Origin of the sequence: Exiguobacterium sp. SL-10, assembly GCF_004337025.1 — a bacterium.
Taxonomy (GTDB): Bacteria; Bacillota; Bacilli; order Exiguobacteriales; family Exiguobacteriaceae; genus Exiguobacterium.
The window spans coordinates 1-56,104 of record NZ_SJUP01000007.1; the positions used below are offsets into that span (position 1 = coordinate 1).

At 53.2% G+C, this 56,104-nt stretch carries 62 protein-coding genes (1 of these 62 cut by a window edge); 13 read left to right on the forward strand and 49 right to left on the reverse strand.

Going from position 1 to position 56,104, the window contains the following annotated elements; translation table 11 throughout:
• On the forward strand, positions 1-81 hold an 81-nt coding region (locus EVJ33_RS15745; RefSeq protein ID WP_131436690.1), incomplete at its 5' end, for an IS3 family transposase.
• Positions 82-147: 66 nt separating this feature from the next.
• Here EVJ33_RS15745 and EVJ33_RS09135 read toward each other — a convergent pair.
• From EVJ33_RS09135 to EVJ33_RS09240, 22 genes are all read right to left on the reverse strand, one after another.
• Positions 148-1,329 (reverse strand): glycine C-acetyltransferase, encoded by a 1,182-nt coding sequence (locus tag EVJ33_RS09135; RefSeq protein WP_131436443.1) that lies wholly within the window; start codon positions 1,327-1,329, stop codon positions 148-150.
• Positions 1,330-1,343: 14 nt separating this feature from the next.
• Positions 1,344-2,420, reverse strand: a complete 1,077-nt coding sequence (gene tdh / locus EVJ33_RS09140) for an L-threonine 3-dehydrogenase (protein WP_131436445.1) — start codon at positions 2,418-2,420, stop codon at positions 1,344-1,346.
• A 169-nt stretch (positions 2,421-2,589) separates the two neighbouring features.
• The gene (locus EVJ33_RS09145) at positions 2,590-2,850 is read right to left on the reverse strand and encodes a stage V sporulation protein S (protein WP_012726477.1); all 261 of its coding nucleotides are present in this window, start codon (positions 2,848-2,850) and stop codon (positions 2,590-2,592) included.
• Positions 2,851-2,876: 26 nt separating this feature from the next.
• Complete coding sequence (locus EVJ33_RS09150; protein WP_131436447.1) at positions 2,877-3,671, reverse strand: TIGR00282 family metallophosphoesterase; 795 nt, start codon at positions 3,669-3,671, stop codon at positions 2,877-2,879.
• Between the two features lie 48 nt (positions 3,672-3,719).
• Positions 3,720-5,282, reverse strand: a complete 1,563-nt coding sequence (gene rny, locus EVJ33_RS09155) for a ribonuclease Y (protein WP_029595337.1) — start codon at positions 5,280-5,282, stop codon at positions 3,720-3,722.
• A 187-nt stretch (positions 5,283-5,469) separates the two neighbouring features.
• Positions 5,470-6,519, reverse strand: a complete 1,050-nt coding sequence (recA, locus tag EVJ33_RS09160; protein WP_131436449.1) for a recombinase RecA — start codon at positions 6,517-6,519, stop codon at positions 5,470-5,472.
• A 76-nt stretch (positions 6,520-6,595) separates the two neighbouring features.
• Complete coding sequence (locus EVJ33_RS09165; RefSeq protein ID WP_131436451.1) at positions 6,596-7,822, reverse strand: competence/damage-inducible protein A; 1,227 nt, start codon at positions 7,820-7,822, stop codon at positions 6,596-6,598.
• Between the two features lie 65 nt (positions 7,823-7,887).
• On the reverse strand, positions 7,888-8,466 hold the full coding sequence (pgsA, locus tag EVJ33_RS09170) for a CDP-diacylglycerol--glycerol-3-phosphate 3-phosphatidyltransferase (RefSeq protein WP_131436453.1): 579 nt from the start codon (positions 8,464-8,466) through the stop codon (positions 7,888-7,890).
• Between the two features lie 31 nt (positions 8,467-8,497).
• On the reverse strand, positions 8,498-9,370 hold the full coding sequence (locus tag EVJ33_RS09175; protein ID WP_131436455.1) for a helix-turn-helix domain-containing protein: 873 nt from the start codon (positions 9,368-9,370) through the stop codon (positions 8,498-8,500).
• Positions 9,371-9,397: 27 nt separating this feature from the next.
• Positions 9,398-10,174, reverse strand: coding sequence for a YmfK family protein (locus tag EVJ33_RS09180; RefSeq protein WP_034777827.1), 777 nt, complete (start codon positions 10,172-10,174; stop codon positions 9,398-9,400).
• 97 nt (positions 10,175-10,271) lie between these two features.
• Positions 10,272-10,967 carry an elongation factor P 5-aminopentanone reductase gene (gene ymfI, locus EVJ33_RS09185; RefSeq protein ID WP_131436457.1) on the reverse strand — a complete coding sequence of 232 codons (696 nt, stop codon included), beginning with the start codon at positions 10,965-10,967 and terminating at the stop codon, positions 10,272-10,274.
• The gene (gene yfmH / locus EVJ33_RS09190) at positions 10,964-12,223 is read right to left on the reverse strand and encodes an EF-P 5-aminopentanol modification-associated protein YfmH (protein ID WP_131436459.1); all 1,260 of its coding nucleotides are present in this window, start codon (positions 12,221-12,223) and stop codon (positions 10,964-10,966) included. Before yfmH ends, ymfI begins: the two co-directional genes overlap by 4 nt.
• Positions 12,220-13,458: an EF-P 5-aminopentanol modification-associated protein YfmF gene (gene yfmF / locus EVJ33_RS09195; protein WP_131436461.1), complete on the reverse strand. Its 1,239-nt coding sequence runs from the start codon at positions 13,456-13,458 to the stop codon at positions 12,220-12,222. The genes yfmH and yfmF overlap by 4 nt, the downstream gene beginning before the upstream one ends.
• Before the next feature lie 8 nt (positions 13,459-13,466).
• Positions 13,467-14,024 carry a cob(I)yrinic acid a,c-diamide adenosyltransferase gene (locus EVJ33_RS09200; RefSeq protein ID WP_131436463.1) on the reverse strand — a complete coding sequence of 186 codons (558 nt, stop codon included), beginning with the start codon at positions 14,022-14,024 and terminating at the stop codon, positions 13,467-13,469.
• Between the two features lie 53 nt (positions 14,025-14,077).
• Complete coding sequence (locus tag EVJ33_RS09205) at positions 14,078-15,781, reverse strand: sensor histidine kinase (RefSeq protein WP_131436465.1); 1,704 nt, start codon at positions 15,779-15,781, stop codon at positions 14,078-14,080.
• Positions 15,781-16,497 (reverse strand): response regulator transcription factor, encoded by a 717-nt coding sequence (locus EVJ33_RS09210; RefSeq protein ID WP_131436467.1) that lies wholly within the window; start codon positions 16,495-16,497, stop codon positions 15,781-15,783. Before EVJ33_RS09210 ends, EVJ33_RS09205 begins: the two co-directional genes overlap by 1 nt.
• Before the next feature lie 159 nt (positions 16,498-16,656).
• Positions 16,657-17,841, reverse strand: a complete 1,185-nt coding sequence (gene ccsB / locus EVJ33_RS09215) for a c-type cytochrome biogenesis protein CcsB (RefSeq protein ID WP_131436469.1) — start codon at positions 17,839-17,841, stop codon at positions 16,657-16,659.
• Complete coding sequence (gene resB, locus EVJ33_RS09220; protein WP_236634585.1) at positions 17,841-19,388, reverse strand: cytochrome c biogenesis protein ResB; 1,548 nt, start codon at positions 19,386-19,388, stop codon at positions 17,841-17,843. Before resB ends, ccsB begins: the two co-directional genes overlap by 1 nt.
• Before the next feature lie 19 nt (positions 19,389-19,407).
• Entirely contained in the window at positions 19,408-19,989 is a 582-nt protein-coding gene (locus EVJ33_RS09225) for a redoxin domain-containing protein (protein ID WP_131436471.1), read from the reverse strand.
• A gap of 136 nt (positions 19,990-20,125) precedes the next feature.
• A complete protein-coding gene (locus tag EVJ33_RS09230; RefSeq protein WP_029595326.1) occupies positions 20,126-20,884 on the reverse strand; it encodes a pseudouridine synthase in 759 nt (252 codons plus the stop codon).
• Positions 20,885-21,478, reverse strand: coding sequence for an SMC-Scp complex subunit ScpB (gene scpB, locus EVJ33_RS09235; protein ID WP_201739690.1), 594 nt, complete (start codon positions 21,476-21,478; stop codon positions 20,885-20,887).
• Positions 21,456-22,223 carry a segregation and condensation protein A gene (locus EVJ33_RS09240; protein ID WP_131436473.1) on the reverse strand — a complete coding sequence of 256 codons (768 nt, stop codon included), beginning with the start codon at positions 22,221-22,223 and terminating at the stop codon, positions 21,456-21,458. The genes scpB and EVJ33_RS09240 overlap by 23 nt, the downstream gene beginning before the upstream one ends.
• A gap of 78 nt (positions 22,224-22,301) precedes the next feature.
• Here EVJ33_RS09240 and EVJ33_RS09245 point away from each other — a divergent pair, with 78 nt between their 5' ends.
• The gene (locus EVJ33_RS09245; RefSeq protein WP_131436475.1) at positions 22,302-22,772 is read left to right on the forward strand and encodes a DUF309 domain-containing protein; all 471 of its coding nucleotides are present in this window, start codon (positions 22,302-22,304) and stop codon (positions 22,770-22,772) included.
• Positions 22,773-22,784: 12 nt separating this feature from the next.
• Here the strand turns inward: EVJ33_RS09245 and EVJ33_RS09250 are convergent, their stop codons facing one another.
• The 6 genes from EVJ33_RS09250 to xerD form a co-directional block, all read right to left on the reverse strand.
• On the reverse strand, positions 22,785-23,141 hold the full coding sequence (locus tag EVJ33_RS09250; protein ID WP_034777852.1) for a GNAT family N-acetyltransferase: 357 nt from the start codon (positions 23,139-23,141) through the stop codon (positions 22,785-22,787).
• Between the two features lie 89 nt (positions 23,142-23,230).
• Positions 23,231-23,671: a peptidylprolyl isomerase gene (locus EVJ33_RS09255; protein WP_131436477.1), complete on the reverse strand. Its 441-nt coding sequence runs from the start codon at positions 23,669-23,671 to the stop codon at positions 23,231-23,233.
• Between the two features lie 114 nt (positions 23,672-23,785).
• Positions 23,786-25,087, reverse strand: a complete 1,302-nt coding sequence (locus tag EVJ33_RS09260; RefSeq protein WP_131436479.1) for a pyrimidine-nucleoside phosphorylase — start codon at positions 25,085-25,087, stop codon at positions 23,786-23,788.
• Between the two features lie 28 nt (positions 25,088-25,115).
• Positions 25,116-25,925 (reverse strand): purine-nucleoside phosphorylase, encoded by an 810-nt coding sequence (locus EVJ33_RS09265; RefSeq protein ID WP_021067633.1) that lies wholly within the window; start codon positions 25,923-25,925, stop codon positions 25,116-25,118.
• Between the two features lie 13 nt (positions 25,926-25,938).
• Positions 25,939-27,105: a phosphopentomutase gene (deoB, locus tag EVJ33_RS09270; protein WP_131436481.1), complete on the reverse strand. Its 1,167-nt coding sequence runs from the start codon at positions 27,103-27,105 to the stop codon at positions 25,939-25,941.
• A 23-nt stretch (positions 27,106-27,128) separates the two neighbouring features.
• Positions 27,129-28,013 (reverse strand): site-specific tyrosine recombinase XerD, encoded by an 885-nt coding sequence (xerD, locus tag EVJ33_RS09275; protein WP_021067635.1) that lies wholly within the window; start codon positions 28,011-28,013, stop codon positions 27,129-27,131.
• Positions 28,014-28,237: 224 nt separating this feature from the next.
• Here xerD and EVJ33_RS09280 point away from each other — a divergent pair, with 224 nt between their 5' ends.
• From EVJ33_RS09280 to EVJ33_RS09295, 4 genes are read left to right on the forward strand one after another with little or no spacing between them, the layout of a single operon-like run.
• Complete coding sequence (locus tag EVJ33_RS09280; RefSeq protein ID WP_131436483.1) at positions 28,238-29,236, forward strand: ROK family transcriptional regulator; 999 nt, start codon at positions 28,238-28,240, stop codon at positions 29,234-29,236.
• A gap of 11 nt (positions 29,237-29,247) precedes the next feature.
• Positions 29,248-30,429, forward strand: coding sequence for an MFS transporter (locus EVJ33_RS09285; protein ID WP_131436485.1), 1,182 nt, complete (start codon positions 29,248-29,250; stop codon positions 30,427-30,429).
• Positions 30,426-30,806, forward strand: coding sequence for a VOC family protein (locus EVJ33_RS09290; RefSeq protein WP_131436487.1), 381 nt, complete (start codon positions 30,426-30,428; stop codon positions 30,804-30,806). The genes EVJ33_RS09285 and EVJ33_RS09290 overlap by 4 nt, the downstream gene beginning before the upstream one ends.
• A 12-nt stretch (positions 30,807-30,818) precedes the next feature.
• Positions 30,819-31,655, forward strand: a complete 837-nt coding sequence (locus EVJ33_RS09295; protein ID WP_131436489.1) for a Cof-type HAD-IIB family hydrolase — start codon at positions 30,819-30,821, stop codon at positions 31,653-31,655.
• Positions 31,656-31,701: 46 nt separating this feature from the next.
• Here the strand turns inward: EVJ33_RS09295 and fur are convergent, their stop codons facing one another.
• Together fur and EVJ33_RS09305 are read right to left on the reverse strand one after the other, a co-directional pair.
• On the reverse strand, positions 31,702-32,181 hold the full coding sequence (fur, locus tag EVJ33_RS09300) for a ferric iron uptake transcriptional regulator (RefSeq protein ID WP_024371580.1): 480 nt from the start codon (positions 32,179-32,181) through the stop codon (positions 31,702-31,704).
• 112 nt (positions 32,182-32,293) lie between these two features.
• Positions 32,294-32,824 carry an NUDIX domain-containing protein gene (locus tag EVJ33_RS09305; RefSeq protein WP_131436491.1) on the reverse strand — a complete coding sequence of 177 codons (531 nt, stop codon included), beginning with the start codon at positions 32,822-32,824 and terminating at the stop codon, positions 32,294-32,296.
• A gap of 76 nt (positions 32,825-32,900) precedes the next feature.
• Between EVJ33_RS09305 and EVJ33_RS09310 the strand changes: the two genes are divergently transcribed.
• On the forward strand, positions 32,901-33,731 hold the full coding sequence (locus EVJ33_RS09310; RefSeq protein ID WP_131436493.1) for an aldo/keto reductase: 831 nt from the start codon (positions 32,901-32,903) through the stop codon (positions 33,729-33,731).
• A 3-nt stretch (positions 33,732-33,734) separates the two neighbouring features.
• Here EVJ33_RS09310 and EVJ33_RS09315 read toward each other — a convergent pair whose 3' ends face one another.
• The gene (locus EVJ33_RS09315) at positions 33,735-34,274 is read right to left on the reverse strand and encodes a PadR family transcriptional regulator (RefSeq protein ID WP_131436495.1); all 540 of its coding nucleotides are present in this window, start codon (positions 34,272-34,274) and stop codon (positions 33,735-33,737) included.
• Between the two features lie 36 nt (positions 34,275-34,310).
• On the opposite strand from EVJ33_RS09315, the gene EVJ33_RS09320 reads away from it, so the two are divergent.
• Positions 34,311-34,715 (forward strand): thioredoxin family protein, encoded by a 405-nt coding sequence (locus EVJ33_RS09320; RefSeq protein ID WP_269088565.1) that lies wholly within the window; start codon positions 34,311-34,313, stop codon positions 34,713-34,715.
• 31 nt (positions 34,716-34,746) lie between these two features.
• On the opposite strand, the gene EVJ33_RS09325 is transcribed toward EVJ33_RS09320, so the two are convergent.
• The 9 genes from EVJ33_RS09325 to EVJ33_RS09365 form a co-directional block, all read right to left on the reverse strand.
• Positions 34,747-35,679 (reverse strand): NAD(P)/FAD-dependent oxidoreductase, encoded by a 933-nt coding sequence (locus EVJ33_RS09325; RefSeq protein WP_131436499.1) that lies wholly within the window; start codon positions 35,677-35,679, stop codon positions 34,747-34,749.
• Positions 35,676-36,257, reverse strand: coding sequence for a CDP-alcohol phosphatidyltransferase family protein (locus EVJ33_RS09330; RefSeq protein ID WP_131436501.1), 582 nt, complete (start codon positions 36,255-36,257; stop codon positions 35,676-35,678). The genes EVJ33_RS09325 and EVJ33_RS09330 overlap by 4 nt, the downstream gene beginning before the upstream one ends.
• Positions 36,257-37,144 carry an ABC transporter ATP-binding protein gene (locus EVJ33_RS09335; protein ID WP_131436503.1) on the reverse strand — a complete coding sequence of 296 codons (888 nt, stop codon included), beginning with the start codon at positions 37,142-37,144 and terminating at the stop codon, positions 36,257-36,259. The genes EVJ33_RS09330 and EVJ33_RS09335 overlap by 1 nt, the downstream gene beginning before the upstream one ends.
• The gene (locus tag EVJ33_RS09340) at positions 37,141-37,842 is read right to left on the reverse strand and encodes an ABC transporter permease subunit (protein WP_131436505.1); all 702 of its coding nucleotides are present in this window, start codon (positions 37,840-37,842) and stop codon (positions 37,141-37,143) included. Before EVJ33_RS09340 ends, EVJ33_RS09335 begins: the two co-directional genes overlap by 4 nt.
• On the reverse strand, positions 37,839-38,612 hold the full coding sequence (locus EVJ33_RS09345; RefSeq protein WP_131436507.1) for an ABC transporter permease family protein: 774 nt from the start codon (positions 38,610-38,612) through the stop codon (positions 37,839-37,841). The genes EVJ33_RS09340 and EVJ33_RS09345 overlap by 4 nt, the downstream gene beginning before the upstream one ends.
• Positions 38,599-39,768: an ABC transporter substrate-binding protein gene (locus EVJ33_RS09350; RefSeq protein WP_131436509.1), complete on the reverse strand. Its 1,170-nt coding sequence runs from the start codon at positions 39,766-39,768 to the stop codon at positions 38,599-38,601. The genes EVJ33_RS09345 and EVJ33_RS09350 overlap by 14 nt, the downstream gene beginning before the upstream one ends.
• A gap of 23 nt (positions 39,769-39,791) precedes the next feature.
• Positions 39,792-40,538: an SDR family NAD(P)-dependent oxidoreductase gene (locus EVJ33_RS09355; protein WP_131436511.1), complete on the reverse strand. Its 747-nt coding sequence runs from the start codon at positions 40,536-40,538 to the stop codon at positions 39,792-39,794.
• The gene (locus EVJ33_RS09360; RefSeq protein WP_131436513.1) at positions 40,535-41,512 is read right to left on the reverse strand and encodes an MBL fold metallo-hydrolase; all 978 of its coding nucleotides are present in this window, start codon (positions 41,510-41,512) and stop codon (positions 40,535-40,537) included. Before EVJ33_RS09360 ends, EVJ33_RS09355 begins: the two co-directional genes overlap by 4 nt.
• 101 nt (positions 41,513-41,613) lie before the next feature.
• Entirely contained in the window at positions 41,614-43,050 is a 1,437-nt protein-coding gene (locus tag EVJ33_RS09365) for an NADP-dependent glyceraldehyde-3-phosphate dehydrogenase (RefSeq protein WP_131436694.1), read from the reverse strand.
• A 227-nt stretch (positions 43,051-43,277) separates the two neighbouring features.
• Between EVJ33_RS09365 and EVJ33_RS09370 the strand changes: the two genes are divergently transcribed.
• The gene (locus EVJ33_RS09370; protein ID WP_131436696.1) at positions 43,278-44,153 is read left to right on the forward strand and encodes a chemotaxis protein CheV; all 876 of its coding nucleotides are present in this window, start codon (positions 43,278-43,280) and stop codon (positions 44,151-44,153) included.
• Between the two features lie 42 nt (positions 44,154-44,195).
• On the opposite strand, the gene EVJ33_RS09375 is transcribed toward EVJ33_RS09370, so the two are convergent.
• Positions 44,196-44,573: an Hpt domain-containing protein gene (locus tag EVJ33_RS09375; protein ID WP_131436515.1), complete on the reverse strand. Its 378-nt coding sequence runs from the start codon at positions 44,571-44,573 to the stop codon at positions 44,196-44,198.
• Between the two features lie 141 nt (positions 44,574-44,714).
• Here EVJ33_RS09375 and EVJ33_RS09380 point away from each other — a divergent pair, with 141 nt between their 5' ends.
• Complete coding sequence (locus tag EVJ33_RS09380; RefSeq protein WP_131436517.1) at positions 44,715-45,650, forward strand: magnesium transporter CorA family protein; 936 nt, start codon at positions 44,715-44,717, stop codon at positions 45,648-45,650.
• A 39-nt stretch (positions 45,651-45,689) separates the two neighbouring features.
• Here EVJ33_RS09380 and EVJ33_RS09385 read toward each other — a convergent pair whose 3' ends face one another.
• A complete protein-coding gene (locus tag EVJ33_RS09385) occupies positions 45,690-46,802 on the reverse strand; it encodes a PP2C family protein-serine/threonine phosphatase (protein WP_131436519.1) in 1,113 nt (370 codons plus the stop codon).
• A gap of 161 nt (positions 46,803-46,963) precedes the next feature.
• On the opposite strand from EVJ33_RS09385, the gene ytzI reads away from it, so the two are divergent.
• Positions 46,964-47,131 carry a YtzI protein gene (ytzI, locus tag EVJ33_RS09390; RefSeq protein WP_131436521.1) on the forward strand — a complete coding sequence of 56 codons (168 nt, stop codon included), beginning with the start codon at positions 46,964-46,966 and terminating at the stop codon, positions 47,129-47,131.
• 29 nt (positions 47,132-47,160) lie between these two features.
• Here ytzI and EVJ33_RS09395 read toward each other — a convergent pair whose 3' ends face one another.
• Positions 47,161-49,290, reverse strand: coding sequence for a DNA topoisomerase III (locus EVJ33_RS09395; protein ID WP_131436523.1), 2,130 nt, complete (start codon positions 49,288-49,290; stop codon positions 47,161-47,163).
• A gap of 126 nt (positions 49,291-49,416) precedes the next feature.
• On the opposite strand from EVJ33_RS09395, the gene EVJ33_RS09400 reads away from it, so the two are divergent.
• Positions 49,417-50,286 carry a DMT family transporter gene (locus EVJ33_RS09400; protein ID WP_131436525.1) on the forward strand — a complete coding sequence of 290 codons (870 nt, stop codon included), beginning with the start codon at positions 49,417-49,419 and terminating at the stop codon, positions 50,284-50,286.
• Here the strand turns inward: EVJ33_RS09400 and EVJ33_RS09405 are convergent.
• The 3 genes from EVJ33_RS09405 to EVJ33_RS09415 all read right to left on the reverse strand — a co-directional run bounded on the left by EVJ33_RS09405 (position 50,281) and on the right by EVJ33_RS09415 (position 53,914).
• The gene (locus EVJ33_RS09405; RefSeq protein ID WP_131436527.1) at positions 50,281-51,666 is read right to left on the reverse strand and encodes an MATE family efflux transporter; all 1,386 of its coding nucleotides are present in this window, start codon (positions 51,664-51,666) and stop codon (positions 50,281-50,283) included. The two genes, EVJ33_RS09400 and EVJ33_RS09405, sit on opposite strands and share 6 nt — an antisense overlap.
• A gap of 81 nt (positions 51,667-51,747) precedes the next feature.
• Positions 51,748-53,001 carry a peptidase U32 family protein gene (locus EVJ33_RS09410; RefSeq protein WP_131436529.1) on the reverse strand — a complete coding sequence of 418 codons (1,254 nt, stop codon included), beginning with the start codon at positions 52,999-53,001 and terminating at the stop codon, positions 51,748-51,750.
• Positions 53,002-53,011: 10 nt separating this feature from the next.
• The gene (locus tag EVJ33_RS09415; protein ID WP_131436531.1) at positions 53,012-53,914 is read right to left on the reverse strand and encodes a peptidase U32 family protein; all 903 of its coding nucleotides are present in this window, start codon (positions 53,912-53,914) and stop codon (positions 53,012-53,014) included.
• Between the two features lie 150 nt (positions 53,915-54,064).
• Here EVJ33_RS09415 and EVJ33_RS09420 point away from each other — a divergent pair, with 150 nt between their 5' ends.
• Positions 54,065-54,859 (forward strand): SDR family NAD(P)-dependent oxidoreductase, encoded by a 795-nt coding sequence (locus EVJ33_RS09420; RefSeq protein ID WP_236634586.1) that lies wholly within the window; start codon positions 54,065-54,067, stop codon positions 54,857-54,859.
• Between the two features lie 69 nt (positions 54,860-54,928).
• On the opposite strand, the gene EVJ33_RS09425 is transcribed toward EVJ33_RS09420, so the two are convergent.
• The 3 genes in view from EVJ33_RS09425 to EVJ33_RS09435 are tightly spaced (at most 35 nt apart) and all read right to left on the reverse strand, a layout consistent with a single transcriptional unit that may run on beyond the window.
• Positions 54,929-55,249 carry a hypothetical protein gene (locus EVJ33_RS09425; RefSeq protein ID WP_131436534.1) on the reverse strand — a complete coding sequence of 107 codons (321 nt, stop codon included), beginning with the start codon at positions 55,247-55,249 and terminating at the stop codon, positions 54,929-54,931.
• 35 nt (positions 55,250-55,284) lie between these two features.
• A complete protein-coding gene (locus tag EVJ33_RS09430) occupies positions 55,285-55,830 on the reverse strand; it encodes a hypothetical protein (RefSeq protein WP_131436536.1) in 546 nt (181 codons plus the stop codon).
• Positions 55,803-56,104, reverse strand: the final stretch of a protein-coding gene (locus EVJ33_RS09435) for an ATP-binding cassette domain-containing protein (RefSeq protein ID WP_131436538.1). The gene runs 661 nt beyond the window's last position; only the last 302 of its 963 coding nucleotides appear in the window; the start codon falls outside the window, past its right edge — the gene reads right to left on this strand; its stop codon occupies positions 55,803-55,805. Before EVJ33_RS09435 ends, EVJ33_RS09430 begins: the two co-directional genes overlap by 28 nt.

The following is a 56,104-nucleotide window of genomic DNA, read 5'->3' on the forward strand; positions in this document are numbered from 1 at the left end:
ATATCGTTCTACAACCACGATCGTTTCCAGAAACGACTAAACGGCTTGAGCCCTGTCGAATACAGGTCTCAAGCCGCCTAGGCTGGTTTTCATTATTTGTCCTGTCTACTTGACAGGGAGCACTTCAATTCGTCTGCAGTTTCAAGCTTACGCGTGAAGCGTGACATTCAGTTCTTCCGCGACCGCCTTGAAGGCAGAGAGCGCGCGTTCGAGGTCGTCACGGGTATGTTCCGCCGTCACGATCGTCCGGATCCGCGCTTTGCCTTTCTCGACCGTCGGGAAAGCGATGCTCTGTGCAAACACGCCATGGTCTTTCAATTTATCCGAGAATGTGTGCGCGAGCGTCTCTTCGCCGAGCATGATCGGCGTGATCGGCGTCGTCGCATGGCCGATGTCAAAGCCGAGGTCACGCAGACCCGTCTTGAAGAACTCGGTGTTCGCCCACAATTTATCGAACAATTCTTCCTCTTCCTTCATGACACGAATCGCCTCACGGTTCGCCGCGACAACCGCTGGCGGATGTGACGTCGAGAACAAGAACGGACGTCCTTTTTGAATCAAGAAGTCGCGAATGTCGTTCGAGCAGGCGACGTAGCCGCCGAGGACACCGATTGCTTTCGATAGCGTCCCGACTTGAAGCGCGACCCGTCCGTCGAGCCCGAAGTGGTTGACCGTGCCGCGACCGTTCTGCCCGAGCACGCCCGAGGCGTGCGCATCATCGACCATGACCGCCGCGTCATACTTCTCGGCGAGCTCGACGATTTCTGGGAGCGGCGCGATATTGCCGTCCATCGAGAAGACGCCGTCCGTGACGATCAGGCGCGTCCGGTAGTCTTGCGTCTCTTTCAACGCCGCCTCTAAATCGGCGAGGTCGACGTGCTTATAGATGCGGCGGGCCGCTTTCGTCAACCGGATGCCATCGATGATCGAGGCGTGGTTGAGTGCATCACTGATGACGACGTCTTTTGGGCCAAGGAGGGCCGACAAGACGCCGAGGTTTGTCGCGAAGCCCGATTGGAACACGAGGGCCGCTTCCGTATGTTTGAATTCGGCGAGCTCACGCTCGAACGCCTCATGCATCTCGAACGTCCCGGCGATCGTCCGGACCGAGCCCGTGCCGGCACCGAACTGTTCGACCGCTTCGATGGCCGCTTGTTTCAAGCGCGGATGGTTGGCGAGCCCGAGATAGTTGTTCGACGACAGCTGGACGAGTGACTTGCCGTCGATCGTGACCTCGTTCGCTTGCGCCGACTCGAGCGGTACGAGTGAGCGGAACGTGCCCGCTTGTTTCATTTCATTGATTGCTTCTGTAATATGTTCAAATGCCATATCGATTCCCCCTGTTATGGTATTAAGACGACCTTTCCACATTTCCCGGCCCGCATGAGCTCAAAACCTTGCTCGAACTCCTCGAGCTTGAACACGTGCGTGATAATCGGTTCAACGTTCAGCTGACCTGTCGCGAGTAACGTCGACACTTGGCCCCATGTCTCATACATCTTACGACCGGTGATGCCTTGGACGCGTACCCCTTTGAAGACGACGTCGCGCGTCAAGTCGATGGCGACTGGTTTGGCCGGGAGTGACAACACATTGACGTCCCCGCCAGCCGTGACCATCTTGAACGCCTGGTCGATGGCGACCGGATGCCCGCTCATCTCACAGACGACGTCGATGCCGTCCCCGTCCGTCTGATCCATAATCAACGCGAGCGGATTTTCGTCCATGCTATTGATGACGACGTCCGCCCCCATCTCCGCAGCGAGCTTCAACCGATACGGGTTGACGTCGATCGCATAGACACGACTCGCACCGGCCGCCTTGGCGACACCGACGGCCATGAGACCGATCGGTCCACAACCGACGATGGCGACTGACTTGGCCGACACGTCACTCGCGAGCACCGTATGGACGGCGTTACCGAGCGGTTCTTGAATCGAGGCGAGCTTCGATGGCATCGACTCAGGGTTGACCCACAAGTTCTCCTCCGGCATGACGACGTACTCGGCGAAACAGCCTTGCGTGTCGACGCCGATGATTTTTGTGTTCTTGCAGATATGATACTGTCCGCGTAGACACTGCTTGCACTGATGACAGACGATATGCGTCTCGGCCGATACCGTTTGTCCGACTTGGATGCGTTTCGTCCCTTCCCCGAGCGCCACGACTTCCCCCGCGAACTCGTGACCGAACACGTATGGCGGTTTGACCCGGCTCTTCGCCCAGTCGTCCCACTCATAAATGTGGACATCGGTCCCGCAAATCGATGTCGCCTTCACTTTGATTAACACTTGTCCAGCGCCTGGTGTTGGAATTGGCACTTCAACCAACTCCGCCCCGAATCCGGCCGTATGTTTTTGAATCGCTTTCATCACAGGTGTCGTTGCTTCCTTCTCTGTCATAGACACGAGCTGTTCCATTGAAAACGTCCCCCTCTTCATCTCTTGATCGAACTTCACGTTCTCTTTCATCTTGTCATAAAATGACGAACCTGAGAAGATAGAACGTCATATTTTCAGACAAAAAAGAGAAGCCATCCGCGCCGATGGCTTCTCTTACAAGAATAGGACCTATGTCCCGAGCGCAAGCTCATCGTGGTTCGATGATGAGCTTGATTGCCGTTCGTTCTTCTCCGTCAATCATAATATCAGTGAACGCCGGGATGCAAATCAAATCCAGCCCGCTCGGCGCGACGAAACCACGCGCAATTGCGACCGCCTTGATCGATTGATTGAGCGCACCGGCGCCGATTGCTTGAATCTCACACGTTCCTTTTTCACGAAGTACGCCAGCGAGTGCACCCGCCACGGAGTTAGGATTCGATTTTGCCGAAACTTTGAGTACGTCCATTCTTGTTTCCCCCTCGGGTAGGTTGTTCAATCAAACCATACGGTTTGATCATCTAGGTGTATGCGTTCGATTTTTGTGGCTCGTTTCGATTGGTCATCGATTGTGATTAAAACTCCATTTAATTGTTCCCGTCCCTCGGCAACTTCAAACCGGACCGGGAGTTGTGTCATGAATTTTCTCAAAACGACCTCGGCATCCATGCCGAGCACACCGTCAAGCGGACCCGTCATCCCGACGTCGGTGATGTAAGCCGTGCCGTTATTCAGAATTCGGTTGTCCGCCGTCTGGACGTGCGTATGGGTTCCGACGACAGCCTGGACGCGTCCGTCGAGATGATACCCCATCGCAATCTTCTCGCTCGTCGCCTCGGCGTGCATGTCGACAAAAATCGCGTCGACCTCGCCGCGAATGTCTTCGACGAGTGCATCGACCGTGCGGAACGGACAGTCGAGCGACGGCAGGAACACAGTCCCCATCGCATTGATGACCGCGAGCTTCTTGCCGCCTTGTTTCAACACCATCATCCCGACACCCGGCGTGCCGGCAGGGTAGTTGGCCGGGCGGACGATGCGGTCGGCATCATCGATCCAATCAAAGATGTCACGGTTATCCCAAGTATGATTCCCCATTGTCACGCCATGGAATCCAAGCTCAAGAAATTGTTGATAGATTTTTTTTGTGATACCGCGCCCGTTGGCTGCGTTTTCACCGTTGACGAGCATGAACGTCGGGCTGTATTTGCTCTTCAGCCGTCCGATTTGGGCGCTCAAGATGTCGCGACCTGGCTTCCCGACCACATCGCCGATAAATAAGATTTTCATAGTTTTGTCCTCCCACAATAGAAAAAGCGGAGAATGTCTCCGCTCTTGTTACTTCGCATAATCGACAGCACGCGTTTCGCGAATGACCGTCACTTTAATTTGGCCTGGATAATCAAGCTCATCTTCGATCCGTTTACAGATGTCACGGGCCATCTTGTTCGCCACGACGTCATCGACGACGTCTGGGCGGACGATAATCCGGACTTCACGTCCCGCTTGGATGGCATATGATTTCTCGACTCCTTCGAACGACTCACAAATCGCTTCGAGGCGCTCAAGGCGTCGAATATAGCTTTCGAGCGTCTCTTGACGGGCTCCCGGACGCGCTGCTGACAAGGCGTCAGCCGCTGCGACGAGAACCGCGATCGTCGACGTCGCTTCGACGTCCCCGTGGTGAGAGGCAATCGAGTTGATGACGACCGGATGCTCTTTGTACTTCGTGGCAAGCTCGACACCGATCTCGACGTGGCTACCTTCGACTTCATGGTCGATGGCTTTCCCGATATCGTGGAGGAGACCCGCTCGCTTGGCGAGCGTGACGTCTTCCCCGAGCTCGGCGGCCATCATGCCGGCGAGATGGGCCACTTCGACCGAATGGGCGAGCACGTTTTGACCGTAACTCGTCCGGTAGCGCATGCGACCGAGCGTCTTGACGAGGTCCGGATGGACACCGTGGATGCCGGCTGAGAATGTCGCTTCTTCCCCGTATTCACGGATGCGCTCATCGACTTCACGACGCGATTTTTCGACCATCTCTTCGATTCGGGCCGGATGAATCCGACCGTCTTGAACGAGTTTCTCGAGCGTCATCTTGGCGATTTCACGACGGACCGGGTCGAATCCAGATAGGATGACCGCTTCCGGCGTGTCATCGATGATCAAATCGATTCCAGTAAGTGTCTCGAGCGTGCGGATGTTACGTCCTTCACGTCCGATAATACGACCTTTCATCTCATCACTCGGTAAATTGACGACAGATACAGTCGTCTCGGCGACGTGTTCGGCCGCGTACCGTTGCATCGTGAGAGACAAGAGGTGTTTCGCTTTTTTATCAGCTTCTAATTTTGCTTTTTGCTCGATTTCTTTTTGAAGGAGAGCAGCATCGTGAAGCGCTTCCTGCTTCGCTTCGTCCATGATGATGGTCCGTGCTTCTTCTTTCGACAAGGCTGCCACACGTACAAGTTCTTGGCGCGCCTCCTCATATAATTCCTCCACTTTGCTTTCGAGCGTTTCCGCTTCACGCTTCCGTTTCGCGAGGGCAGCCTCACGTTCATCCAAAGCATCTTCTTTCCGTTCGAGCATGTCTGCTTTCCGGTCGAGAAGCTCTTCTTTTTGGACGAAACGATTTTCTTTCACTTTCTGCTCTTCACGTCGTTCGCGCAATTCTTGTTCGGTCTCATTGCGAAGTTGAATCATCTCTTCTTTTACTTCAAGCCGTGCTTCTTTTTGCATCGCTTCCGATTGTTGTCGCGCTTGCTCTACAATCTTGGTCGCTTCCGTCTCGGCACCTTGAATCTTCGCTTCGGCGATCGATTTACGCACAAAAAAACCTGCAACAAAAGCTATCGGCAAAAGGAGGATCAGAATAAGCTCTAATAGCCATTCCATCATGTTCACCTCCCTTTCGCAAGGTTATTTTATTTTTTCATGAATGTAAACGCGAGCGAGCCCGCGTATAGCTTCATTGTACTTATTTACCTGTTAGAATGCAATGCACGGACAGGATAGAACTACCAATTCACGAAAAAAATTATACTAAAAAAATCTCGCCTGAACCGTGTCAGGCGAGAAATGTTACTTACTCTTCGTCTAAAAGCGAGAGGACGTCATCATTGTCAGCTTCGACCGTGATTGTCTTTTCACCGTTGAGGCCGTAATGGTCGCGGATCCGTTCTTCGACCGAAGCGGCTACCGACGGGTTCTCTTTCATGTACTGCTTCGCGTTCTCGCGGCCTTGACCGAGACGTTCTTCGTTGTACGAGTACCACGCACCACTCTTTTGAACGATGTCGAGGTCGGCCCCGATGTCGATGAGCTCCCCTTCACGTGAGATCCCTTCGCCGTACATGATATCGACTTCCGCTGTCTTGAACGGTGGCGCAATCTTGTTTTTGACGACTTTGATTTTCGTCCGGTTTCCGACCATGTCTTGTCCTTGTTTGAGCGTTTCCGCACGACGGACTTCGAGACGAACCGAAGAATAGAACTTGAGGGCACGACCACCAGGAGTCGTTTCCGGGTTCCCGAACATGATTCCGATTTTCTCACGGATTTGGTTGATGAAGATAACGATTGTCTTCGACTTGTTCGTCGCACCAGACAATTTACGGAGCGCTTGGCTCATCAGGCGGGCTTGAAGACCGACGTGCGAGTCGCCCATCTCCCCTTCAATCTCGGCTTTCGGAACGAGTGCCGCAACCGAGTCGACGACGAGAATATCGACCGCACCAGAGCGGACGAGTGCTTCTGCGATCTCAAGGGCTTGTTCCCCTGTATCTGGTTGTGATAAGAGCAACTCATCGATATTGACGCCCAAGTTTTGTGCGTATTTCGGGTCGAGCGCGTGCTCGGCGTCGACGAAGGCAGCTTGACCGCCACGTTTTTGGACTTCAGCGATGGCGTGAAGCGCCACCGTCGTCTTACCTGACGATTCAGGTCCGTACACTTCGATGACACGACCACGTGGATATCCACCGGCACCGAGCGCGATGTCGAGGGCGATTGAGCCGGACGGGGTCACCGAAACTTGCTGATCTGTATTTTCACCGAGGCGCATGATTGAGCCTTTACCGAATTGTTTCTCAATTTGGCGTAATGCCATTTCTAACGCTTGTTTACGATCACTCATAGATTAATGAGCCTCCTTTGATTGATACTTTCATTATAAGCGAAGCGAAGACGATACACAAGTTTTTTGCGAACGTTTATTCGCCTTTTTTCATTTGTTGCAGGAGCGCCCATATGCCGTCTTTCGTAGCACGTGCTTGAATGACATGCCGCTCTTGATGTGGGTAATCGCGTTCGATCACGTCAATCCCCGCCGGCGATCGGATGCCGATGAACACTTTCCCGACCGGCTGACCCGAACTTGACGTCGGCCCGGCCTCGCCGGTAAACGCCAGCCCATAATCCGTTCCGGTCTGACGGGTCAGACCGAGGATCATTTCAAAGGCGACTTCTTTTGAGACGACCGAGTGTGACTCAATTGTATCAAGGGATACCCCTAAAAACCTATTTTTTAGCTCGTCAGAATAGGTGACGACACCGCCCTTGAACACCGAGGACGCCCCCGGCACGGCCGTCACCATCGCTTGGGCTTGACCACCGGTGAGCGACTCGGCAATCGACAACGTCGCCTTCTGCGCTTGCAGTTCGTGAATCAGACGTGCGGCGAGCGTATCGTCGTCCGATCCGAAGTAATAACGGCCAACTCGTGCCAAAATATCCTGTTTGACCCGATGGATCATCTGTCGTGCCACGGCCTCCGTATCAGCCCGGGCGCTGATGCGCAGTCGTGCCTCGCCCGACTCGGCGTACGGAGCGACCGTCGGGTTCGATCCGCTCATCAAATCGGAGACCGCCGCGTCGAGCGCCGACTCGCCGATTTCATAAAAGCGCAGTGATTCAGAGACGATGGTCATTCCACCGAATTTTTCAGGGAACGTAGCGTCGACGATCGCCTTCATTTCCCACGGGACACCCGGTAACAACAGCCATGTCGGTTCATCCTCGATCCACATCCCGGGCGCGAGACCGACCGGGTTATCGAGCACCTCCGCCCCGGTCAAGACATCGGCTTGCCGCGCGTCGCCTTCGTTTGGCTCACGTCCGCGCGAGGCGACGAACCGATGGATTGTCTCGAGCGAAGCCTCGTCACGGACGAGTGGACGCCCGAGCACGTCGGCTAGTGTCGTCTTCGTGATGTCATCCGCCGTCGGTCCGAGGCCCCCGGTGACGATAATGAATTCGCTACGTGACCGCGCTTGTTCGAGCGTCGCTCGCAACCGGTCCTCGTTATCTCCGACGACTACATGATACAGTACGGACAACCCATATTTCGACAGCTGTTCTGATAAATAACGGGCGTTCGTGTTCGTGATTTCCCCTAAGAGCAGTTCAGAGCCTACCGCAATGATTTCGGTGCGTTTCATCCAAATTCCTCCCCAATAAAAAACGAGCTGTTCGGCAAAGCTGAACAACTCGTCTATGCCGACGGTTACATCGACTTTACAATGATCTTATAGTTTTGTGCGAAATATTCGGCCCCTGAGTAAATCGTCAAGACGAGCGCGAGCCACATCGCCCATTCGCCGAACGGGATACCGATATAGCTGAAAATCGGGTTGCCGAATAACAAGAAGATGATGGCAAAGAGTTGGACCCATGTCTTCGCTTTGCCCGACTTCCCAGCCGCGACGACGATTCCTTCATCGGCCGCCACGAGACGAAGTCCCGTCACAGCGAATTCACGCGATAGGATGACAACGACGACCCACGCCGCGACGAGATCCATCTCGACGAGCAGGACGAGCGCTGCCGTGACAAGTAGTTTGTCAGCGAGCGGATCCATGAACTTCCCGAAGTTGGTGACCAAGTTGTGCTTACGGGCGAGATGTCCATCCAGCCAGTCAGTGATAGCGGCGATCGTGAATACGACGCCGGCGATGAATTGATGGAGCGGAACGTCCGCCCCGAGGAAAGCGATGTCTCCCCAATCAAAATCTACGGCAAGCAAGACGACGAACACGGGAATCAGTAACACCCGTAACATCGTCAAGCGGTTAGGTAGGTTCATCGAGAACTCCTCCTCTAGAAGGAGAGTCAACTTATTCTGCGTCGACTCTCTTTACAAATATATTTTGTGTGACCGGCGAGTCAGCAAGTTCCAGCTCGCGGCCATTGACAACAATTTTCTCGACCCCACCAATCAAACCGATGCGGATGCGGAGCGTATCCGTCTCTGCGTCCTCGATGACAATCGGATTCTGCTTCGATTGGTTCGGATATTCCGGCGCGAGGAACGGGCCCTCAAGGGAAGTATCTCGGACGCCGACATACGTTGCCGGTGACTCTTTTACATGAATCTCCGTCGTCAATTTATCAGCTGTTGCAATCTCATATGTGAGATCTGCTCCGCTCGTCGTCGCGACCGCGATCGGCCCCGTCTCTTCAGCTGTCTCTTCTTCAGCTGGTTCTTCCTCGACAGGCTCTTCTTCGACAGGCTCCTCTTTCGGGACGTCCTTGTTTTGATCAATCGTCACACCCGAGTTCGATGGCTCGGCCGGCGACGCGTTTTGATCCCCAAAATCAAGGTTCCGGACGACGTAATAGACGGCCGTCATCAAGAGGAAAGCGACGAGCACGAGCATGACTTTCGGTACCCAACGCGAGACACGGCTCGACGTTTCCGAGGCTTTCGAGTAGGTTTGTTTTCGCGACAATTGAACGGTCGGCTGCGGCTCGATTTTCGGCAAGTCTTTCGCATACGTCTCGTACAGTTCATCGACATCAAGCCCTAACGATTCTGCGTACGTTTTGATGAACGCCCGTGCATAGAACGAGCCAGGGAGATTTTTGTAATCACCTTCCTCGATCGCGATGATATAGCGTTTTTGAATCTTCGTCGTCTGCTGGATTTGGTCGAGCGTCAAACCGCTCGCCTCACGCCTTTGTTTCAAAAAAGTCCCTAGTTCTGTCACAGGGGTCCACACCTTCCATTCAAGTAGTTATTCAAACCATTCTGCCTCACGATGTGTCTCTTGAGGAATGATAATCTCCTCATCTTGTGAATTCCGCAGTTCGATGATGTAATCAAAGTCCTCGAACACACAGTCGGTGTTGCGAACGTAAAGATCAGGGTGCTCGATGACTTTGACAGACGGAAGTCGCATCACTTCACGAATCAATTGCCGATGGCGCTCATCCATCGTCCGCGTCGAGACGGCACCGTCGATGATATAGACATGGTCCCCTTCGCGTTCTTCTTCGAATAGTGACGTCCGCACCGTCTGTTTCATGAGCGTCGAGGATAAGAACAGCCAGCGCTTGTTCGCACAGACACTCGCCGCTACAATCGACTCGGTTTTTCCGACACGAGGGTTGCCGCGCACGCCAATCAGCAAGTGTCGTTCTTCTTTCATCAGTTCTGCGACAAAATCGACGAGGACACCCAAGTCCTCGCGCACGAAACGAAACGTCTTCTTGTCGTCGTTGTCATGCTCGATGTAGCGCCCGTGTCGAATCGCGATCCGGTCCCGAAGTTTCGGGCGTCGAAGCTTGATGACGACGATGGCTTCCATCTTACGTAAAATATGTTCCAGACGATGGACGTGATCGGCCGCCGGTGCCTTTAACAGCATGCCGCGGCGCTGAAGATCGACGCCGTTGATCGTCACGATTGAGATTTGAAGCATCCCCATCAGTGAGGCGATATCCCCCAGGATACCAGGCCGATTTTGGCAAAGTTCATATTCGAGATACCATTCTTCGAACTTATGATCCATCTCGTCCACCCTTTCTGATGTGTGCTCGCTACCTTGTTCATTCTAAATTATTTTAGAAGAATTGAAAAGAACTCGTTTCAGTCGAGGCAACAAAGTTTCAAACCCAACCGCCATCGATGCGAAGCGCGGTGCCAGTTATGTAAGAAGCAGCCGGGGAGCAGAGGAAACGAATCGTCTCTGCCACTTCCCCAGGGCCTCCCAACCGCCCGAGCGGAATCTCATCACGGACCGATTGTTTCGTCTCTTCTACCGTATCATTCATCGGAGTGTCAATCCACCCTGGCGTGACCGCGTTGATACGGACGTGAAACGGCCCGGCCTCACGAGCGAACGCCTTGACGAATCCGAGCTGAGCGGCCTTGACCGTCGAATAAAGGACTTCGCCGGCCGCACCGACCTCCCCCCAGACGCTCGAGACGACGACAATGTCGAGCGGGCGGTCATACGGTTTCTGCCCGACGACGTGCTGCACGAGCCGGACCATCGAGCGGATGTGAATCCGATAGAGACGGTCGAGTTCGAGGAGCGGCTGGTCGACGAGCAGACCATGGGCATGATTGCCGGCGACGTGGACGATGCGATCGACCGGTCCGAGTGTCTCGAGCCACGCTTCGAGTCGAACATCATCGTCGAGGTCACATGTGACGACGTCGGCCGTCAAGTTCTCACTCGCGATGAACGCACGAAGCGCCTCCGTCTGCGTATGCGCCTGCAAAATGAGCGTGTCGTCACGGAACGCCAACGCGACGGAACGGCCGATCGCCCCGCTCGCCCCGGTGATGAGCGTCGTCACGGTTTCTTGACGATGCAGACCGTCCGTTTATCGGATTGGAACAGACGGTCATATGCCGCATACAAATCGTCGAGTGAAATCGCATCGAGCAAATCAGGAATGTCGAACATGTTGCCACCGCTAAGCGCATAACGTGAGAACTGGTTGGCAATAAACTCTGGTGAGTTGAGTGCCTTTAAAAACTGCCCTTTCATCATACGCTTCTTGCGATCGAGCGTGTTGGCCTCGAGCTCGAGCGGACGATCGAGGGCGGACGTGATGCGTTTGACGAACGCATCGACATGCGGCGTCTCCATCGAGAGGACGGCGAAGGCAAACGTCTCTTCCGACGTGTAGTCAAACGAGAACGCGTCATCGATCAATCCTTCGGCGTACAGTTCCGCATAGAGTGGTGCTGTCGTGTCGAACAAGGCGTGCATGAGGAGCTCGACGACGAGTTCTTGCTTCATGCCGGCCTTACCGGCACTCGGTGTATCTTTATAGCCGATCATCACTTTCGGGACCGAGACGTCCATCTCGATGACCCGTTCCGACATATGGACCGCATCGGGTTCCTCGATTGCTTCACGCGCCGTCAACAGCGGCGCTTCAAACGACTTCGCTGCCTGATTCGCAGTAATCTCGGCTAGCACGACGTCCGGTTCAATATTGCCGACGACGAACAGCACCATGTTACTCGGATGATAGAACGCATGATGGCAACGATACAAATCATCGGCCGTGATGGCACTGATTGATTCGATTGTACCGGCGATATCGATTTTGACCGGATGCTCGGCGTACATCGCCTCAATCAAACCGAAGTAGAGACGCCAGCCCGGATTATCTTGATACATTTGAATCTCTTGTCCGATAATGCCTTTTTCTTTCTCGACCGATGCTTCCGTGAAGTACGGTGCTTGAACGAAATCGATTAACGTCTTCAAGTTCTCGCTGACGTTCGACGTCGCTCCAAACAAGTAAGCCGTCCGAGTGAACGACGTGAACGCGTTCGCCGACGCGCCGAGGCGTCCAAACTGTTGAAACACGTCGCCGTCTTCTTTCTCAAACATCTTATGCTCGAGGAAATGGGCAATCCCGTCTGGTACGTCGACCCAATCTTCTGTTTTAAAACGCCGGTCGATCGATCCGTATTTCGTCGTGAACGTGGCGTACGTCTTCTCGTATCCGGTTTTCTTCAATAAATAGACCGTCAATCCGTTTTCAAGGACGGTGTGATGGAGTGTTTCTCCTACGTTTGGAAAATCGAGTTTCATACGGTTCCCCCCTTTAAGCAGTAGACAGCCTGTAAGTCCAGGCGGTTGGCGAGCGCGGCCACGTCTTCCCGTGACGTCTGTTCGATAATCGCCATCTCTTCCTCAAGCGAGAACGGACGAATGTCCGAGCCGCTCATCCAGGCAATCAATTGACGCGGGTTATCTCCGAGTTGACGGCGTTGATGGTATAGCATCGCTTTCGTCTGTTCAAGTGTTTCATCCTCGAACGTACCAGCCTGGAGGTCAGCGAGCTGATCGGCGATAATCGCCTCGGTCTTCGCCTGGTTCGAGGCATCGATTCCGGCGTAGACGAATAGCATCCGGCTGAGCGAGCTGTACTGCGAGGCGGCATAATAGGCCAGGCTCTCTTTTTCGCGGACGTTCATAAACAATTTCGAGTGCGGGAAGCCACCAAACAGACCGTTGACGACTTGCATCCGGACAGCGTCCTCACTTCGCGGGTCGACGTCGACTTGATAGGCGAGGTGCAATTTGCTCTGATTGATGTCTTGATGTTCCTCGAGGCGTTGGAACTCACGGACGTGAGACTGAGGGTACTCACGCACGAGCCGTTCCCCGAGCCCTTCGAGCGGAGCGAACGCTTCCGTCACTTGCTCACGTGTCACATCGCCGACGACATAGACATCGACACGGTCGTGACGAATCATCGACTCGTATGCGTCAAAGAGCGTCTTTGGCGTCACATGCTTCAATTGATCAAGCGTGCCGAGCGATGGGATGGCGAGTTCGCCGCCGAGCAATTCTTGAAGCCGTTGCTGGGCGAAACGCATTTTGTCATCATATACCGATTCAATCCGTTGGCGTTGCAGACGTGCCTCCTGTTCGACGATGAGCGGTTGAAATGCCCCGTCATAGGCGTTCGGACGAAGCAGCACCTCTTCGAGCAGCTTGATCGCCTCAGCGAGTACCGATTCGCCGACGAGCGCATCGCTCACAACTTCAAGTTGAAACTGGATGACGTGCTCTTTGCCGACTTTCGATGCCCCTGCGTATAGGCTCGCGTCATACAGTTGTTCTAACGGTGTGTGAAACAGCTCAATTGACGGATAAGCTTCGGTCGCTTTCTCCATCACATACGGCAATAAGGCGCGGTCAGCAATCGTATCAGCCGATAGCGGGGCCGCGAATGAGACGAGACATGTCGTCGTCTTGAATTTTTGGGTCGGGTAGACCGAATAATGCAATCGTTGTTGGAATTGTTCGATTCCTTTCATAAGCTGATCTACTCCTTTTTCTTTTTCTTTTTCGTTTTGAATACATCCGCACCGCGGGCGTACTCTTGATCGGGCACCCCGGCCACGACGTTCGCGTAACGGGCCGCGGTGAATAAGTAGTCGCTCAATCGATTATAGTACGGGAGCTGACGGACGGCGGCGTCCACATTGACGAGTTCCCGTTCGACACGACGACAGACGGTCCTTGCCACGTGAAGGCTCGCCGCACTGACACTGCCGCCCGGCAAGATGAAGCGGACGAGCTCTGGACATTTCGGTTCAAGTTCGTCGATCCACGTCTCGAGCTCGGTGACGATGTTCAAATCGACTTGTTGCGGTGGCGTCTCGGTATACATGAGTTCAGACCCAAGGTCGAACAGATCATGTTGAATCTTCGTCAGCTGGGTCCGGAGCGTCTCATCCGTCTGATAGGCGAGCGCAAGACCGATTTGACTGTTCAACTCATCTAACAGCCCCATCGCTTGGATATGTGGGTGGATTTTCAGGACACGCCCGCCGATGAGCGACGTCTCGCCTTTGTCTCCGCCTCGAGTGTACAGTTTCATGTCATTTCCTCCTCTATGCCACAAATGGTGACCCACAGGAGTCACCATTGTCGTTATGCGTGCGGTTGTGTATACGGAAGGCGAATCGTGAACGTCGTTCCTTCCCCGAGCGCGCTCGAGACGTCGACCGTGCCGTGATGGGCGTCGATGACGTTCTTGACGATAGCGAGACCGATACCGGTACCCGTCTTGCCGCCGCTCGTCCGCGCTTTATCCGCTTTGTAGAACCGTTCGAACACGAACGGCAAATCTTCTTTCGGGATGCCGCTGCCCGTATCCGACAAACGGATCACGAAGCCGGCCTCCTCTTCACTCGCCTCAATCCGAATCGTTCCCGACTCGGTGTGGGCGATGGCGTTGCCAATCAAGTTCGTAAATACTTGCTCCAAACGATCACCGTCGGCCTCGATGGCGTGACGCGGAGCCTCTGTCGCGAGCGTGATGCCTTTCTCGTTCGCCATCTGGTTAAATTTGCGCATGACGCGCGGAAGAAATTCACCGAGGTCGAACGTCGTGAATTGCATCGTCTCTTTTCCTGATTCAATCCGTGCTAGGTCGAGCAAGTCGTTGACAAGACGGGCCAACCGGAGCGACTCATCGTAAATGATCGAAGCGAACTCTTTCGTCGCGTCGTCACTTTCGGTCATGCCGTCGATAATCGCCTCGGAATAACCTTGCAGCGTCACGAGCGGCGTCCGCAACTCATGGCTGACGTTGGCGACGAAATCGGTTCGCATCTTGTCAAGACGATGGCTCTCGGTCGTGTCACGGATGACGACGACCGCACCTTCGAAATCGTCTTCACCGAGAAGCGGTGTCACCGTCAACGTATAATAGTGATCGTCTTGCTTCACTTCGATCGTCTTCTCCGGAGCACCGGCGACGACGTCCTCATAAAGAGACAGGACGACTTCATGCGGCTGTTCGTTAATGAGAAGGGGCTGGGCTTGTGGGTTCGTCACGATGACGTTCGCATGGCGATCGAGCGTGATGACCCCATCGGCCATCGACCGCAAAATCGAGGCGAGTTGGAGCCGTTCCCGATCGAGCGCGTTCACGTACGTCGACAGTTGGCTGCTCATCGCGTTGAACGATCCGGCCAACTCCCCGATCTCATCGTTCGACTTCTGCACGAGTCGCAGGTCAAACTGACCTTCGCCCGTCTTGTTGACCGCGTCACGCATCTCACGGAGCGGTGCCGTGATCCGGGTCGATAGGAAGAAGGCAAACACGGTCGTGACGATGATGGCCGAGGCCACTGTCCAAAAGATGATCGTCCGAGCCCCTTCATTCGCGCTCGAGATCGCGTCGAGCGGTTCGATCAAGTAAAGCGTGTATTCGCCCGTCTCGAGTGAGAACGTCGTCCGGTATGCAAGTGCCGCCTGATCGTCGAATGACGAAAAGTTTCCAATCGCCGTCTCTCCGACCGCCTGATACGTTTCCCAATCTTGACGGCCGAGTTCGGTCATGAGCCCATCGACTTCCGTCCCGAAGTTCGAGCGGACCGTCCCGTTCTCTAATATATAGTTCGCACCGTACACTTCAATGATTTGGTCGACTGTCCGTGACGCGTCCCCTTCTTGAAGCAACACCGACTGGACCTGTCCGCCGAGCTTGGCCAAGTGACCACGCTCTTGGTCGATATGGAACGAGTTGAAAAACTCGAGCATCAATACAGAGACGATGAACAAGATGAGACTGACCAATACGAGGATCGTCAACCATAGTTTTGTGACGATGCTATTTCGGCGAATCATCACTCACTGACGACTTCGAACTTATAACCGACACCCCATACCGTCGTAATCATATGCGCGGCTTCTGGAGAGACCCGGTTCAACTTCTCCCGGAGTCGTTTCACGTGTGTGTCGACCGTTCGAAGGTCTCCAAAAAATTCGTAGTTCCATACTTCTTTCAACAACTGTTCCCGTGAGAACACTTTGTCGACTTGTTTGGCCAAGAAGAACAATAGTTCATACTCTTTCGGCGTGAGCGCGATCTCTTCTCCGTCGACCGTGACGCGGTGCGCGTCATTGTCGATTGTCAAATGTGGGAAGACAATCAAATCTTTTGATTTTTCGGCCGTCCGCAAATATTTCGTCGAGCCCGAACGGCGGAGGAGCGCTTTGACGCGCAAGACGACCTCACGCGGACTGAACGGTTTGACGATATAATCGTCCGCTCCGACCTCGAATCCTTGGACACGATCGACTTCTTCACCTTTTGCCGTCAACATGATGACAGGCGTTGCCTTTGATTTTCGAAGTTCGGTACATACGGCAACCCCGTCCATTTTCGGCATCATCAAATCAAGAAGGATGACATCAAAGTCGTGCTCGAGGGCAAGTTGAAGCGCCTCTTCCCCGTTCGTCGCTTCGACAATCACATACTGTTCCCGCTCCAAATACATTTTTAATAGGCGGCGAATTCTTTCCTCGTCGTCGACCACTAAAATTTTTGTTTTATTAGCCATCCACTAAACCTCCTAATCGAACCATTACAAAATGTAGCGAATGTTGCACAATTGTGAACATTCCGCTCTCTTTCATAACTATACCACTCTATTATTTGGCTTCACAACGGTCAGTTGACAGCGGCATGAAAAAAGAAGCCACCGAAGTGACTTCTTTGTTTACGCATACGAATGCAAACCGGCGATGACGAGGTTGACGAACACCAAGTTGAACATGATGACGGCAAAGCCGCCGACACATAACCAAGCGGCTTTCGTCCCCGTCCAACCGCGCTGGATGCGCATATGCAAGTAGTAGATATAGATGAGCATTGTGATGAGCGCCCACACTTCTTTCGGGTCCCAGCCCCAGAAACGGTTCCAAGCGATTTGTGCCCAAATCATCGCGAAGATGAGACCTCCGAGAATAAACACTGGCAAGCCGATCGCGATTGAACGGTAGCTGATTTCGTCGGCTAGATCAAGATCGACTTTTTTCGCGAGCGGTTGAAGCGCCTCGGCGACCCGTTTCCGTAAGATGACGAAACGGAGCAAGACATAAATCACGACGCCGGCGATGACCGACCAAACGAGCGTGTTCAATTTCAACGTATTGATGAACGTCGGCAACTCGAGCGATAACCCGCTCGCACCAGAGAGAAGCTGTGCCCCTTCCGGCACGAACAACATCGGCATGAAGTATTCATACGACTCTTGTGTTCCGCGGTCGTTCGTGAACTCGACGACACCACCGGCACCGATCGCCTTGAAGAGCATCGAGACGAGAATGAAACCGAGCGTACACATAAGGACGAACATCGTGACTTCAAGCCACGTCCGCGACTTCGATTGTTCCCGCATCGACGTCTCATTCAACAAGAAGATGAGACCCGATGCGAAGCTGATCGCCAGAATGCCTTGCCCGAGCGCTGCGGTCGTGACGTGAATCTTCAACCAGACGCTGTTCAAGGCCGGGATGAGCGGCGCCACTTCGCTCGAGAACATCGAGGCGAAGGCGATGACGAGAAGCGCCACCGGCATGGCGAACAACCCGAGCACATCATTTTTATAAATCCCGTACACGACGAGGAAGCCAAGCACCATCATCATGCCAAAGAACGTCGTGTATTCGTACAGGTTCGATACCGGCGCATAGCCGACCCCGACCCAACGTAAAATAAAATATCCCGTTTGGGCGACAAAACCGATGACCGCCAAAATGAACGCATACTTGCCGTAGGCGACGCGGTTGACGTTGCGGTCTTTGCGCATCCCGCTGACCGCAATCGTGAACAACACGGTTGCGACAGCGTACAGGATGAACGCGATGAAGAGCAAACGACTGCTCCATTGAATCCACTCCATTATGATTCCCCTCTTTCATTGGTTGAGTTGTCGTCTGTCTTTTTTTCAAACCGTGCCTGATCTTCCCAGATCGGCAGGCCATGTTTCTCTAAGAGCGGTGTGATTTCGCGGTTAAGCGAAGATGGGTTCTTGTTCGTGAAACCGGCAACGAGCACGTCCGTCTCGCCGTGACGACGAATCCAGATGCGACGATGCGGCCAATACATGCCCATCACAATCCCGACCATAAAGATGATTCCACCGACGATCAGCACCGGATACGTCGAGTCACTCTTGACGCGCAGACCGCTCGTACTCGCCATTTCCGTCCCGGCGAATTGAATCACGTAGCGGTTATCCTCGTCGGCGACGTTCAATCGAATGCCAATCAAGTTCGATTCAGTCGTACCGTCCGGTGTGTCGATTGCCATAAAGAAGGCAGGGTTGAGCGCCCGTGGCGATTTCGTGTTCGGCTGACCGTCCTTGACCTCAAAGTCCGGATACAAGTCGTTCAGTTTGACTGTGACGCCACCAAGATCATACGTCGTCTCCGGATTCGTCAAATCGACCGTAAACGGTCCATACACATCACCTGTCTCTTTATCGGCGACGTTGAATGACATCGACAAGAACTCCGGTCGACTCGAATACTGTTCTTGATATACCTCATATTTTTCAAATTTGAACGGGTGATTTACTTTCGTCGAACCGGTATCGACTTCCTCGAGTTGCGGCGATCCGTCCTCGTTCGTCCCGGTCTTCTTGAACAGTGTCAATTCTGTCTCATAGTTTTTCGGGACTGCGCCCGCTTTCTCGATCGCCTCGGCAAACTTCGCATCTTCGGCGTTGTTTTCCGGATCATACATCTCTAAGATGAATTGGTCATTACGTAAATAATATTCGTCATCCGTCGCCTCAAGCGGAACCGTATCGCCTTCACGCACCCATTCGAGCGTATCCGTATGGAATGCCGGGAAGACGCGAAGCATCGCCCCGATGAAGAAGATGACGAGCCCGATATGGTTGACGTATGGGCCCCAACGACCGAAGCGGTATTTCTCGGCGAGCAAGGCATCCCCGTCACGCTTCACTTGATAGCGCTTCGCTTTTAAAGCGTCGCCGAACGCATCAATTTGTTCTTCCGAGCCTTTACCTTCTCCAATCAGGCGTTGGCCGCGCATGAAGCGATCGGTACGTCGGACCGGCTGGTATTTTAATGCTTTATACAACGGGAAAAACCGATCGATCGATACGACGATGAGCGATAACGTCAGCATGACGATCAACGTGATATACCACCACGATGTATAGAGGTTATGAAAGCCTAACGTGTAATAAATCGTCCCCGGTGTCCCATACTCGTCCGTGTAATACTGGCTTGCCGGCAATTGTTGCGGAATATACATCTCTTGCGGGAAAATCGTTCCGACTGCCGACCCGACGATGATGAGTCCGATGAGCCAAAGACCGACCTTGACTGATGCAAAAAAGCTCCACACCCGGTCAATCCATGACCGTGGACGACGCTTCGATCGTAAATCGGCGCCGTCGTATTTCATATCTAGCATATGTGCGCCCCCCGTTCGCTTACAATGACTTCTCGGCCAACTCCATCAGTTTCTCTTTCGTGAGTTCACCTTCATACTTTTCAATCACTTTTCCGTCGGCATCGATGACGAACGTGACCGGCAAGTTATAAATCCCGTACGCCTTCTCGACTTCGCTGCGCGTGTCCATCAAAATCGGATAATCGAGCTTGACGCCAAGGTCATTCACGAAGTTATCGACTCGAAGCGGCGTTTCACCGACGTTGACCGCCCAAAAATCGACACCCATTTCTTGAAGGGCCGCATAGTTGTCCTGGACGACCGGCATCTCTTTCTCACACGGTTCACAGAACGTGCCCCAGAAGTTGAGAAGAAGCCCTTCTCCTTCATACGTGTCACGCTCGACCATCGTCGTCCCGTCTAAACTGACGAGCTTGAAGTTCGGCGCATCGTCGCCGGCCTCAACCCGTCCGTCGTTGCCGGCCTGTTCAAACAATTGCATGATGACGACCGCTCCTGCGAACAGGACCATCGTCATGATCATGAGTCGCCAAAATGACCGTTTTTTCTTATGGGCCATCGCCTGATTCATGCGATCACCCGACTTTGTTTCTTTCGTCATGAGTTCACACCATCCTTCAGTTGTTATTGTACTGAAAAAACACCAAAAACGCACATTAACAGACTTTTTTCATCTTTTTGTCACACAATCTCCACAAACTAAAAAATCATCCTATCTCAGGACGATTTTTTAGTTGTTATTTTTTCTTTTTCTTGCCTCGTTGTACAGGTGGTACGGTCGGGTTGGCAAGTTCACGCAACTTGGATACTTCTTTGCGTGACAGTTCACGCCATTCGCCCGTCGTGAGACCGTCGAGCGTCAAGAAACCGAACTGTTCGCGCTTCAATTTGATGACTTCCGAACCGACCGCTTCGAGCATGCGGCGGATTTGACGGTTATGACCTTCAGAGATGACGATTTCTAGAATGGCCGAGTTTTTCTTATGGTCGACCGTCTTCATCTTCACTTGGGCACTACCCGTCTTATATCCGTCATCGAGCTCGACGCCCGACTCGAGTTGTTTAATCGCGATGTACGAAGGAATGTTCTTCACTTTCGCGACATAGCGTTTCGGGATTTTGAACTTCGGATGGGTCATCATGTTCGAGAACTCTCCATCGTTCGTCAAGATGATGAGTCCCGTCGTGTTATAGTCGAGACGTCCGACCGGGAAGACACGTGATCCAGGAGGGACGAGGTCAGTGATGACTTTCCGTCCTTTATCGTCTTCGACCGTCGAGACATAACCGCTCGGTTTATAAAGCACATAATAGACGTGCTCTTCTTGTTCAATTTTTACACCGTCGACTTCGACTTCAGACTTTGGTCCGACTTTCGTCCCGAGTTCGCGAACGACTTTCCCGTTGACGCGTACTCGACCGTCTAAAATCATTTCTTCAGCTTTACGCCGTGAGGCGACACCTGCTTGGGCAATCACTTTTTGTAAACGTTCCATTTATTCATTCTCCAATCTATCTTGCGTAATCGCAGACGGCTGGCCGAAGAACAGATCGCCTTCGTCCGATAGCTCGTCTTCAAACGTTAATGGGGGCAATTCATCGAGTGAATTGAATCCAAAATGGTCTAGGAAATGCTCGGTCGTCCGGTACAACTTGGCCCGGCCAATCGTCTTGGCTCGGCCGGCTGACTCAATCAACCCTTTTGATAACAGCGTATGGATGACGCGTTCGACTTTGACGCCCCGAACCTCCTCGATATCGGCTCGGGTGACCGGTTGCTTATAGGCGATGATGACAAGCGTCTCCATCGCGGCTCGTGACAACGCTTGTTCGGCCATCGTCCCGACGTAGCGTTGGATGTACTCCGATACCTCAGGAATCGTCACGAGCTTATACACGCCCGCCGATTCAATCAATTGGAACGGACGACCGGAGTCTTTGAACGATACTTCTAGCTTGCTCAACTGTTCGCGAGCGGCGGCTTCAGAAATGTCGAGCGTGTTCGCGAGGGCCCGCACTTCCATCCCTTCTTCGCCGACGACGAACAATAGACTCTCAATAATCGTTTCATAAGACAACAACGGCTTCATTCCTTTCCTTTGACGATTCGACGAACGAGATTTGAATGTCCCGTTCTTCTTGTTTAGTCGTGACGACGCGCAACTTAATCAGCTCGAGCAGTGCCATGAACGTCACGACGAGGTCCGACACGTCCGGGCGCTCCTCAAAAAATGAGAAGAACGAGGTCGTCCCTTCCGCTGAAACGTGTTCGTGCAACCGCGTCATCTGCTCTTCTAGCGTCCGCTCTTCGCGTTTGATCGTCTTTTTGCGGCGTTCTTTCCACCGCTTGCGTTCGACCATCTTCGAATAGGCGTGCAACAAGTCCGCGAAATTGAGCGGTCCGTCATACGGTTGGACGAGATCGGACATATACCGGGTCAAATCCTCACCAGGACGGCTATATAGCTCGAGTCGAGACTCTTCTTGCTCGCGCATGAACACGACAGCCTCTTTATATGCCTTATATTCAATCAACTGCCGAATCAACCCTTCCCGGGTCGGTTCTTCCCCAAAGTCGGGAATGTCATCCTCTTCGACCGGAACCGGTGGCAACAGCTGCTTGCTCTTCAATTGGAGCAACGTCGCCGCCATGACCAAATATTCACTGGCCACATCGAGCTCAAATTTTTGCATCGTCCGGATAAAGGCGACATACTGGTCCGTGACCTCGGAGACAGAGATGTCCGCAATGTCGAGCTCCATCTTACCGATTAAGTGGAGCAACAAGTCGAGCGGGCCTTCGAACGTATCGATTTTGACGTTGTACGCTTCCATAGAGACACCTGCCATTTACATTTTTGCGCTTTAGTATAACATGTTTTGTAGTACCGTGACCACGAAAGGAGATATTTGATGTCGACGCCTTTTATCCAGTATACGTTATTGTTTGAATGCCATGCCGATTATTTTGAATGCCATGAAGTGCTAGAGGAAGCATGGCAAGACGGGGGCCGAAGCAATTTGGGCTACGCCGTCTTGATTCAATATGCCGTCGCCCACTATCATGCCCGCCGTGGCAATACGTCCGGGGCGAAAAAAAGCATCATGGCGTTGCGACAAAAGCTCAGTCTGGCTGTGACCGACCTTGAAACAGTCGGAATCGATGTCGGAGCGTTCGCTCGTGACTTGGAACGTTGGCCGCTCCCGGAGGTGCTTCCGCTCGATGACACGACACGACAACGCATCGAGCGCTTGAAACCGACCTTCGAACCGACTACGCTCACGTTTGACGAGCTCGTCCATAAACATATGTATCGAGACCGAACACCGGTCGTCACCGAGCGGCTCCAGGCGCTCGAGGCACGCAAAAAAGCTAGGCGCTGAGCCTAGCTTTTTTTAAATGACGACTTGGTTCCATTTATCGAGCAGGTCCCCGGTTTTGCCTTGACCGACGAGCGTCAAGTCGAGCGGCAATAAGTTCCGGGTCTCATCGAGTAATTCGTAAGAACGCTTCTCGCCGCGGAATGACGGAGACAGCGCGATATGATGGATGAACATCGTCGTCTCTTGTTGCTCCATTCCGATGATCCCGACGAAGTCTTCCCCGACTCTCCAAAGATAAAGGAATTTGGCAGGGTCTTCTTCGTAGGACCGAACGAGTTCGAGCAAGGCGAGCGGAGATTTATCGCTACATGAGAACGCGAGCAAGCCCATCGCCGTCTTTTCGTACGATTGTTTGTATTTCACCAGCATTGCTGGTTTCACCACCTTTAGTCATTCATGTTTCACTAAGTGAACACGTGAGAGACATGGCTCATTGTGCCATAACGTTTAGGCAGAAATCAATTCTCGTCCCAAACTTTAACTTCGGCCATCTTCGTACCTTGACGAAGTTTGACCGCGTGCTCAAGGCCAGATGTCACTTTTCCGAAGACCGTGTGGACACCATCGAGGTGCGGTTGTGGCTCATGGACGATGAAGAACTGTGACGAGCCTGTGTTGCGTCCAGCGTGCGCCATCGAAAGTGAACCTGCTTCATGCTTGTACGGGAACGATGTCGACGTCTCGCATGGGATCGTCTTACCTGAACCGCCCATGCCTGTTCCATCTGGGCAGCCGCCTTGGCTGACGAAGTCTGGGATGACCCGGTGGAATGTCAACCCGTTATAGAAGCCGCTGTTGGCGAGTTCCTCAAAGTTGTCGACCGTGATTGGTGCCGCATCGTGGAACAAATCGAATTCAATCATTTCACCGTTCTCTAATTTCATAGATCCTTTTTTCATGAAAAGTTACCCCTTTATGTTCATATAGTCATTCTCACTCACACATTGCCCATTCTATCAAAAAAAACCGTCTGTCTCCACTATTTTGTGGAAACAGACGTTCTGACTTGCTACTTACTGGATGACCGCATGCACGAGTGGACGCGCCGTCGGCTCTGTCGCACCGATCGTATACGCATGGTCCATCCGCTCGAGCGCGGACGCCATGTCTTCTTTGTTCGAACGGAGCACGGCAATCACGTCACCGGCCTCGACCTTGTCGCCGACCTTCTTCTCGAGCGTGATACCGGCTGCGAAGTCAAGCTGATCATCTTTTGTCGCACGACCTGCTCCGAGGAGCATCGCCGCTACGCCAACTTCGTCGGCAATAATTGACTCGACATAACCCGCTTGTTTCGCGACGAACGTCGTCTCATACTTCGCTTGTGGAAGTTTTGACAAGTCATCGACGAGTGACGCATCGCCACCTTGCGCCGCGACGAACTGACGGAACACCTCGAGGGCATGACCGTCCGCCATCCGTTTCTCAAGGTCAGCGTACGCCTCCTCGAACGTCGAATAGAACTCGCCGAGCACCGCCATGTGGCCGGCGATCGTGAGGGCAATCGTCTTCAAGTCGTTCACGTCTTTGCCCGACAACACTTCGATCGCTTCTTTTACTTCGTTGGCGTTCCCGATCTCAAAACCGAGCGGTTGGTCCATGTCTGTGATGACGGCGACCGTTTTACGACCGACGTTCTTCCCGATGGCGACCATCTCTTCGGCGAGCGCTTTCGCGTCGTCGAACGACTTCATGAACGCGCCTGAACCTGTCTTGACATCAAGGACGATGCTATCGGCACCGGCCGCGATTTTCTTCGACATGATCGAGCTCGCGATAAGCGGGATCGAATCGACCGTCGCCGTTACGTCACGGAGTGCGTAAAGACGTTTGTCGGCAGGCGTCAAGTTACCTGTCTGACCGATGATTGACATCTTGATATCGTTTACTTGCTTCGTGAACTGTTCTTCCGTCAACTCGACGTTGAAGCCAGGGAACGATTCAAGCTTATCGATCGTCCCGCCTGTATGGCCGAGACCGCGACCGCTCATCTTCGCGACTGGGATGCCGATTGACGCGACAAGTGGAGCGACGATTAAGCTAATTTTGTCACCGACACCTCCGGTCGAGTGTTTATCAACTTTTTTACCTTGGATGTTCGACAAATCGATGACGTCACCAGACTTGACCATCTCCATCGTCAAGGCCGCCGTCTCTTTCTCAGTCATGCCGTTAAAGAAAATCGCCATCGAGAGTGCCGACATTTGATAATCAGGAATCGTCTCGTTCGTGAAGCCTTCGACGACGAAGCGAATCTCCTCTTCGTTCAATTCGCCACCGTTACGTTTTTTCAAAATCAAATCGACCATGCGCATAAGTTTCGTCCTCCTAGTTGGGTAATGGTTACATGCTTTGAATCGTTCCGCGTACGAGTGAAAGGAAGTCTTGACGGACGCGTTCTGTCGTCTCGATCACTTCTTCGTGGTTGAGTGGTTGATCTAAAATCCCGGCTGCCATGTTCGACACGCACGAGATGCCGAGTACACGCATATCCGAATGACGGGCCACGATGACTTCAGGCACTGTCGACATGCCGACGACATCGCCGCCGAGAAGACGTGCCATCTTGACTTCAGCCGGTGTCTCATATGTCGGACCTGTGTTCCCGAAATAGACGCCTTTTTGAATCGAGAGGCCGAGTTTTGCAGCGACACCTTCTGTCAATGTGACGAGCTCTTTATCATACGCTTCTGACATATCTGGGAAACGCGTCCCGAAGTCGCTCGCGTTCTTGCCGATGAGCGGGCTCGTGCCGAAGAAGTTAATGTGATCCGTGATGATCATCAAGTCACCCGGGTTGAACGACTCGTTGCAAGCACCAGCCGCGTTCGTGACGATGAGCGTCTCGACACCGATCAATTTGAGGACGCGTACCGGGAACGTGACTTGTTCCATCGAGTAGCCTTCATAGAAGTGGAATCGTCCTTGCATTGCGACGACGCGTTTTCCTTCGAGGTCACCGAAGACGAGTTGTCCAGCGTGTCCTTCGACGGTCGATACCGGGAAGTGCGGGATGTCCTCGTAAGGGATTTTGACCGCGTTCTCGATCTCGTCAGCGAGGACGCCGAGTCCTGAGCCGAGGATGAGTCCGATTTCTGGTGTTCCGTTCATGCGTTCCTGTAAAAATGCCTTTGTTTCGTTCCAATTTACCATGAGTAGTACCTCCTCAAATTTCGTTTAAGAAACTGTTTCCATGTGCTGGTGCGTCGACGCCGAAGTTATCCGCCACTGTGGCGCCGATATCGGCGAACGTTCCTCGAATCCCGAGGTCGACCGCTGTCGAGCCGTGATGATGGACGATGAGCGGCACGTATTCACGCGTATGGTCCGTCCCTGGTGCCGTCGGGTCGTTCCCGTGGTCGGCCGTGATGATAAGCAAGTCATCTTCACGCAATTTCTCCATCACTTCCGGTAGACGGGCGTCGTACTCTTCAAGCGCGATCGCATAGCCTTCTGGGTCACGGCGGTGACCGAAGAGTGCGTCAAAGTCAACGAGGTTCAAGAAGCAAAGTCCTTCGAAGTCTTCATCGAGCGATTCGACAAGCTTGTCCATCCCGTCCATGTTCGACTTCGTCCGAATCGCTTTTGTGACGCCTTCGCCGTCATAAATGTCGCTGATTTTCCCGAGGGCGATGACATCTTTCCCAGCTGTTTCAAGCGTGTTCATGACCGTCTGACCAAACGGCTTGAGCGCGTAGTCGTGGCGGTTCGATGTGCGGACCCAAGCGCCAGGTGTTCCGAGGAACGGGCGGGCGATGATGCGACCGAGCATGTACGGATCTTCGCGCGTGATTTCGCGGGCATATTCGCAGATGCGATACAACTCGTCGAGCGGGACGATTTCTTCGTGCGCCGCGATTTGAAGCACCGAGTCAGCCGATGTGTAGACGATCAAGGCACCTGTCTTGACGTGCTCTTCACCGAGCTCGTCCAAAATTTCTGTGCCCGAAGCCGGCTTGTTACCGATGATGTCGCGTCCGCTGAACTCTTTGAGACGATTAATCAAGTCATCCGGGAACTCCTCAAACACGCGGAACGGCGTATCGATATGAAGACCCATGATCTCCCAATGACCGGTCATCGTGTCTTTCCCAGCTGAGATTTCTTCCATGCGTCCGTAGGCGCTCGGTGTCGTCGACGCTTCGATGCCTTCAATCGGCTTGATGTTCGCCAGACCGAGGCGGCCCATGTGCGGCATGTTCAAGCCACCGTGTTCACGGGCGATGTGCCCGAGCGTGTCCGAACCAACGTCACCGAACTGGTCGGCATCTGGGGATTCCCCAATTCCGACCGAGTCCATGACGACCAAGAAAATACGTTTAAATTTCTTCACAAAAAGTTCCTCCTTTAGTGTCGTTACGCACGCGGGTGATGTTTTCGATAGACATCGTGGAGTCGTGCCTTATTGACATGTGTGTAGATTTGAGTCGTAGAGAGGTCTGCATGTCCGAGCATCTGTTGAATGGCCCGAAGGTCGGCACCGTTCTCGAGCAAGTGTGTCGCAAACGAATGACGGAGCACGTGTGGCGTGATCTCTTTTTGGATGCCGGCCTCTTTGGCCCGTCGTTTGATCATCTTCCAGAATCCTTGACGACTGAGCCGACCACCACGCCCGTTCAAGAACAACGCCTCGGTCTCCCGACCACCGAGCCCGTTACGCGCCTGCTGGATATAGCGTTCGACAAAACTTTGGGCGACCGATGACACCGGGATGATCCGGGCACTCTCGCCTTTGCCTTCACACTGTAGATACCCCAATTCGAACTGTAAATCATCCAAATCGAGCCCAAGAAGTTCACTGACGCGCATGCCCGTACCGTAAAGCAGTTCGAGCATGGCCCGATCGCGGAGCGCAAGCGGGTCTGACGTCGGCACGCTGTCGAGCAACCGCTCGACTTCGTCTTGTGACCACGTGTCCGGCAAATGCCGTTCCGCTTTCGGCGTCTCCAAATAGAGCGCCGGGTCAGTCGTTGCCCCGCCTGTCATCTTCAAATGATGATGAAACGTTCGAATTGAACTGACGGCCCGTCGGAGTGATGAAGCAGCCCGACCGGCTTGCGATAACTCTTCCATATGTTTGACGATGTGTGCCCGCGTGACTTCATTCCATTCTGTCACCCCGAGTTGGGTCAGTGTCGATAAGTACTGGGTCAAATCGCTCGCATAGGCTTGTCTCGTGTTCGTGGACATTCGTTTTTCAACCGTCATGTACTGCAAAAATGACTCGACTTGCGAACGCATGACATCCCCCTCCTTCCTCGTTACACCTGAATACGCTTTCATCATATCACTTATGTAAACCGTTGTGAAGACGTCTGACCTCATTTTTTTTAAGCTTTTTTGTGACAGATTTTGGTGAGGTTTTTACGTTTTCCTTCCGATTGGGGGCTTACGAATCTCGTCACGATTTGGTACACTCAAGTCGACTTATTAAACCAATTTAAAAAGTTAGGAAGGAGTCGGTTATGGGGCATACTACTACAGATTTAATGATCGCCGTGCGGCGTCAGCTCGTTCTATCCAATCATTCGACCGTCGCCGCCATCTCGGAGGCGACCCGGCTCAGCTTTCCGACCGTCAAGAAGCAGTTAGAGCAGTTGATGCAGGCCGGCGAAGTGTTCGAACACGGATTCGAGGATTCACGCGGCGGACGCCCTGCTAAACGTTACATCTATAATGAGCGGTTCACGCACGGATTGACGCTATACGTCGAGAAGACGGTCGTCCGCTATCGTCTCATCGATTGCAAGGGCGCAACGATTGACGACGGGACGCAAATCATTCTAGACGGGGACCACCTTGGTGCGCTCGGTGCGGTGCTCGATCGACAGTTGGACCAGACCTCCGACGTGAGTGCAATCTCCATCGGTGTCGCGGCGGCCGTCGCGGACGGGACGATCATCTTCGCCCCGGACTATCCGACGTTCGCACACCTCGACTTGAAACGTTGGGTCGAGTCACGAACCGCTCGCCCTGCCGTCATCGAGAACGACATGAACGCGGCCGTCTATGGGTACGGACACTCGCACGAACTCACCAGAGACCAGTCAATCGTCTACATCTATCTAGGAAAGAACGGACCCGGTGCCGGAATTCTCATCAACGGACAGCTCATCAGCGGGAAGACCGGGTTCAGCGGAGAGATTTCATTTCTACCGCTTTATGACGACTCGACGTTTCATGACCGGATAGCGAGTGAGCGCTCGGCCCCGGCCCCATTGTCAGACGCCGCGCTCGATGCGCTCGGTCGGCTCGTCGCAACCTTCACCGCGACGCTCAATCCGCACGCCATCATTTTTTCGGACGTCGATCTCGTCGATACCGAGTTGGAGGGGATTAGGGACTCCTGCCAGCGTCACATTCCGGCGGCTCACACCCCGGATTTATTGATCGGCATATGGGAAGAAGATTATTTCGCAGGCTTGGCTCGACGTTGCGTCGGGTTAATCCTTGAATCGATTTGAAGAGGTGAACCATGACAGGCTTTTTATTATTGACCGTGATTTACATTGCCTTTATCAGTCTTGGCCTGCCCGACGCCTTGCTCGGTGTCAGTTGGCCGTTGATGCACGTCGAGTTCAACGCCCCGATCTCGATGGCCGGGTGGATTTTTATGACCATTGCCGCGGGCACGATTTTATCGAGTCTGCTTAGCGGTAGATTGCTCGAACGGTTCGATACGAAGCAAGTCACGTTCGGCTCCGGACTCGTGACGGCACTGTGCCTGCTCGGTTTTTACGCGGCCCCGTCCTTGATTTGGCTGTTCGTCCTATCGATTCCACTCGGGCTTGGTGCCGGGGCGGTCGATGCCGCGCTCAACCATTACGTCGCAGAAAACTATAAGGCGCACCATATGAACTGGCTCCATTGTTTCTGGGGCGTCGGAGCGACGGGCGGACCGCTCGTCATGGCCGGCGTCTTGACGGAGAGCGGTTGGCGTGACGGCTATTTGATTGTCGCGTTGATTCAGTTCGCGCTCGCCTTCCTCCTGCTCCTGTCGTTCCCGCTCTGGAAGCGCGAAAACAAAACGGAGCCCTTCACGCTCGAACGACAAGAGACGGCCGTGACCGCGCTCGAACGAAAGATGCCGAAAGGCCTCTCGTATGCGCTGGCTACGTTCCTGCTCTATTGCGGGATTGAGGCGCTCATCGGCCTCTGGGCCAGCAGTTACCTCGTCCAGATGAAACAGTTCTCTGTCGCGACGGCCGCGACGTGGGTGTCCATCTATTACGGCAGCATCACGCTTGGTCGCTTCCTGAGCGGGTTCCTCTCGTTCCGCTTCACGAATCGACAAATGATTCGGCTCGGGCAAACCCTCGCTTTAATCGGTAGTCTCGTGTTTCTCATTCCGGCGACCGGAACGATGTTGGTCGGATTGATTTGTATCGGGCTAGGCTTGGCCCCGATTTACCCGAGCATGCTCCATGAGACGCCGCAGCGGTTCGGCAAGGAACGGGCAAAACGGTTGATGGGCTTCCAGATGGCGTTCGCCTACACGGGCAGCACGTTCCTGCCACCGCTGTTCGGACTCATCGTGTCTCAGACGTCGCTCGGCTTATTTCCGCTCGTGACCGTCTTGATCATGCTCGGGATGCTCTTGAACACGGAACGCTTGAACGTGATCATGCACCAACTATCAAAGGAGGAACTCACATGAAAATCGAACACATCGCCATATGGGTGAACGACCTCGAACCGATGCGCCGCTTCTACGAGACGTACCTCGGAGCAACTGCGAACGACAAGTATAGGAACGAACAGAAACAGTTCGAATCCTATTTTCTGACGTTTCCTGATTCGACATGCCGGCTCGAGTTGATGCGGCGCCCGGACGTCCAAGGCACACCACGCGAGACGATTGGCTACGCACATATCGCGTTCGCGCTTGGTAGCAAAGAGGCGGTCGATGCGTTGACACAACGACTTGAAGCCGACGGGTATCCGCTCATCGACGGACCGCGGACGACAGGAGACGGTTATTATGAAAGTGTCCTGCTCGACCCCGAACAAAACAAACTTGAATTAACGATTTAAGGAGATGAGACGATGATTCAGGCGATTTTACTCGACCTCGACGGAACGTTATTGACCGACCAAAAGATGATTTCACCGCGCACGAAACAGGTATTGCTCGACCTCCAGGCGGAAGGCAAAAAAGTTGTACTCGCCTCCGGCCGGCCGAAACGGGGTATCGAACCGTTCGCCGAAGAACTCAGGCTATATGAGTACGGTGGACTCATCGTCTCCTCGAACGGGGCGTGCGTCACGGATGCGGCGACTAATGTAACATTGTTCGAACAGCCGATTCATTCGAACGACGCACGTGCCATTTTGAATCATTTGACCGGCTTCGACGTCATTCCGATGATCAATGACGAGACGTACATGTACGTCAATGACGTCTTCAACGGCATGCTCGAGTTGAACGGTGAGCCGTTCAATATTATCGAGTATGAGTCGCGCGGCGGTCGGTTCCGATTACGGGAAGCACCCCGTCTCGCCGACGCCATCCATTTCCCCGTCTATAAGATTCTCGTCGCGGGACAACCTGACTACCTGCAGGCGCATGCCGCTTCGCTCGCCGGACCGTTCACTGACCGCGTCACCGGCATGTTCACGGCCGCCATGTACTATGAGTTCACAGACCTCGGCATCGACAAGGCCCGGGCGCTCGACCATGTGTTCCAAAACATCGGGATCAGCCGCGACCGTGTCATCGCGTTCGGTGACGGGCATAACGACCGGTCGATCATCGAGTATGCCGGCATCGGCGTCGCCATGGGCAACGCCGTCGAGGACATCTTGACCATCGCCACGGAAGTGACAACATCGAACAATGAAGACGGGATCGCCACCGTCTTGTCCCGTTACTTGACGACGTGACGACATACAAAAGACAGGCAGCCTTTGAGGGGCTGCCTGTCTTGCTTTATCCGTTGATGACTGCTTTATGACCCTCGAGCGTGACGCCTTTAGCTTGGCATACTTTACAGATGCCGTGAAACGTCAAGCGATGGTCTTTGATTAAAAATTCGTATTTGCTTTCGACTTTTTTCTCGACGTCGACGAGCAAGTCTTCCATGATTTCTTCGACCGAACCGCACTCGACACAGACGAGATGGTGGTGCGAATGGTTCGCGCCTTCTGGTCTGAGGTCGAAGCGGGCGACGCCGTCACCGAAGTTGACTTTGTCGACGACACCGAGCTCGGTCAATAGTTCGAGTGTCCGATAAACCGTCGCGAGCCCGATTTCCGGAGCGATGCCTTTGACGAGCATGAACACGTTCTCCGCACTCAAATGATCCGTCTCATTCTCAAGTAGAATCCGGACGGTTGATTCTCGTTGCGGTGTCAATTTATATCCTTTGGCGCTCAATTGCTGTTTGATCCGTTCAATTCGCGTTTCCATAAGGCGCCCCCTCTTTGCATAATTCACTATTCAAAGCATACCGAAGTTTGTTCGGTTTTTCAAATTAAAATGATTCCTATGTAAGTGTAACATATGTCACTCCAGTTTAGAATCATTTCAATTTAGATAATTGCCACCATTGAATCGCCATAATCGTCTTCGCGTCGGTGATCCGCCCGTTCGCAAGTAACGCCACCGCTTCCTCAAACGTGAAACGTTGGACTTGTAGAAACTCGTCTTCGTCCAGGTTCATCGCCCCGGCCGTCAAGCCATGCGCGACGAAGACGTCGACCCGTTCGCTACAAAAACCAGGTGCCCCATAAAATGAGAAGATTTTTTCGAGTGTCTCGGCCGTATAGCCGGTCTCTTCTTCAAGTTCTCGCTTTGCGCTCGCGAGCGGCTCCTCCCCAACTTCGAGTTTTCCGGCCGGGATTTCAAGCGACATCGATTCGAACGCTTTCCGATACTGTTCGACGAGAACGATCCGGTCGTTTTCATCCACTACGAGTACGGCCACGGCCCCGTTGTGATAGACGAGTTCGCGGACCGACGTCCCTCCATTCGGTAGTGACACGACGTGTTTCTCCACGTTAAAAATCTTTCCTTCGTAAATGACTTCCCGTTCAATCGTTTTCTCTTCCATTGTATGTACCCCTCACCTTTTCCTATATACTGTAATTATGATTCATATCGTCAGACGGAACAAGGAGGAATTATCAATGACAGAGTTAGGACTAGGAACAATGTCAATTTTGAAACATGGCGAGGCAGTAGGTCGTCGGATTCTAGAGGCCGCCTACGACGCTGGAATTCGGCATTTCGATACGGCCGACGTATACGATCACTTTGAAGTGGAACGTCTTGTCGGTTCGACGTTCGCCGGACGCCGGGACGACTTATTTTTGACGAGTAAAGGCGGGAATGAATGGACAGGAGACGGAATGCGTTGGAATCCAGCCCCATCCTATTTAGAACAAGCACTACACGATTCTCTCGAACGCTTACAGACGGGTCACTTGGACTTATATTACGTTCATGGTGGCACGATGGACGACGACCTGGACGCGACAATCGATTTCATGCGTCGGCAAAAAGAAGCTGGCATCATCCGCCAAATCGGGTTATCCTCGATTCGACCGAATGTGATCCGCTATTGGCTCGAGCACGGTGAACTTGACGTTTTGATGACGCCATACTCGTTGCTCGACCGTCGCATCGAAACGCTCGAGCTCGACATCCCGATCGTCGGGCGCGGTCCGCTCGCCAAAGGCTTACTTACAGACGAATGGTCTGACCGTTTGGCGGAGAAAGGCTTTGAATCTTGGACTGAAGCGGAGTTGCGCGCCTTGTTACCGACCATTCCAGACCCGCTTCAAGCGTACGCTCTCGCTGCCTCGAAGCGGACGTGTGCCGTCGTCCTACCGGGCGCGTCTTCAGTCGATCAATTGAACGACTTGATCGCCGCAAACGATTACGGGGTCGATTCGCACAAACTCGACGACCTGCTAGCGCGGCTACCGATCCATCCGTACACAAAACATGCGACCTGAACGTCAGGTCGCATGTTTGTCTCGCTGTTTCATCTGCTCGATGGCCCAATCGGCCCATCCGGCGTAATTTTCCATCATTCGGATGGCGTACTCGCTCGTCAATAAATAACCGAGCGTGTCCGCCTCAGACTGGTGCACTGCTTGAAACGCCCGAATCTGATGAGCGACTTGTTCATGATGCGCTTTCGTCTCCTCGACGTAACGGATCGCCTCGTCGAGTGGGAGTAGTTGCAGGAGGCTGACCCGTAGCAAGTTCTCATCTTTCATCTTCGGTTGGTACGAGGTCGGTTGCCGGAGCCAGTCAATCAGCTCTTGACGCCCCGCCTCGGTAATCGAATAAATCTTTTTATCGGGTAAGTCATGTTGAGCGACGTGTTCAGAGGAGACGAGTGACTCGTCTTCCATCTTTAACAGTTCGCGATAAATCTGTGTATGATGGGCGTGCCAAAAATGAATCATTTGTGCTTTGAACGTCGCGTTCAAGGCATAGCCGGTAGCGGGTTGATGGGTCAATAACCCGAGTAGTGCATGACGTAACGCCATAACCATCACCTATCCCTTGCGGTTCTATTTTTATAAGTGTATCACATATTGACGTGCGACCGAGAATGCCAATCGGTTGACGCTCATCGCGAATACACAGACAATACATATGAAGGGAGAGATTTTATGAAACCGATTCAATCTGATCAACAATTCCAAGACGCCATCCAAGATAACGGCATGGTCGTCTTCACGACATCATGGTGTCCGGACTGCCGTCGTCTCGATATGTACGTCGACGAACTTGTCAAAGATTACCCACAGTTCAACTGGTACGTTGTCGACCGCGACGAGTTGCCTGAACTGTCGGACACGCAAGAAGTACGAGGCATCCCCTCACTTCTGTTCTATCAAGAAGGCGTGAAACAAGAACACCTCCACTCGGCAAATGCCAAGACGGAGATGCAAATCCGCTCGTTCCTCGATACATTGAACGCTTGAACAAAAAGACGACCGTCGTGGTCGTCTTTTTTTAGTTGAATCGTTCGACGTGACGGCGGTCGATTTTACGCTTTAGCCAATACGGCAGACGCCCGTGCCATGTCAGCTTCCCGAACGTCAAGAGCGCTCGTCCTGGGGTCGTCAACAAGATATTGAGCGACGTCCGTGACTTGAACGGGCGTGATGTACCGAGCAGTTGACGGGCGACGTGCCGCCCCGAACGGACGGCATCGACACCGCCGTTCAATCGGGCCGCCATGTCCCCGGTGATGTAAATCTCGCGATAGACGGGGTGTCGTAAGTCAGCTGTCGTCTCGATGAACGCATCATGGTCCGCAAGTCCAGCCGCCGCCCACCAGTCATCGGGGCCGACACCGGTAGCATCCAAGACGAGTCCTTCTGCCTTCGTCCCTGGTTGGAACGACGACAGCATGAGCGTCACACCACTTTGTACGAGACGCCGCGCCATCTGTCGACCGACGTGATGAGACAGATCAGGTAAGATATCACGGGCATAAAGCGTCACGTGTCGCTTCCGTCTGATGCATGCAAAGGCAAGCTCGACACCGGCTTTGCCCCCGCCGACAATCGTGATTGCATCACTCTGGACAATCTCGTCCAACATATTTCTCGTCATCGGTTTGAGCCCTGTCCCAATCCCACGACTTTTCGCCCCGGTCGAGAGCACGAGGAAGTCATATGCGATGTTGCCGTGTTCGGTCTCGACGAGTCGTGCGTCTGGGTCCAGTGCGATGAGCCGTTCGGCGACGGGAGCGATGTCACGACGCAAACGCGTCGTCGCCGACGCCATCTCGCCGGCGATCACTTGGGGGAACGCACCCGTATAAATCGCCTCACGACCGCCGATATAAGACACTTCATAGTATTCACGAAGTCGATCGAGATGCTCGAGAATTTCGAACTGACCATGACCCAGCCCGACTAGGACGAGACGCGGTTTCATCGTAATATCCGCCTTGCTTCCATCAATCGTTGGAGGATCGTGAACACTTCAAGGATGAGGAAACTCGTCGCGATGACGCCGATCCACGTCGGGAAAAGAATCATGAGTGTGAACAAGATGAAGCATTCGGTCCGTTCCAAGATGCCAGGCTGATAATAAAATGATTTCTCTGAACGACGTGAGCTACTCGCCCCGACCGCGAGGAACAACGTCATCGCCACGACGAACGAGCCAAGCAAAAGAAGAAAAATCGGCATATGTTCCGGATGTCGTAAAGCGAGCGCGATGACGACAGCAATCTCGACGATGCGGTCGAAGACGAGGTCGAGCACCGTGCCGAACCCGGTCTTTTGAGAACGGCGGGCCATCGTCCCATCTAGGACGTCGAAGAGACCCGAAATCCATAACAGCAACACGGCCGTCCATAACATATCGTTATAAATGAACAGACCGACCGAGACACCGATGATGCCCCCAAGCACCGTCACCTCATTCGGGGTGAATTTCCATTTCAAAAGCCGATCGGCCAAACGCTCGATGACGGGGCGGACGATGCGGCTACCGTAAGTGTCTAACATCAAATTCCTCCTTGTTTCTGTCGCAAATAATACGTCTTACCCACTTCGAACGATTCGTTCCGCGGCAAGATGACGTATTCTCCGGTAGAGCGACGATACTCGCCAAAATGGTGTCCGAAGCGAATAAACGGGCGGACGAGCACAAGCGAATCAGACGTCGGCTCTGTCGACACGTCAATCTCGGTCGACGGGTAGAATGCACCACCCAATTCGACGAAGTCACCGAACGTCGATTCCGTCTCGGACAATAATACCGGGGTACCGGTCACGCGAACGTGACCCGTCTCGAGCAACGTCACGCGGTCGGCGACGAGCATCGCTTCTTCTCGATCGTGGGTGACGAGAAGCGCCGTCAACTCGAGTTCACGGACGAGGTCACGAATCAGTCGCTGCAACTCGGACTTGAGGCCCGGGTCGAGGTTGGTGAACGGCTCATCGAGCAGAATGAGCCGCGGCGCAGCCGCGAGCGCTCGGGCAAAGCTCACGCGTTGTTGTTCTCCTCCGGACAGTTCGTGAACCTCAGCGTCGTATCGGCCGGGAAGCTTGACTCTTGTGAGCCACGCTTCCGCTTCTTCTCGTGACCGGTTCGGAGTTGCAAGCGTCACGTTCTCCCCAACTGTTAGATGAGGGAACAAGAGCGGAGATTGAGACAACATCGTAATCCGGCGCAAGTGAGGCGGAACCCCATGAAGGGGCAGCTCCTCCCACGTCACTGTCCCGGCATCTAGCGTCTCGAGCCCGGCGATGATGCGGAGCAGAGTCGACTTCCCGGAGCCACTCACTCCGACAAGAGCATGGATTTCCCCATTCGGAATGGTAAGATCGATCCCGCTTAATACATCGCGGTCTTTAAAACGTTTTCGTATTCCTGACAATACTAAGCTCATTGCAAACGCCCCTTCACCAATCTAATCCAGATGCTAAATATCCCGCCGAGTCCGATATAAAATAAGACCGGCAACGAGACGAGCACCCACGTATTCTGTAACGCCTGTGAGACGTCATTGCCTGCGTAGGCCTGATAGAGCCGTGTCGTGACCGTCGGAATGAGTCCGGCTCCAATCAATTGGACGAGCACGAACTGGCTCAAGACGATGACCGTGGAGAATAAGACAATCGTCCGGACCGACTCTTTCAAGAGCGGCAACAGCACGAACCCGATTCGAGCGAGCGGCGCAAACGTCAATGCCTGTTCGAGGAGCGGCCTCCCAATCACGTACATCGCGTTATATGCCAGTCGAATCGAATACGGTAACGTCGTGACGAGCAGGACGAGCCCGACCCCTGTATACGTTCCGATGAGCCCGACTTGGGCAAGGGCGATATACATACCGAACATGCTCGCCAAAACGGGGATGAACAATGGGAGGAATGTCAACCACTCGACCCATGACTTCCACCTCGACTCAGTAAACAGGAGCCACCAGGCCGTTCCCACCCCGAGCCAGACGTTGACAAGCGCAATACTGATTACATACGCGATCGTATTCAAAATCGCTTCGTCCCAAGAAAGCGACGTGGGGAACGTCAAAAACAAGCCAATAAATGGAAATACAATCAAAAAAGCGACGAGAATACGACTCATCGTCGCACCCCCCGCTCAATTCGCCGTCGCTGTTTAGCCGTCAAGACGTAAGATGCGACGACGCCGGTGAAGATGAACAACGTCCAAATGAGTGCGACCGCATACGACTCGAACGCATTGAGAAACAGACCGGTCGTCAATCGCTCGTAAGCGAGTACCCCGAGCAGCTCTGGGAAGGTGACCCCTAACAGGGCCGGCACTTCATAGGCGAACGAGATGAACGCCACGAGCACCCAGAACGAGTCGAGGAGCGGTTTGACGAGGAATGGCCATTCGGCCACTCTGAATTGTTCGAGCGGCTTGAGCTGGAGTGTCTTGGCCATATCTAAGTACCCGTGATTCAGTTGACCGTATGTGCCGACCACCATCAAAAAGACGAATGGAACTTCTTTCCAAACGTATGTCAAGATGACGACGAGATGATTCCGTTCGTTCGCCTCAAATAGGCCATATACCGGAAAGCCACCCGAGAACAACAAATAAAACAAATAGGCCGCAGCGACGTGCGGGACAAACATCGGCCATTTGAGGAGCGAAGCGAGCCACGACGAACGCTTCATATAGATGGTCCGGGCGAGCCATGTCCCGATCATGAGTGAGAGGAGCGTCGACGTGAGTGTCACGTACAACGTCACCGCCAGGCTCGCACGCCACGCCTCGTCATTCAACTCAGACCAGTTGAAGCCGACGGTCTCGTAAATCAGAAAGGTGACACCTGTGAACGGTAGTGCCAAAACGACCAGACTCAGCCATAGACTACTTCGCGACACGGTCCCACTCCTCACGAATCAGATCGATCACGGCCGGCCCATAGTCGGGGATCGAACGTTCAGCGAGACGCTGCGGATCAGGATAGGTCACCCCTTCATCGAGCTTCAAGAATGCGTCACGGTCGGTCGCATCGAGTTTCGTCAAATCGAGCGACGTCCCGTCCCCCCAATACGTCGCGTCTTGTTTGGCGAGCTGGGCTTCCGGTGACAGTAGCTCATTGATGACGACAATCGCCCCGTTCGGATTTTTCGCATTGAACGGCACGGCGAGAAAATGCGTCGATGCGATCGAGTGTTCGAGCGTAAGCGCACGCGTCCCGTCCGGAAATACTCCGGCGTTGCGCTCGGCCTCGGCTCGGCGTTCATTGAAGCCCATCGTCATCCAGACCTCACCCGAAGCGTACAGCTGGTCGAGTTGGGCGAGTGACTTCGGATACGTCGTCCCTTGTTTCCAAAGGTTGGGTGACCAGGTCGAAAGTTCTTCCCAAAACGCGTCTGGGATCTCACCGTCACGGACCGTGTCCCCATATTCGGCATAGAGCAGATGGCGCACGAACGCGTTGCCCGTGAAGTCTGTTACTTCAGGATACGTGAAACGACCCGGATTTTCTTCGGTCCATCGATGTAATTCGTCAAACGTCGTCGGCGGATTATTCACTTTGTCCGCATCATAGTGCAAGACGAACTGCACATTCCCCCAGGCGACCTCGAGCCCGTTCGTCGGGGTGCCCGCATCAGTGGCCTGGGCTTCCTCGTTCAACAGCGCGGCGTTTGGGATTTTGTCGAGCAGGTCGCCTTGGAGCAACTCTGTCTCGGCGGCGTTACGGAAATTGTCCCCATTGATCCACATCAGATCGATTGTCCCTTCCTCACGGTTCGCACGTTTATCGAGTGACAATTGACGCACAAACTCGGCCGTGTCCATCGGGACGCGGTTCAAGTCAAGGTCATACGTTTCTTTCAGACGAGGCGCGACATACTCATCGATGTAGCGATTGATGCCGTCATCGCCTCCCCACATATAAAAATTGACCGTCGATTGCTTCGCTTCTTCGGCTGCCTCTTCGAATGTCGGTGCGATCTCAGCTCGCGTCGTTCCGCAGGCAGCGAGAAACACGAGCGAAACGAGCAGGCCCAATTGTTTTAAACGGTGCATCGTCTTTCCCCCTCTCCTCTCTTTTACTTTTTGTCAAATCCCCGTTTTGCGACCCGTTCGAACATAACCGGGCACATTGCGTACAGTTTCGCTCCGATTTCCATCCACCACGGGGCGTTCACTTCGCGTTTCGACGACTCACACGCCGCAACGACACGTTTCGCGAGGCGATCGGGGTCAAGCATAATCGCCTTTACGCTCGCCTCGTAACGTCCACTCTTATCAGCCCGAAGAAAGAACGGGGTCGCGATTGGTCCCGGATTGACGGTCAACACGTGTACCCCATCCGGTTTCAGTTCTAATCGTAAAGCGTTCGAGAACTGGAGTAATGCCGCCTTCGATCCGGCATAAACGGCCGACTTCGGGGTCGGTACTTTTGCTGCTTGTGAACAGACGTTGATGATCGTACTGCCACGTCGCATCGTTCGTGCACAATCACGGGCCATCAGCATCGGGGCGGTCGCGTTCAAACGCATCGTCTCCTCGATGACGTCGGTCGTTTGGTCGACGACCCGGTCGAACTCGCCGATTCCGGCATTGTTCACCCAGATGTCGATTGCTCCATATGTACGTTCGACTTGCGCCACGAGCGTGTCATATTCGGTACAGACGTCGGCGACGAGCCAATCGGCCGATAACTTTAACCCTAGTTCACGTAACCGCTCCTCGTTCCGTGCAATCAACGTCAAGCGGGCACCCGATTCATAAAAAGAATGCGCCAGCGCAGCCCCTAAGCCGCTCGACGCACCCGTAATCACAACATGTCTCATTCCACAAATTCCTCCGCTCTCATATAAATCCATTTCCCGTCCGTCAATCGTTTGACGACACGGCCACGCTCCTCGAGCAACGTCAAGCGTGCGAACACTTCACTGAAGACGAGCGGCATCGCTCGACGCATCTTCCGTCCATACAGACGCATCGACCAATCGAACACACTCAACCCGTCGACCCAATCGACGAGAAGCAACTCACTCCGTTCATAACGTTGGGCAATGCGTGTCTCAATCAACGGTCGCGGTTTTTGAATAGGTTCTCCGTGCCCACTTACGACGAGTTTCAAGTCGACATCTCTCAGTTTACGGAGCGAGTCGAGATACAGGACGACTGGCGAGGCGAAGCCTTCCTCCTCGTACGGTTGTTCAATGAGCGGGTTCGGTTCGACCGTATCGATCAAATGGTCGCCTGCAATCAACACACCGCCAGGGCCGAGCAGTCCGAGCTGGTCACTCGCATGGCCAGGCAAATGAATCGTCTTCCACGCCCCGTCACTCGTCACGTCCTGCCCGTCAGCGAACGTCATCGTGACAGTCGTTGGGCCGATCCAACGCAGTGCCTCCCGATAATCGGGTAATTTGTTCACAATCGTTTCCGGCGTGCCGAACCAGTGCGCCAAGTCATGTAAGAACTGATTGCCCCGTTTGATGAAGTTCGGCGTCTGTTCCAAATAGCGAACGAGCTTTTCATGTCCGTATACGGGAATCGCAGCGTCACGCAAACGCCACGCCTGCCCCGCGTGGTCGGCATGGTGATGTGTCAGAAATAAAAAGTCAATGTCCGCGAGCGTCAGTTCGAGCTCGGCCAATTGCGCCGTCAAAGAAACCCACGCTTCTTCCGTATCCGGTCCGCAATCGACCATGAAAAAACGGTTCATATGCTCAACGACATAGACATTCACGTTGCCGACCTCGAACGGCGTCGGTATATCGAGTCTTGCCAGTTGGCTTGAAATCCAGTTCGCCACGTCCCCACAACCCCTTCCACCTATCTTCACTCATTATACCTGTCGATTCGAAAGGATTTCAATCACACAAAAAAAGGAGAGGATTTCTCCTCTCCAATCACTTATAAGTTGATGACGGTGACTTTGTCACGTGTCATCGTCTCGAGGCTGCGTCCAATCCCTTGAACACCGAGGCCTGACTGCTTCACACCGATGAACGGGAAGTGATCAGGGCCACGTTCCGTACGACCGTTCACTTGAACCGTACCGACTTCGAGCTTGTCGGCGACCGTGAAGGCGCTGTTTACGTTTTGCGTGAATACGCTCGCTTGCAGACCGAACTCCGATTCGTTCGTAAGTTCAATCATTTCGTCGAGTGACTTGACGCGGATGACTGGCAAGACCGGTCCGAACGGCTCTTCCCAAGCGACGCGCATCTCACGCGTAACATGGTCGAGGAGCGTCGGATGAAGGAGGTTGCCGTCGCGTTTGTTTCCATGGACGACCGTCGCTTGTTTGTTGACGGCGTCATCGATCAAGCCTTGGACATAGTCCGCTGATTTTTTGTCGATGAGTGGGACGATGAAGCTATTATCGACCGGTGAACCGACCGTAAGCTTCTCGACACGTTCTTTCAACATACCAACGAGTTCGTCTGCTTGATGCTCGAGCACGAACACACGCTTGATGGCCGTACAGCGTTGTCCCGAATACGAGAACGCCCCGCTGATGATTTGATCGGCCGCGAGTGTAAGGTCCGCGTCTTCGAGTACGAGCGCCGGGTCTTTCCCGCCAAGTTCGAGCACGACTGGAACCATCGATGCCTGTTGTGACAAGTGTTGTCCCGTACCAGTACCGCCGGTGAATGTAATCATGTCGATGCCAGGGTGTGATGTCAAATAGTCGCCGATGACCGATCCGCGACCAGTGACGAGGTTCAAGAGACCGCTCGGAAGACCAGCGTCTTGAAGCGCCTCCACCATTTTCACACCACTGATGGCGCCTTGGGTAGCCGGTTTAAACACGACCGCGTTCCCGGTAATGAGCGCCGGAGCGATTTTGGCTGCCGCCAAGTTGACCGGGTAGTTGAACGGTGAAATCGCGAGGACGACACCGAGCGCTTCTTTCTTGATGATCGCCATCTTGTTTTTCGAGCCGCCAGGGAATGAGTCGCCTTGCATGAAACCACCCGTGAAGCGAAGTCCTTCTTCTGCCGTATAGCGAATGATTTCCGCTGTCCGGACGACTTCTTTTTTCGCGTCGCTCAAGTTTTTCCCGACTTCACGCATGATGATTTGACCGATCTCATCAACGCGCTCTTCGAGTTTGTCTGCCCAAGCGTACAACAGTTCGGCACGCTTGTTGACCGGAAGCGCAGCCCATTCCTGTTGTGCGCTTTTCGCGCCGTGAATTGCCTCATCGACTTCGTCGCGAGACATCGCCTGGACGTGCCCGACGATTTCATCTGTATAAGGTGACACGAGTTCGATTGTTTCGTTCGATGTCGATTCCTGCCATTGTCCATTGATTAAATATGGATACGTGTTCATACTCATAATCTCTATCTGCCTCCTGAGTAAGCTTTGATATCTCGTTGCCACCCCCATTGTATGCAAAATCAAATCGGTTGAACAACTATAAAGATTCAGTTTGTGTAATGTAAACGGTTACTCGTCAATTTTTTGTCAATTCCGCCTCAACTTTGCCATTTTCAGCTGAAGATATTCTTCCATTCGGCCGATAGTAAGGAAGAGAGTACGTGAACTAGGAGGGACCACCAGTGAGCATGGATCATAATATTTTACTTGAGGCAGGTACGAACGAGTTAGAAATCGTCATTTTCCAATCAGGCCCATTCATTTTCGGGATCAACGTCATGAAAGTACGGGAGATTATCACGATGCTTCCGCTCACCCCGCTACCGGGCACCCCGGAAGCCATTATGGGGCTCATTGAACTTCGCGGTGAAGTCATGACCGTCATCGATTTACCGATGGTCATCAATCATCCGCGTGAAGTTGGAGACAATGACCGCTTGATCGTCTGTGAATTCAACGGAGAAAAATCAGTACTCCGCGTCGACCAAGTGACAGAAATCAAACGAATCTCATGGGAACAGATCGACACGCCGTCCGATCTCGCGCGTGGCATGCAAGGCATTACGAACGGGGTCGTCAAAACAGGAGACCAGATGATTATCCTTCTCGACTACGAGCGAATCGCTCTCGAGCTTTCCCGTAAAGACATCATGGCCCGTGAATCGGTCAAACGGCTCGGTGCCCGGGAACGGTCGAACAAACACGTATGGATTGCGGAAGACTCAGAGATGTTGCGGACACTCATCATCGACACGCTCGACGAAGCAGGCTACTTCAACACGACCATCTTCAACAACGGGAAAGAAGCGCTCGATGCTTTCGAACAGAGCGACGTCCATTGCGACCTGCTCATCACCGACATCGAGATGCCGCAAATGGACGGCTTGCATTTGACGAGACGGCTCCGTGAGATGGATCAATTCGCCGAGCTACCAATCGTCATCTTCTCGTCACTCATCTCGGATGATTTGAAACATAAAGGCGATGCAGTCGGTGCGAACGCGCAAATCACGAAGCCAGAAATCGGCATGTTAATCTCCACACTCGACGAATTTTTAGCTTGAATTGAAAAATGGGACTTCGCATCGTGGCGAAATCCCGTTTTTTTATGGTAACTCGTTCAGATGGGCGTCCCATTCATCATCGAAGCGACGCATATCCGCTTCAATCTCATCGAGAATCGGTTCGAGGTTCGAGGTCTCGTTCGTCTCCCCAGCCATTTCAAGCTGATGGAACCGAGAGGCCATCTCGTCGAGCCCGACTGAATAGGAAGCTCCTTTCAACAAGTGGGCCAGTTGTTCGATTTTTTCGTGATTTTGTTCACGCACCATCTGTTTCAATTCAGGGAATTTCGCCTCGAATTGGCGCACATACGTATCGGCAATCTTTTTCAAGAATTCTTTATTTCCGCTAGCAATTTGATGGAGCTCCGCCAACTTATCTTCGTTAAACAGAGCATTTTGGGGCGTTTGTGACAACTCCATCCCTCCTTTGACTCAATCCTACTACCATTCTTTCCCACTGTAGCATGTTTTCGAGAAAAAACAAAAAAACTCCTCCTTTTCCGATTGCACTCTCTCAATCGCCTACCTATAATTAGGTTGAGCTAAGGTAGGAGGAACATTATGCTAACGATTTACCGTACCGATGCATCTGGGCGTGTCGACGAAATCGACGACTTTGACAAAGGAAGCTGGATTCAACTCGTCAATCCGACGAAAGATGAGGCCGATCAAGTCATCGCCGCCTCCGGCATTCCTGAAGACTTCGTCTACGACCCGCTTGATATTGAAGAAAAACCACGTTTTGAAAAAGATGATGAGGGACTCCTTATGATTATCGACGTCCCGTACGTCGAAGAAGATGACACAGGACGTGCCTATAACACGATTCCACTCGGTATTATCGTCACCGGACGACATTTCATCACTGTCTGTTCACGTGACCTCGACGTGCTCAACTTGTTCGCCAACGGAAAAGCCCGTTTGTTCCGGACAAACTATCGGAGCCGGTTCGTCTTCCAGATTTTGCACCGAGTCAGCATGACGTACTTGCGTTTTCTTCGCCAAATCGATCGACGCATGGACGAGCTCGAACAAGAGTTGCAACGTTCGATGCGAAATCAGGAAATCTTTCAATTGATGAACTTACAGAAGTCGCTCGTTTATTTCATGACCTCACTTAAAGCGAACGATAGCGTCCTCGATCGGATCGTCAAGACACCGAGTCTCGAGAAGCACGAAGAAGATGAAGAGTTGCTCGAAGATGTTTTTGTCGAGCATCGCCAGGCGATGGAGATGGCGTCGATTTATAACGATATCATCAGCATCAAGATGGACGCCTTCGGTTCGATCATCTCGAACAACGTCAACTTCGTCATGAAATTTTTGGCCTCAATCACAATCGTGCTCAGTATCCCGACGATGATTTCCGGGATATTCGGGATGAACGTCCAAGTCCCTTGGGAAGGCCAGTCGATCGGATTCGTGATCGCGCTCGCGATGATGGTCGGATTCTCAAGCCTCGCCTTTTATATCTTATGGCGTAAGCGTTATTTTTAAAAAAAGATGGTGTCGCCACAACGGGCGACACCATCTTTTTCACATCAATTTGACCGTGACGAGACAGAGGTCATCGTCAATCTCGATTTTCGGGACGAGTTGTTCCGCGACGTGACGCGCGTAGTCAAGGCCATAGGACGCGATGTCCTTCTCAAGCCAACGAATACCGTCATCGATATCTTTGCTGTAACATTCCATCAATCCGTCCGTATACATATGCATCGTCATGCCCGGTTCGATATCCACCACGTTCGACTCATAGTTCGGCTCTTCAAACATACCGACCGGTACCCCGGTCGTCTCGAGGCGGGTTACACCTGTTTTAGACGTCACGATGACAGGCGGATGCCCGGCGTTGACGAACTCGATTTGACGCTTTGACGTATCGATATAGCAGTATACGGCCGTGAAGTAGCTCTGCATGTCGTCGCCTGAGAACAAGAACGTCATCTGGCGATTCAGCTCCGTCATGACATCGACCGGATATTGCACATTGCCGACGAGACCCGGTAAAATCGAACGGATTCCCATCGTAATCAACGCCGACGACACGCCGTGCCCCATCACATCAAAGATGATGACGCCGTAGCGGTCAGGCGCGACCTGGAACCAGGCATACATATCCCCGGCCAGTTTTTTAGACGGCAAATATAAAGCACGGACGTCTATCTCATCATTGCTGATTGGTGGAGTCAATGCGCTTTGTTGAATTTTTTGCGCGAGGTCAAGGTCATATTGAAGCCGTGCCTCATATTTTTTCCGTTCATCAACGGCTGCTTTGTAACGAAGCGCCGAACGGATTCGCGCGAGCAGTTCCGTGATTTTAATCGGTTTCGTCGTATAGTCAGACGCCTCGGCGTCGAGTCCTTCTGCAATCTGTTTTTCTTCGGTCCGACCAGATACCATGATCACGGGCAATTCCTCGTAACCTGTCATTTGACGAATTCGTTTGCACGTCTCGATTCCAGAGATTCCTGGCATCTCGACATCAAGCAGGACGAGATCATATAGCGACGGGGCTTGTGGATCCATCAGAAGTGCGAGCGCATCCTCACCACTCGAGACCGAAATCGTCTCATAATCATGTTGATGCAGTAATTGTTCGAGAACCATCGTGTTCACCGGTTCGTCGTCCACAATCAGAATCGCCATAGTCATCCCTACCTTCTCTGTCAGTGTTTTTCTGTATATTATTGTATCATATCTAATCGCATCATTAAGTATTTCAAAGCTGTGACAGTTCGAAGTACCCGAAAGATGGAGAATCCCTTCCGTTTTTGGCATACTAGAAATAAGAAAGTGAGGAATGCAACATGGGATGGATATTCGCTGTGAGTGGTTTGATCATCTTGCTCGTCTTGATCGCCTCAATCGTCGTCATTCAAAAGGGCTATGCCTATAAAGACAACAAAGACGACATCGTGCTCGATTACGAGGAGATTAACCGACGCATCACCGAAGATGAACAGCAGAAAAAATAAGAGCCATCCCCGACGGATGGCTCTTATTTTTATATAAATTCGAACCGGAGCGCTCCTTTCTCAAGATAGAGCTTGGCGTCGAACGTCTTGTCCCCTTTTTTGAACGTATGCACGTTTGACTGACCACCGTTAATCATCTGTTTCAGTTCATCTTTCGCGATTCCGACACCGAGCACTTGTTTCGACATCGTGAACTTGCAGCCTTCGCGGTAGCCGCTACAGCCGATGAACTTCGGATGTTCGACGAGTCCCTTGCCGCAACTCGGACAGACGCCGAACGAGGCGGCCTTTGGCCTTGCCGCTGACTTCTTGCCAAAACGTCTCGCTTCGATCGTATAGCCCTCGGGGTTCGCCGCTTCAACCCGTGCCTTCGCTTCCTCGACGAGATGGACCGACATCTTCTTCGCCTGTTCGATAAACTCGGCAGCGGACGCCGATGCCTGTCCAATCTCGTGGAGCCGCTTCTCCCACTTCGCCGTCATGGCCGGAGAGGCGAGAATGCTGTCACCGAGCACATCAATCAACAGACGGCCCTTGTCGGTCGGGACGAGCTCTTTCTTTTGAAGGTCGACATAACCTCGCTTCTTCAATCCGTCGATAATATTGGCCCGCGTCGCCTCGGTGCCGAGCCCTTCGACTTCTTTCATAATATGAATCAGTTCCTCATCGTCAAGCTGCTTGCCGGCGACTTTCATCGCCATGATGAGTGCCCCTTCCGTATATCGTTTCGGCGGCTCCGTCTGTTTCGATAACACTTCGACTTTCTTTTCGGTCAACGCCTCACCGACCGTGAGTACCGGGAGCTCGACATCTTTGGACTTCATCTCGACAACTTGTCGGTACCCTGGGCTGACGACGACCGTCCCTTTCGCCCGATATAGGTCGTCTCCGTCCATGAGGTCGATTGTCGTCTTCTCAAGCTTTGCCGGCGGGGCGAACGCCGCGAGAAAGCGTCGGTTAATCAAATCGTACAGCTTCGCTTCGTCCCCGCTGAGCCGGGTCACATCGCCACACGCCTCGGTCGGAATGATCGCGTAGTGATCACTGACCTTTTTCGCGTTCACATAGCGGCTGTTTCGGGACGGGTTTTCAGTCAACACGTCTTTCAATCCAGCGTAGGCCGCGGACTTCAACAGGCGCGCTTTCGTCTGTGGGAACAGCGTTGCCTCGTCTGGTGTGACGAAACTAGAATCCGTCCGTGGATAACTAATCCACCCTTTCGTATACAGCTTCTGGGCAATATCGAGTGTCTTCTTCGCCCCGAACCCGAACCGTTTGCCGGCCTCGGCCTGCAAACCGGATAGACTGAACCAAAACGGCGGCTGCTCCGTCTTATCTTCCTTATCGATCGAACGGACAGTCGCTGTCCCGGTCGCTCGGCTGACGACCGCATCGGCTTGTTCACGCGTCTTCAGTTTCGTCGTCTTGCCGAGTGTGTATTTCGCCTTGAACGTGCCCCGCCCTTTTTGGAGCGTCGCTTCGACCTCGAAAAACGGTTCCGGGACGAACTGTTTGATCTCACGTTCGCGATTGACGATCAAGGCGAGCGTCGGCGTCTGGACACGTCCTAGCGAGAATACGTCCTCGATGCCGATCGTCTTCAACAATGTCGTATATGCTCTTGAGGCGTTCATACCGACGAGCCAGTCGGCGCAGGCACGACTCATTGCCTCATGATAATACGGGACGGTCTGATCGCCCGGTAGCAGTTCGGCGAAACCACGGTCGACCGCTTGTTCCGTCAAACTCGAGATCCATAAACGTGACAACGGTTTCTGATTACCAGCGAGCCGTAAAATGAGACGGACGATGGCTTCCCCTTCTCGCTCCGCATCGGACGCGATGATGATATCGGTAATCGAACGATCGTGCAGCCACTTCTTGATTGTCTGGAACGGCTTCGATTTGCCTTTCGAGATGCGATAGTCGAATCGGTCCGGGACGATCGGAAGCGACTCATATTTCCACGATTTCCATTCCGATTTATAATGAGACGGTTCTTGAAGCTCGCATAAATGTCCGACCGCCCAGACGACGATGGCACCTTCTGGGAAACGGGCACAAGAAGATATTTCAATCTCGTCTTTTTTCTTTTTTGATGGATACGGCGCAGCCAGCTTTTGTGCCTGCGACGGTTTCTCCGCAATGATTAATCTCATAAGATCCCTACTTTCACAGTCATCCGAAATATCTCGTCGGAACGACACTTTCGAGAAAGAATGTATTTTTCTATCTCTTCTATAATATCATTAGAAGAGTATGTACAACACAAAGGGGGATGTCTCTTGTCTTATCTTATCTTATTCGCTGCCGTCTTTTTCTTATCGACGAGCGTCTTGTTCGTCAAATGGACGTCCGCACCGGCCGAAACGGCCGCATTTTACCGGATGCTGATCACGTGTCTGATGTTGTTGCCGTTCGTCGATTTCAAGTCACTCATCCGGACACGCCTCATGACGCGGTATGCCTTACTACTCAGCGGGACGCTGCTTGCGTTTCACTTTTGGCTTTGGTTTTTATCGCTCGATTATACGACGGTCGCGAGTTCGACGCTGTTCGTGACATCGAGCCCGATTTTTGTCTTGATCGGGAACGCCATCATCTTTAAAAAGAATCCGACCCGGAAAGGTTTAGCGTTCGCGCTCATCGCTGTCTTAGGAGGTATGCTTGTCGCGGCCGGTGATATTCAACTTGGACGTGAAGCGCTGTTCGGGGACTTGCTCGCGTTAATCGCCGCTCTGCTCATCGCCGGCTATTGGCTCGTCGGTCAACAGGTGCGGACCGAGATGAACACGAATACATACTCGTTCAGCGTCTATCTCGTCGCGACTTTCGTTCTCTGCTTCATGCTCCTCATACGTGGGACGACGTTCACCGACTTCGAGTCAGTCAACTGGTGGTACTTCCTCGCCCTCGCCTTCTTCCCGACGATTTTAGGGCATAACTTGTTTAACTATGCGCTCGCTCGCGTCAGCGCCACTGTCGTCAGCATCACCATTCTTGGCGAGGCGCTGTGGGGCATGCTGTTCGGATTCGCCTTTTTCGAGGAGCGTCTCGGTGTGATGCAATGGGTCGGCGCGGCCGTCTTGCTCGGCGGGATTTACTTGTTCCTAAAAGAAGACGCCCGTTCCACCAGAACGGACGTCAGTTCATAAATTGGTCACTCTCGCTTCAACTTCTTCCTCAGCAGGTCGGAACAATAGCTTCCGATCCCAAATCGCCATCCCGACCGCCGTCAGGAAAGTCATCGCATCAGCGATTGGGAACGCGAGCCAGACACCGAACACGCCGAAGAAATTCGGTAAGATGAAGACGAGCGGAATCGTATAGAGTGTCTGCCGCGACAGCGACAAGAACATCGCGACGCGGGCTTTCCCAAGCGATTGATAAATGCCGTTGACGAGCATTTGGACGCTCGGGAGGAACGAGACGGCAAACAACACATGGATTGCCGTTACCCCTCCCGTAATCAAGTTCGCATCAGATGTGAACATGCGCATCAGTTGTTCCGGAATCAACTGGAGCGTCAACCAGATGATGACGGCGATGGCAATTCCAGCCCGCATTGCCGTCCAAATCGTCTCCCGCATCCGGTCGAATTGTTTGGCCCCGAAGTTATACCCAACGATTGGCTGCATGCCCTGGACGATGCCCATAATCGGCATCCCGACAAGCGCCATGAATTTATTGATAATCGCAAAGATGGCAAGTTCCTCGGTCCCACCGTATGTCCCGAGCATGACGTTGACGCCGACGAATAAAATCGATTGCGACACCATCATGATAAATGAGGACGACCCAATCGCCATAATCTCTTTTAACTCGCCGAACCGTAGTCGAAACTTCCGCCATTGGAAGTCGAGCTCGGTCCGGCGATTTTTTTTCGCGAAGAAGAACCGAAGCATGAGGACCGACCCGACGACTTGGGCGAGCGCTGTCGACCAGGCCGCCCCGTAAATGCCCCAATCGAACGTGAAGATGAATAGCGGTGTCGTCACCAAGTTGACGACGACGGTCGTGAGCATCACTTTCATCTGATAAGGCGCTTGTCCTTCGGCCCGTACCATCGCGCTCGCCGCGAGTGTGAACATGAAGAACGGTGAGCTGATGAGGACAACGGATAAGTATTGACTGCTCAGTTCCATAATCGCCGACGTCGCCCCGAACACGGTCAAAATTTCATCCAACATAAAAAACGCGGAACTGACCGCGAAGGCGGCGAATACCCCGACGAGGACGAGAACGTTCAAGAATGTGACAGCGGCACCCGCATCGTCACCTTTGCCAAGTTTCCGTGAACTAATCGAGGCCCCGCCTAGTCCGACCGCACTCGAGACGGCCATCAGAATCATTTGAATCGGAAAGGCAATCCCAATGGCGGCCACGGCGGACGCCCCGATGCCGCGGGCGACGAAAATCGTGTCGATGATATTATAGAGCGCCGTCACCAACATGCCGATCATCGCTGGTAACGACAGCTTGAACAGCAAACGTCCGATTGGATCGGTTCGAAGTTGCTCTGTATTTTGATTCATGCTTCCATCCCCTTTGTCGTCTATGTTAACAGGGTAGCAAGATTGGATGGAACGGTCGACTATGTTGTCTTGCCGGATGTGTCAGACCGGGCTCGGCACCGGGGTACTCACAACGCCGGCTTTTCGCTTGCGCATGATGAAATCGGTCGCGACCGGTTGCTCGACTTTGACGCGCACCGTCATCATCGCCTGGTTCGCCGTCTCGAGTCTTTCTCCCGATTCATCGTACAACTCATCAATCCGCTGCGAGAACCGGACGCAGCCAGGACCGAAGAACTCGACTTCTTCCCCGCGTCGGAAATGGTTCCGCTGCTCGAGTGTCGCCATCTGTGTCGATGGCTCATACGAGATGACGCGTGCCGCAAACGCATATTGCGGGATGGCGCGCGGCTTGCCGAACAGTTGCTCGTTCTCGGTCGGGACGCCGTAATAAAATCCGGTCGCGAGCTCTCGCTGCGCCGCTTTCCAAATCTCTTCTTCCCAAGCCGGATTAAACGCGAAGCCCTCGGGGTCGTCACAGTAGGCATCGATGACTTGACGATAGACATTACAGACGGTGGCCACATAGTGAATCGATTTCATCCGTCCCTCGATTTTCAAGCTATCGACGCCAGCATCGACCAAGTCTGGGATGTGGCGTACCATCGCCAAATCGACCGAGCTCATCGAGAACGGTTCCTCGTCTCGTTCCACCATTTTTTCTGTTAACAGTTCGTCCGCCTCGAAGAACCCATACTTCCAACGACATGACTGGGCACACCCACCACGGTTCGCATCGCGGAGCGCCATATGGTTCGATAGGGTGCAACGTCCCGAATAGGAGATACACATCGCCCCGTGGACGAACGTCTCGATTTCGACATCGACTTGCCGTTTCATCTCTTTGATTTCTTCCATCGACACTTCCCGTGCGAGGACAATCCGCTCCAACCCTTCCTCTTGCCAAAAGCGAAGCGTCTCATAGTTTGTCGCCGACGCCTGCGTCGACAAGTGGACCGGAAGACCCGGTGCATCCGTGAGACATACCTCGATCATGGCCGGATCGGACACGATGACGGCATCGATACCGATGTCACGAAGCGTACAAAAGAACTCGCCCGCACCATCGATGTCTCCTTCATGCGTCACCATGTTCGCCGCGACGTATACTTTTGCGCCGTGCGCATGGGCGAACGCGACGCCTTCGGCCATCTCGTCGTACCCGAAATTACCGGCCCGGGAGCGGAGCCCGAACTGTTGTCCTCCGATAAAGACCGCGTCGGCCCCATAAAGAATCGCCATCTTCAATTTTTCCAAGTTACCGGCTGGTGCTAATAATTCTGGACGTTTTTTCATCTTTGATCCCTCACTTGATCTCTTCTGGATTTCGTAACAGCAGTCCGGTCCCGAGCCGGAACTGTTCAGGTTGGAGCTCAGCTAGACATCGTTCCATGACGGGGCGCTCGAACCGACCGTTCAATAAATCTGAGCGGGCCTTGTCGAACAGGCGGACGATGTCGACGAACGCATCTCCCGCGTGCCACCCTTCGAGTTTCCAAGTGTGCAATCCGCCCTTCAAAAGCGTAGGAAGTTGACCCATGAGCGTCAAATCTTCAGAAAACACGTGCGTGCCGTTCTCATCTTCATAAACTGGATAGCGGCTGTCCGCATCCGACGGTTCACTGACGTAATACTCGCGGTTTTCCGACTGATCATTCGATCGACCGATTTCATTGAAATAGTTCGTCAAGAGTGGCCGCTTCGAATGATGGATGCACGTCGGGCCGTACACTTGCACCTCGACCGGCAACCCGATCTGCTGTTGAATCATTCCGAGTTCGGTCAGCGTCACTTCACGGGCCGCAATTGCCCCGATGGCATCACGCTTCCCCCAAAACTGAATGTGGCGTGCCGACGTGACGAGCGTTTGAGCATCATACCAATAGGGGATATTGGCATTACGGATTAAGCGGATGGCACCTGGATCACCGGCCGTCACACTGTCGACCCCGATTGCTTTGAGTGCCTGTAAATATTCAGGGAGCGTCTCGATTTGCTCATTATGCATCAAATTATTGACGGCGACCGTCACTTCTTTGCCGTATCGATGGGCGACGGCTGTGACTTCTCGCACAGCCGTGAGCGACCAGTCACCTTTGTGGCGTAGCCCGTATTTTGAATCTCCGATATAGATGCGGTCGGAGCCCGCCATGATTAGCGCCTCTGCTTGCTCGACGCTTTGTGCCGTTGTCACTAGCTGAATCATCATCTCGTTTTTTCTCCTCACTTTGTGAGTCTAATCACATATTCTTGCTATACTCTAGCACACGTTTTGATGTGGTGGCCGGGCAGGAATTTAACAACTCGTGAAGAAATCAGTAACAATGTATGACTTTTTATATCGAAGGAGTGGACGATTTTGACAAAAACCGCATTAATTACAGGAGCCTCGACTGGGATCGGCCTCGACCTGGCCGTCTTAGCGGCTCGTGACGGATTTGACTGTATTCTTGTTTCTCGAAATGAACCCCGTCTGCACGAATTGAAAAAAGTACTCGAAAAACGGTACCGTGTCCATGTGCACGTATTCGCGCTTGACTTATCTGAACATGAGGCCACAAAACGGTTGACGAGCGCGATTGAAGACGCCGGACTGACGGTCGACTTTTTAATCAATAATGCAGGTTTCGGGACAGCCGGTGAGTTCATCGACCTCGACGCCGAGACCGAGGCAGAAGAGGTCCGCTTGAACGTCAACACCTTGACTGAGCTGACGAAAGCCTATTTACCAGGCATGGTCGAACGGAATCACGGTTACGTCTTGAACGTCGCCTCAGTCGCCGCATTCCAGCCCGGTCCTTACATGGCTGTTTATTACGCGACGAAAGCGTACGTATTATCGCTAACGGAGGCACTCCATGCCGAAGTGAAAGGGACAGGCGTGAACGTGAGTGTCCTTTGCCCTGGTCCAACCGATACCGGCTTCTTCAATCGGGCCGGAAGTGAAATGATGGTGTCGAAAATGCCGTCTCACCTTGTCGCCTACTTCGGATACAAGGGCGTCATGAACAACAAGCGCGTGATCGTTCCTGGTGTTTCCAATCAGTTGCTCGTCGCTGCGGCCAAACTCATGCCACGGGCGGTCAGCTTAGAAATTTTACGACGGTTCCAAAAACCGTCGGACGCCGGGGCAGAAGATGTACCGACGGCCTGACGACCAGATTCTACAAGAAAGGAGGAGGTTCCCGATGTGGGACCTCCTCCTTTCACATGTATTGAAATCTCAATTCCTGGCCAACCCAACCATTCGTCGAATCAGCGAAACAGCTGGGATACACACCATCAGAACCGTCGCCACGACGACCGCCCAAGACAACACGCTCTCGAGCGTGACCGCTTGTTCGGTCAGTCCGTCTAGGACGCGTCCCCCTTGGACGGACAGGACAATCATCAGCGCAGGCCATACACTCGCTCCGAGAATGCTCAGCATCCCGTAGCGCGTTCGAATGAGACGACGGGACATCAACAATAAATTGAGTCCCATAAACAACAGTCCAATGAAAAGGAACCAACCGATTTCAACTAGATTGACGTATCCGCTCATGCACGCGTCACCTCACTCGGTGTGATACCTATTAATTACCCGTCTTCTCGTACAAATATGCGGATGAACAGGTCATGCAACAAGACAAGAAAGACGGCATTTCCGATGCCATGAGCCGTATCGAACGGCAAACTGAGTACGAGCAATTTGACGAAGTCGACCCCGATCACTTCGGCGAAGGACAAGTTTGCCGTCCAACCGAACAAATAACCAGCCCCGAGACCAACTACGGCAAGAAACAACCTGGAGCGCCTTAGCAGCGGCTTCAGGAACGTGACGACGGCCACGACGATCAGCCATCCTAAAAATTGAAAGAGGACGAACGGACCGATCCCAAGCAATAGACCTGATAAAATCGGGACGAACAATGCCAACATCGCCGCACTCGTAAATCCAAAATAAAGGGCCGTCAGCATGAGCAGTGCCGTCGACGGTTGCACATTCGGTATGGCCACGAACAGCCAGCGACCGATGACCGCGAGGGCGAGAATTTGCGTCAAGACGGCAATTGGGACGTCAATTCGTTCGAACCTCGACATGACTCCCGCTGCAATCAAGAGGACGATGACATATGTGACCATAACGCACTCCGTTTCATATAGTCGCTGCGATTTCCATCGAAGACGAGTGCCCCGTTCGACAGGCAAAGGATTCGGTCTGCCGCCCGAATCAATTGCTCATCATGTGTCGCACACAAAACATGTGCCGTCACAGCTTTCTCGGTTAACGCTCGTTCAAACTGAGAGCGCTCTTGCTCGGTCAAGCCCACGCTTGGCTCATCCAACAAGAACAGCGAAGCTTCGGAGGCAAAGACGGCCTGCAGTTGAGCGACGCGACGATTCGCCGCATGCGGGA

What these genes read in the sequence shown, in the direction of transcription:
- EVJ33_RS09135 (WP_131436443.1), bottom strand. Translation starts at nt 1,329, where the DNA reads ATGGCATTTGAACATATTACAGAAGCAATCAATGAAATGAAACAAGCG.
- tdh (WP_131436445.1), bottom strand. Translation starts at nt 2,420, where the DNA reads ATGGAACAGCTCGTGTCTATGACAGAGAAGGAAGCAACGACACCTGTG.
- EVJ33_RS09145 (WP_012726477.1), bottom strand. Translation starts at nt 2,850, where the DNA reads ATGGACGTACTCAAAGTTTCGGCAAAATCGAATCCTAACTCCGTGGCG.
- EVJ33_RS09150 (WP_131436447.1), bottom strand. Translation starts at nt 3,671, where the DNA reads ATGAAAATCTTATTTATCGGCGATGTGGTCGGGAAGCCAGGTCGCGAC.
- rny (WP_029595337.1), bottom strand. Translation starts at nt 5,282, where the DNA reads ATGATGGAATGGCTATTAGAGCTTATTCTGATCCTCCTTTTGCCGATA.
- recA (WP_131436449.1), bottom strand. Translation starts at nt 6,519, where the DNA reads ATGAGTGATCGTAAACAAGCGTTAGAAATGGCATTACGCCAAATTGAG.
- EVJ33_RS09165 (WP_131436451.1), bottom strand. Translation starts at nt 7,822, where the DNA reads ATGAAACGCACCGAAATCATTGCGGTAGGCTCTGAACTGCTCTTAGGG.
- pgsA (WP_131436453.1), bottom strand. Translation starts at nt 8,466, where the DNA reads ATGAACCTACCTAACCGCTTGACGATGTTACGGGTGTTACTGATTCCC.
- EVJ33_RS09180 (WP_034777827.1), bottom strand. Translation starts at nt 10,174, where the DNA reads ATGGATCATAAGTTCGAAGAATGGTATCTCGAATATGAACTTTGCCAA.
- yfmH (WP_131436459.1), bottom strand. Translation starts at nt 12,223, where the DNA reads ATGAAACTCGATTTTCCAAACGTAGGAGAAACACTCCATCACACCGTC.
- yfmF (WP_131436461.1), bottom strand. Translation starts at nt 13,458, where the DNA reads ATGAAAGGAATCGAACAATTCCAACAACGATTGCATTATTCGGTCTAC.
- EVJ33_RS09200 (WP_131436463.1), bottom strand. Translation starts at nt 14,024, where the DNA reads ATGAAACTGTACACTCGAGGCGGAGACAAAGGCGAGACGTCGCTCATC.
- EVJ33_RS09205 (WP_131436465.1), bottom strand. Translation starts at nt 15,781, where the DNA reads ATGATTCGCCGAAATAGCATCGTCACAAAACTATGGTTGACGATCCTC.
- EVJ33_RS09210 (WP_131436467.1), bottom strand. Translation starts at nt 16,497, where the DNA reads ATGGCTAATAAAACAAAAATTTTAGTGGTCGACGACGAGGAAAGAATT.
- ccsB (WP_131436469.1), bottom strand. Translation starts at nt 17,841, where the DNA reads ATGGAGTGGATTCAATGGAGCAGTCGTTTGCTCTTCATCGCGTTCATC.
- resB (WP_236634585.1), bottom strand. Translation starts at nt 19,388, where the DNA reads ATGCTAGATATGAAATACGACGGCGCCGATTTACGATCGAAGCGTCGT.
- EVJ33_RS09225 (WP_131436471.1), bottom strand. Translation starts at nt 19,989, where the DNA reads ATGACGAAAGAAACAAAGTCGGGTGATCGCATGAATCAGGCGATGGCC.
- EVJ33_RS09230 (WP_029595326.1), bottom strand. Translation starts at nt 20,884, where the DNA reads ATGGAACGTTTACAAAAAGTGATTGCCCAAGCAGGTGTCGCCTCACGG.
- scpB (WP_201739690.1), bottom strand. Translation starts at nt 21,478, where the DNA reads ATGAAGCCGTTGTTGTCTTATGAAACGATTATTGAGAGTCTATTGTTC.
- EVJ33_RS09240 (WP_131436473.1), bottom strand. Translation starts at nt 22,223, where the DNA reads ATGGAAGCGTACAACGTCAAAATCGATACGTTCGAAGGCCCGCTCGAC.
- EVJ33_RS09245 (WP_131436475.1), top strand. Translation starts at nt 22,302, where the DNA reads ATGTCGACGCCTTTTATCCAGTATACGTTATTGTTTGAATGCCATGCC.
- EVJ33_RS09250 (WP_034777852.1), bottom strand. Translation starts at nt 23,141, where the DNA reads ATGCTGGTGAAATACAAACAATCGTACGAAAAGACGGCGATGGGCTTG.
- EVJ33_RS09255 (WP_131436477.1), bottom strand. Translation starts at nt 23,671, where the DNA reads ATGAAAAAAGGATCTATGAAATTAGAGAACGGTGAAATGATTGAATTC.
- EVJ33_RS09260 (WP_131436479.1), bottom strand. Translation starts at nt 25,087, where the DNA reads ATGCGCATGGTCGATTTGATTTTGAAAAAACGTAACGGTGGCGAATTG.
- EVJ33_RS09265 (WP_021067633.1), bottom strand. Translation starts at nt 25,925, where the DNA reads ATGGTAAATTGGAACGAAACAAAGGCATTTTTACAGGAACGCATGAAC.
- xerD (WP_021067635.1), bottom strand. Translation starts at nt 28,013, where the DNA reads ATGCGTTCGCAAGTCGAGTCATTTTTGCAGTACATGACGGTTGAAAAA.
- EVJ33_RS09280 (WP_131436483.1), top strand. Translation starts at nt 28,238, where the DNA reads ATGGGGCATACTACTACAGATTTAATGATCGCCGTGCGGCGTCAGCTC.
- EVJ33_RS09285 (WP_131436485.1), top strand. Translation starts at nt 29,248, where the DNA reads ATGACAGGCTTTTTATTATTGACCGTGATTTACATTGCCTTTATCAGT.
- EVJ33_RS09290 (WP_131436487.1), top strand. Translation starts at nt 30,426, where the DNA reads ATGAAAATCGAACACATCGCCATATGGGTGAACGACCTCGAACCGATG.
- EVJ33_RS09295 (WP_131436489.1), top strand. Translation starts at nt 30,819, where the DNA reads ATGATTCAGGCGATTTTACTCGACCTCGACGGAACGTTATTGACCGAC.
- fur (WP_024371580.1), bottom strand. Translation starts at nt 32,181, where the DNA reads ATGGAAACGCGAATTGAACGGATCAAACAGCAATTGAGCGCCAAAGGA.
- EVJ33_RS09305 (WP_131436491.1), bottom strand. Translation starts at nt 32,824, where the DNA reads ATGGAAGAGAAAACGATTGAACGGGAAGTCATTTACGAAGGAAAGATT.
- EVJ33_RS09310 (WP_131436493.1), top strand. Translation starts at nt 32,901, where the DNA reads ATGACAGAGTTAGGACTAGGAACAATGTCAATTTTGAAACATGGCGAG.
- EVJ33_RS09315 (WP_131436495.1), bottom strand. Translation starts at nt 34,274, where the DNA reads ATGGCGTTACGTCATGCACTACTCGGGTTATTGACCCATCAACCCGCT.
- EVJ33_RS09325 (WP_131436499.1), bottom strand. Translation starts at nt 35,679, where the DNA reads ATGAAACCGCGTCTCGTCCTAGTCGGGCTGGGTCATGGTCAGTTCGAA.
- EVJ33_RS09330 (WP_131436501.1), bottom strand. Translation starts at nt 36,257, where the DNA reads ATGTTAGACACTTACGGTAGCCGCATCGTCCGCCCCGTCATCGAGCGT.
- EVJ33_RS09335 (WP_131436503.1), bottom strand. Translation starts at nt 37,144, where the DNA reads ATGAGCTTAGTATTGTCAGGAATACGAAAACGTTTTAAAGACCGCGAT.
- EVJ33_RS09340 (WP_131436505.1), bottom strand. Translation starts at nt 37,842, where the DNA reads ATGAGTCGTATTCTCGTCGCTTTTTTGATTGTATTTCCATTTATTGGC.
- EVJ33_RS09350 (WP_131436509.1), bottom strand. Translation starts at nt 39,768, where the DNA reads ATGCACCGTTTAAAACAATTGGGCCTGCTCGTTTCGCTCGTGTTTCTC.
- EVJ33_RS09355 (WP_131436511.1), bottom strand. Translation starts at nt 40,538, where the DNA reads ATGAGACATGTTGTGATTACGGGTGCGTCGAGCGGCTTAGGGGCTGCG.
- EVJ33_RS09370 (WP_131436696.1), top strand. Translation starts at nt 43,278, where the DNA reads ATGGATCATAATATTTTACTTGAGGCAGGTACGAACGAGTTAGAAATC.
- EVJ33_RS09375 (WP_131436515.1), bottom strand. Translation starts at nt 44,573, where the DNA reads ATGGAGTTGTCACAAACGCCCCAAAATGCTCTGTTTAACGAAGATAAG.
- EVJ33_RS09380 (WP_131436517.1), top strand. Translation starts at nt 44,715, where the DNA reads ATGCTAACGATTTACCGTACCGATGCATCTGGGCGTGTCGACGAAATC.
- EVJ33_RS09385 (WP_131436519.1), bottom strand. Translation starts at nt 46,802, where the DNA reads ATGGCGATTCTGATTGTGGACGACGAACCGGTGAACACGATGGTTCTC.
- ytzI (WP_131436521.1), top strand. Translation starts at nt 46,964, where the DNA reads ATGGGATGGATATTCGCTGTGAGTGGTTTGATCATCTTGCTCGTCTTG.
- EVJ33_RS09395 (WP_131436523.1), bottom strand. Translation starts at nt 49,290, where the DNA reads ATGAGATTAATCATTGCGGAGAAACCGTCGCAGGCACAAAAGCTGGCT.
- EVJ33_RS09405 (WP_131436527.1), bottom strand. Translation starts at nt 51,666, where the DNA reads ATGAATCAAAATACAGAGCAACTTCGAACCGATCCAATCGGACGTTTG.
- EVJ33_RS09410 (WP_131436529.1), bottom strand. Translation starts at nt 53,001, where the DNA reads ATGAAAAAACGTCCAGAATTATTAGCACCAGCCGGTAACTTGGAAAAA.
- EVJ33_RS09415 (WP_131436531.1), bottom strand. Translation starts at nt 53,914, where the DNA reads ATGATGATTCAGCTAGTGACAACGGCACAAAGCGTCGAGCAAGCAGAG.
- EVJ33_RS09425 (WP_131436534.1), bottom strand. Translation starts at nt 55,249, where the DNA reads ATGAGCGGATACGTCAATCTAGTTGAAATCGGTTGGTTCCTTTTCATT.
- EVJ33_RS09430 (WP_131436536.1), bottom strand. Translation starts at nt 55,830, where the DNA reads ATGGTCACATATGTCATCGTCCTCTTGATTGCAGCGGGAGTCATGTCG.